The sequence below is a fragment of the Streptomyces sp. MUSC 14 genome (assembly GCF_001866675.1).
In the GTDB taxonomy this organism is placed as follows: Bacteria; Actinomycetota; Actinomycetes; order Streptomycetales; family Streptomycetaceae; genus Streptomyces.
Genome location: NZ_MLYN01000060.1, coordinates 113,109 through 168,657 on the forward strand (window position 1 = coordinate 113,109; position 55,549 = coordinate 168,657).

General features: G+C 72.0%; 52 protein-coding genes and 1 pseudogene (2 of these 53 only partly in view). 26 read left to right on the top strand and 27 right to left on the bottom strand.

The window, feature by feature from the left end; genetic code table 11:
- Both lon and BIV25_RS34690 read right to left on the bottom strand, forming a co-directional pair.
- Positions 1 to 451, bottom strand: partial view of an endopeptidase La gene (lon, locus tag BIV25_RS34685; protein WP_071376480.1) — the 5' end (the start) only. 1,979 nt of this gene lie to the left of the window's left edge; the window shows 451 of its 2,430 coding nt (coding positions 1-451); its start codon is at positions 449 to 451; its stop codon lies off the left edge, out of view.
- Between the two features lie 133 nt (positions 452 to 584).
- Positions 585 to 1,382, bottom strand: a complete 798-nt coding sequence (locus BIV25_RS34690; RefSeq protein WP_071376481.1) for a rhomboid-like protein — start codon at positions 1,380 to 1,382, stop codon at positions 585 to 587.
- Positions 1,383 to 1,599: 217 nt separating this feature from the next.
- Here BIV25_RS34690 and BIV25_RS34695 point away from each other — a divergent pair, with 217 nt between their 5' ends.
- From BIV25_RS34695 to BIV25_RS34710, 4 genes are all read left to right on the top strand, one after another.
- A complete protein-coding gene (locus BIV25_RS34695; protein WP_071376482.1) occupies positions 1,600 to 2,277 on the top strand; it encodes a spermidine synthase in 678 nt (225 codons plus the stop codon).
- 125 nt (positions 2,278 to 2,402) lie between these two features.
- Positions 2,403 to 3,143 carry a response regulator transcription factor gene (locus BIV25_RS34700; protein WP_071376483.1) on the top strand — a complete coding sequence of 247 codons (741 nt, stop codon included), beginning with the start codon at positions 2,403 to 2,405 and terminating at the stop codon, positions 3,141 to 3,143.
- Positions 3,140 to 4,264, top strand: coding sequence for a cell wall metabolism sensor histidine kinase WalK (locus BIV25_RS34705; protein ID WP_071376484.1), 1,125 nt, complete (start codon positions 3,140 to 3,142; stop codon positions 4,262 to 4,264). Before BIV25_RS34700 ends, BIV25_RS34705 begins: the two co-directional genes overlap by 4 nt.
- A 303-nt stretch (positions 4,265 to 4,567) precedes the next feature.
- Positions 4,568 to 8,389: a multifunctional oxoglutarate decarboxylase/oxoglutarate dehydrogenase thiamine pyrophosphate-binding subunit/dihydrolipoyllysine-residue succinyltransferase subunit gene (locus BIV25_RS34710; protein WP_071376485.1), complete on the top strand. Its 3,822-nt coding sequence runs from the start codon at positions 4,568 to 4,570 to the stop codon at positions 8,387 to 8,389.
- A gap of 65 nt (positions 8,390 to 8,454) precedes the next feature.
- On the opposite strand, the gene fxsT is transcribed toward BIV25_RS34710, so the two are convergent.
- The 8 genes from fxsT to BIV25_RS34750 form a co-directional block, all read right to left on the bottom strand.
- The gene (gene fxsT / locus BIV25_RS34715) at positions 8,455 to 11,463 is read right to left on the bottom strand and encodes an FxSxx-COOH system tetratricopeptide repeat protein (protein WP_071376486.1); all 3,009 of its coding nucleotides are present in this window, start codon (positions 11,461 to 11,463) and stop codon (positions 8,455 to 8,457) included.
- Positions 11,464 to 11,593: 130 nt separating this feature from the next.
- Positions 11,594 to 13,015, bottom strand: a complete 1,422-nt coding sequence (locus BIV25_RS34720; RefSeq protein WP_071376574.1) for an HEXXH motif-containing putative peptide modification protein — start codon at positions 13,013 to 13,015, stop codon at positions 11,594 to 11,596.
- Positions 13,015 to 14,226, bottom strand: coding sequence for an FxsB family cyclophane-forming radical SAM/SPASM peptide maturase (locus tag BIV25_RS34725; protein WP_256256651.1), 1,212 nt, complete (start codon positions 14,224 to 14,226; stop codon positions 13,015 to 13,017). Before BIV25_RS34725 ends, BIV25_RS34720 begins: the two co-directional genes overlap by 1 nt.
- 172 nt (positions 14,227 to 14,398) lie before the next feature.
- Positions 14,399 to 14,596 carry an FxSxx-COOH cyclophane-containing RiPP peptide gene (gene fxsA, locus BIV25_RS34730; RefSeq protein ID WP_071376487.1) on the bottom strand — a complete coding sequence of 66 codons (198 nt, stop codon included), beginning with the start codon at positions 14,594 to 14,596 and terminating at the stop codon, positions 14,399 to 14,401.
- Positions 14,597 to 14,647: 51 nt separating this feature from the next.
- The gene (locus BIV25_RS34735) at positions 14,648 to 18,118 is read right to left on the bottom strand and encodes an SAV_2336 N-terminal domain-related protein (protein WP_107486471.1); all 3,471 of its coding nucleotides are present in this window, start codon (positions 18,116 to 18,118) and stop codon (positions 14,648 to 14,650) included.
- Positions 18,119 to 18,124: 6 nt separating this feature from the next.
- Positions 18,125 to 19,141 carry a MoxR family ATPase gene (locus BIV25_RS34740; protein WP_071376488.1) on the bottom strand — a complete coding sequence of 339 codons (1,017 nt, stop codon included), beginning with the start codon at positions 19,139 to 19,141 and terminating at the stop codon, positions 18,125 to 18,127.
- A 109-nt stretch (positions 19,142 to 19,250) separates the two neighbouring features.
- Complete coding sequence (locus BIV25_RS53475; protein WP_071376489.1) at positions 19,251 to 21,593, bottom strand: trypsin-like peptidase domain-containing protein; 2,343 nt, start codon at positions 21,591 to 21,593, stop codon at positions 19,251 to 19,253.
- Positions 21,590 to 22,129: a CU044_2847 family protein gene (locus BIV25_RS34750; protein ID WP_071376490.1), complete on the bottom strand. Its 540-nt coding sequence runs from the start codon at positions 22,127 to 22,129 to the stop codon at positions 21,590 to 21,592. Before BIV25_RS34750 ends, BIV25_RS53475 begins: the two co-directional genes overlap by 4 nt.
- Positions 22,130 to 22,321: 192 nt before the next feature.
- Here BIV25_RS34750 and BIV25_RS34755 point away from each other — a divergent pair, with 192 nt between their 5' ends.
- From BIV25_RS34755 to BIV25_RS34765, 3 genes are all read left to right on the top strand, one after another.
- Positions 22,322 to 22,501 carry a DUF6104 family protein gene (locus BIV25_RS34755; RefSeq protein WP_003992906.1) on the top strand — a complete coding sequence of 60 codons (180 nt, stop codon included), beginning with the start codon at positions 22,322 to 22,324 and terminating at the stop codon, positions 22,499 to 22,501.
- 210 nt (positions 22,502 to 22,711) lie between these two features.
- Entirely contained in the window at positions 22,712 to 23,707 is a 996-nt protein-coding gene (locus BIV25_RS34760; RefSeq protein ID WP_071376491.1) for a DUF4097 family beta strand repeat-containing protein, read from the top strand.
- Between the two features lies 1 nt (position 23,708).
- Entirely contained in the window at positions 23,709 to 24,761 is a 1,053-nt protein-coding gene (locus tag BIV25_RS34765) for a PadR family transcriptional regulator (protein ID WP_071376492.1), read from the top strand.
- Positions 24,762 to 24,821: 60 nt separating this feature from the next.
- Here BIV25_RS34765 and BIV25_RS34770 read toward each other — a convergent pair whose 3' ends face one another.
- The 4 genes from BIV25_RS34770 to BIV25_RS34785 form a co-directional block, all read right to left on the bottom strand.
- A complete protein-coding gene (locus BIV25_RS34770) occupies positions 24,822 to 25,358 on the bottom strand; it encodes a Clp protease N-terminal domain-containing protein (RefSeq protein ID WP_071376493.1) in 537 nt (178 codons plus the stop codon).
- Complete coding sequence (locus BIV25_RS34775) at positions 25,358 to 25,567, bottom strand: helix-turn-helix domain-containing protein (protein WP_071376494.1); 210 nt, start codon at positions 25,565 to 25,567, stop codon at positions 25,358 to 25,360. Before BIV25_RS34775 ends, BIV25_RS34770 begins: the two co-directional genes overlap by 1 nt.
- Before the next feature lie 85 nt (positions 25,568 to 25,652).
- The gene (locus BIV25_RS34780; protein WP_071376495.1) at positions 25,653 to 26,618 is read right to left on the bottom strand and encodes a zinc-binding dehydrogenase; all 966 of its coding nucleotides are present in this window, start codon (positions 26,616 to 26,618) and stop codon (positions 25,653 to 25,655) included.
- 177 nt (positions 26,619 to 26,795) lie between these two features.
- Positions 26,796 to 28,019 carry an NADP-dependent malic enzyme gene (locus tag BIV25_RS34785; RefSeq protein WP_071376496.1) on the bottom strand — a complete coding sequence of 408 codons (1,224 nt, stop codon included), beginning with the start codon at positions 28,017 to 28,019 and terminating at the stop codon, positions 26,796 to 26,798.
- Between the two features lie 602 nt (positions 28,020 to 28,621).
- Here BIV25_RS34785 and BIV25_RS34790 point away from each other — a divergent pair.
- From BIV25_RS34790 to BIV25_RS34800, 3 genes are read left to right on the top strand one after another with little or no spacing between them, the layout of a single operon-like run.
- Positions 28,622 to 29,584 (top strand): ABC transporter substrate-binding protein, encoded by a 963-nt coding sequence (locus tag BIV25_RS34790; RefSeq protein WP_071376497.1) that lies wholly within the window; start codon positions 28,622 to 28,624, stop codon positions 29,582 to 29,584.
- A 36-nt stretch (positions 29,585 to 29,620) separates the two neighbouring features.
- Complete coding sequence (locus BIV25_RS34795; RefSeq protein WP_071376498.1) at positions 29,621 to 30,553, top strand: amino acid ABC transporter permease; 933 nt, start codon at positions 29,621 to 29,623, stop codon at positions 30,551 to 30,553.
- Positions 30,550 to 31,356 carry an amino acid ABC transporter ATP-binding protein gene (locus tag BIV25_RS34800; RefSeq protein ID WP_371273097.1) on the top strand — a complete coding sequence of 269 codons (807 nt, stop codon included), beginning with the start codon at positions 30,550 to 30,552 and terminating at the stop codon, positions 31,354 to 31,356. The genes BIV25_RS34795 and BIV25_RS34800 overlap by 4 nt, the downstream gene beginning before the upstream one ends.
- Before the next feature lie 63 nt (positions 31,357 to 31,419).
- Here BIV25_RS34800 and BIV25_RS34805 read toward each other — a convergent pair whose 3' ends face one another.
- Entirely contained in the window at positions 31,420 to 32,178 is a 759-nt protein-coding gene (locus tag BIV25_RS34805; protein ID WP_071376499.1) for a trans-aconitate 2-methyltransferase, read from the bottom strand.
- A gap of 106 nt (positions 32,179 to 32,284) precedes the next feature.
- Here BIV25_RS34805 and BIV25_RS34810 point away from each other — a divergent pair, with 106 nt between their 5' ends.
- Entirely contained in the window at positions 32,285 to 32,917 is a 633-nt protein-coding gene (locus BIV25_RS34810) for an ABATE domain-containing protein (protein ID WP_071376500.1), read from the top strand.
- On the opposite strand, the gene sodX is transcribed toward BIV25_RS34810, so the two are convergent.
- Entirely contained in the window at positions 32,821 to 33,255 is a 435-nt protein-coding gene (sodX, locus tag BIV25_RS34815; protein ID WP_071376577.1) for a nickel-type superoxide dismutase maturation protease, read from the bottom strand. The two genes, BIV25_RS34810 and sodX, sit on opposite strands and share 97 nt — an antisense overlap.
- 145 nt (positions 33,256 to 33,400) lie before the next feature.
- Between sodX and sodN the strand changes: the two genes are divergently transcribed.
- Entirely contained in the window at positions 33,401 to 33,796 is a 396-nt protein-coding gene (sodN, locus tag BIV25_RS34820) for a superoxide dismutase, Ni (RefSeq protein WP_071376501.1), read from the top strand.
- Positions 33,797 to 33,967: 171 nt separating this feature from the next.
- Here sodN and BIV25_RS53480 read toward each other — a convergent pair whose 3' ends face one another.
- Both BIV25_RS53480 and BIV25_RS53485 read right to left on the bottom strand, forming a co-directional pair.
- The gene (locus BIV25_RS53480; RefSeq protein WP_071376502.1) at positions 33,968 to 34,384 is read right to left on the bottom strand and encodes a hypothetical protein; all 417 of its coding nucleotides are present in this window, start codon (positions 34,382 to 34,384) and stop codon (positions 33,968 to 33,970) included.
- A gap of 138 nt (positions 34,385 to 34,522) precedes the next feature.
- Positions 34,523 to 34,754, bottom strand: a pseudogene (locus tag BIV25_RS53485) (XRE family transcriptional regulator); the annotation flags it as partial.
- A gap of 216 nt (positions 34,755 to 34,970) precedes the next feature.
- Between BIV25_RS53485 and BIV25_RS34830 the strand changes: the two are divergent.
- Positions 34,971 to 35,402 (top strand): hypothetical protein, encoded by a 432-nt coding sequence (locus tag BIV25_RS34830; RefSeq protein ID WP_143076744.1) that lies wholly within the window; start codon positions 34,971 to 34,973, stop codon positions 35,400 to 35,402.
- Positions 35,403 to 35,607: 205 nt separating this feature from the next.
- Here the strand turns inward: BIV25_RS34830 and BIV25_RS34835 are convergent, their stop codons facing one another.
- Positions 35,608 to 35,835, bottom strand: coding sequence for a hypothetical protein (locus BIV25_RS34835; protein WP_071376504.1), 228 nt, complete (start codon positions 35,833 to 35,835; stop codon positions 35,608 to 35,610).
- Positions 35,836 to 35,852: 17 nt separating this feature from the next.
- The gene (locus tag BIV25_RS34840; RefSeq protein ID WP_071376505.1) at positions 35,853 to 37,007 is read right to left on the bottom strand and encodes an inorganic phosphate transporter; all 1,155 of its coding nucleotides are present in this window, start codon (positions 37,005 to 37,007) and stop codon (positions 35,853 to 35,855) included.
- Between the two features lie 157 nt (positions 37,008 to 37,164).
- Between BIV25_RS34840 and BIV25_RS34845 the strand changes: the two genes are divergently transcribed.
- The 3 genes from BIV25_RS34845 (at position 37,165) to BIV25_RS34855 (ending at position 39,040) form a co-directional block, all read left to right on the top strand.
- Positions 37,165 to 37,566, top strand: a complete 402-nt coding sequence (locus BIV25_RS34845; RefSeq protein ID WP_071376506.1) for a helix-turn-helix transcriptional regulator — start codon at positions 37,165 to 37,167, stop codon at positions 37,564 to 37,566.
- Between the two features lie 75 nt (positions 37,567 to 37,641).
- On the top strand, positions 37,642 to 38,058 hold the full coding sequence (locus BIV25_RS34850) for a VOC family protein (protein ID WP_071376507.1): 417 nt from the start codon (positions 37,642 to 37,644) through the stop codon (positions 38,056 to 38,058).
- A gap of 220 nt (positions 38,059 to 38,278) precedes the next feature.
- Positions 38,279 to 39,040 (top strand): VOC family protein, encoded by a 762-nt coding sequence (locus BIV25_RS34855; protein WP_071376508.1) that lies wholly within the window; start codon positions 38,279 to 38,281, stop codon positions 39,038 to 39,040.
- A gap of 219 nt (positions 39,041 to 39,259) precedes the next feature.
- Here BIV25_RS34855 and BIV25_RS34860 read toward each other — a convergent pair whose 3' ends face one another.
- The 3 genes from BIV25_RS34860 to BIV25_RS34870 form a co-directional block, all read right to left on the bottom strand.
- Entirely contained in the window at positions 39,260 to 39,592 is a 333-nt protein-coding gene (locus BIV25_RS34860) for a DUF952 domain-containing protein (RefSeq protein WP_071376509.1), read from the bottom strand.
- Positions 39,593 to 39,855: 263 nt separating this feature from the next.
- Positions 39,856 to 41,052, bottom strand: coding sequence for a family 2 encapsulin nanocompartment cargo protein polyprenyl transferase (locus BIV25_RS34865; protein ID WP_071376510.1), 1,197 nt, complete (start codon positions 41,050 to 41,052; stop codon positions 39,856 to 39,858).
- Between the two features lie 112 nt (positions 41,053 to 41,164).
- The gene (locus tag BIV25_RS34870; RefSeq protein ID WP_071376511.1) at positions 41,165 to 42,571 is read right to left on the bottom strand and encodes a family 2B encapsulin nanocompartment shell protein; all 1,407 of its coding nucleotides are present in this window, start codon (positions 42,569 to 42,571) and stop codon (positions 41,165 to 41,167) included.
- Between the two features lie 279 nt (positions 42,572 to 42,850).
- On the opposite strand from BIV25_RS34870, the gene BIV25_RS34875 reads away from it, so the two are divergent.
- Both BIV25_RS34875 and BIV25_RS34880 read left to right on the top strand, forming a co-directional pair.
- A complete protein-coding gene (locus tag BIV25_RS34875; protein WP_071376512.1) occupies positions 42,851 to 43,489 on the top strand; it encodes an N-acetylmuramoyl-L-alanine amidase in 639 nt (212 codons plus the stop codon).
- Complete coding sequence (locus tag BIV25_RS34880) at positions 43,486 to 44,385, top strand: 1-aminocyclopropane-1-carboxylate deaminase/D-cysteine desulfhydrase (RefSeq protein WP_071376513.1); 900 nt, start codon at positions 43,486 to 43,488, stop codon at positions 44,383 to 44,385. The genes BIV25_RS34875 and BIV25_RS34880 overlap by 4 nt, the downstream gene beginning before the upstream one ends.
- Here the strand turns inward: BIV25_RS34880 and BIV25_RS34885 are convergent.
- The gene (locus tag BIV25_RS34885; RefSeq protein ID WP_071376514.1) at positions 44,382 to 45,977 is read right to left on the bottom strand and encodes a Na+/H+ antiporter; all 1,596 of its coding nucleotides are present in this window, start codon (positions 45,975 to 45,977) and stop codon (positions 44,382 to 44,384) included. The genes BIV25_RS34880 and BIV25_RS34885 overlap by 4 nt on opposite strands.
- A gap of 61 nt (positions 45,978 to 46,038) precedes the next feature.
- On the opposite strand from BIV25_RS34885, the gene BIV25_RS34890 reads away from it, so the two are divergent.
- The 3 genes from BIV25_RS34890 to BIV25_RS34900 all read left to right on the top strand — a co-directional run bounded on the left by BIV25_RS34890 (position 46,039) and on the right by BIV25_RS34900 (position 48,111).
- The gene (locus tag BIV25_RS34890; protein ID WP_071376515.1) at positions 46,039 to 46,299 is read left to right on the top strand and encodes a UBP-type zinc finger domain-containing protein; all 261 of its coding nucleotides are present in this window, start codon (positions 46,039 to 46,041) and stop codon (positions 46,297 to 46,299) included.
- 262 nt (positions 46,300 to 46,561) lie between these two features.
- Positions 46,562 to 46,978: an anti-sigma regulatory factor gene (locus BIV25_RS34895; RefSeq protein WP_031163342.1), complete on the top strand. Its 417-nt coding sequence runs from the start codon at positions 46,562 to 46,564 to the stop codon at positions 46,976 to 46,978.
- A gap of 20 nt (positions 46,979 to 46,998) precedes the next feature.
- On the top strand, positions 46,999 to 48,111 hold the full coding sequence (locus tag BIV25_RS34900; protein ID WP_177235517.1) for an RNA polymerase sigma factor SigF: 1,113 nt from the start codon (positions 46,999 to 47,001) through the stop codon (positions 48,109 to 48,111).
- A 41-nt stretch (positions 48,112 to 48,152) separates the two neighbouring features.
- Here BIV25_RS34900 and BIV25_RS34905 read toward each other — a convergent pair whose 3' ends face one another.
- A complete protein-coding gene (locus BIV25_RS34905; protein ID WP_071376516.1) occupies positions 48,153 to 48,608 on the bottom strand; it encodes a hypothetical protein in 456 nt (151 codons plus the stop codon).
- A gap of 140 nt (positions 48,609 to 48,748) precedes the next feature.
- Between BIV25_RS34905 and BIV25_RS34910 the strand changes: the two genes are divergently transcribed.
- On the top strand, positions 48,749 to 49,717 hold the full coding sequence (locus BIV25_RS34910; protein WP_071376517.1) for a diacylglycerol kinase family protein: 969 nt from the start codon (positions 48,749 to 48,751) through the stop codon (positions 49,715 to 49,717).
- 320 nt (positions 49,718 to 50,037) lie between these two features.
- Positions 50,038 to 50,295 (top strand): WhiB family transcriptional regulator, encoded by a 258-nt coding sequence (locus BIV25_RS34915; protein WP_003992873.1) that lies wholly within the window; start codon positions 50,038 to 50,040, stop codon positions 50,293 to 50,295.
- Positions 50,296 to 50,507: 212 nt separating this feature from the next.
- Here the strand turns inward: BIV25_RS34915 and BIV25_RS34920 are convergent, their stop codons facing one another.
- Complete coding sequence (locus BIV25_RS34920) at positions 50,508 to 51,974, bottom strand: sensor histidine kinase (RefSeq protein WP_071376518.1); 1,467 nt, start codon at positions 51,972 to 51,974, stop codon at positions 50,508 to 50,510.
- A 360-nt stretch (positions 51,975 to 52,334) separates the two neighbouring features.
- The gene (locus BIV25_RS34925; RefSeq protein ID WP_071376579.1) at positions 52,335 to 52,964 is read right to left on the bottom strand and encodes a TetR/AcrR family transcriptional regulator; all 630 of its coding nucleotides are present in this window, start codon (positions 52,962 to 52,964) and stop codon (positions 52,335 to 52,337) included.
- A gap of 96 nt (positions 52,965 to 53,060) precedes the next feature.
- Here BIV25_RS34925 and BIV25_RS34930 point away from each other — a divergent pair, with 96 nt between their 5' ends.
- The 3 genes from BIV25_RS34930 to BIV25_RS34940 form a co-directional block, all read left to right on the top strand.
- Entirely contained in the window at positions 53,061 to 53,813 is a 753-nt protein-coding gene (locus BIV25_RS34930; protein WP_071376519.1) for an SDR family oxidoreductase, read from the top strand.
- Positions 53,814 to 53,930: 117 nt separating this feature from the next.
- Entirely contained in the window at positions 53,931 to 54,716 is a 786-nt protein-coding gene (nagB, locus tag BIV25_RS34935) for a glucosamine-6-phosphate deaminase (protein WP_071376520.1), read from the top strand.
- Between the two features lie 166 nt (positions 54,717 to 54,882).
- Positions 54,883 to 55,549, top strand: the 5' portion of a protein-coding gene (locus tag BIV25_RS34940) for a GntR family transcriptional regulator (RefSeq protein ID WP_071376521.1). 98 nt of this gene lie beyond the right edge of the window; 667 of the gene's 765 nt are visible here — the first part of the coding sequence; the start codon lies at positions 54,883 to 54,885; the stop codon falls past the right edge of the window.

Genomic DNA, 55,549 nt, shown 5'->3' on the forward strand with positions numbered 1-55,549 from the left:
GCCAGGCGCCGCGCTTCTTCAGCCAGTTGGTGGCCAGCGCCTTGTACTCCTTGACGAGGTCGGCGACCTGGCCCGGCAGCGGCTCGGGCACGCTCTCCTCGATCCGGGCGCCCTCGACCCACAGGGCCGCGCCAGGCCCCGTGGTGCCCGCGCCGATCCGCACCCGGCTGCGGCCGCGGATCAGAGCCCCCGGGTCGCCGTCGGCCAGCCGGCCGACCTGCTCGACCGTACCGAGCACACCGGTCCTGGCGTACGTGCCGTCGATGCGTGGCACCAGCAGCACCTGGGGCTTTCCGGGCGCCGACCGGGCGGCGGCCTGTGCGGCCTCCACCGCGGCCCGCACCTCGGCGTCGCTCAGATCCAGCGGGACCACCATGCCGGGCAGCACGACCTCGTCGTCGAGCGGCAGCACGGGCAGTACGAGCGTGAACGCCGTGGACTCAGTAGCCATGATCTCCCCTTCAGCAGTCAACTTGAGCTATGCCGACTCAACCTCTGGGCAGGGGCTGGTGTTCCCCGCATCTGTTCGCTGTGAGCGATCAGGGGGTGACGTAGAGATCCATGCAGGTGAAAGCAGTGAGAGGTCAGGCGGAGCGGGCCCAGCGGCGCACGAGGGGCCAGCTCATGACGCCTATCGTCAACGCGATCAGGTGGCCCCAGTCCGTCATCGGGTCCACGAACTCGGCCAGGTCGCTCAGCAGCAGACCGGCGACCACGGTGAGCAAGGGCCAGCGGAACCAGGGGCGGAGCAGTCCGGCCAGGGAACCGATGCTGGCGGCCACACCGAAGCTGATGCCGTAGTCGAGGCGGTGCAGGGAGGTGGCCGGGAGATGGCCCGCCAGGACGGCGAGGCCCACCGGGACCTCGGTGGCGAGCGTGGCGAGGACGTGCCCGGCCAGGAAGACACAGGCCGCGCGCCCTCCCCCTATACGCCGCTCCAGCGCGGTGAGCACCAGCACGAAGGCCGCGCTGTACGGCGAGAGGATCCCGCCCGCGATCCACAGCGCGCTCGTCACGAGCACCACCGCGGGCGACTGCACCAGGTGGGCCACGTCCGTGCTGGAGCCCCGGTAGAGGGCGTTCACCAGGCCGGGGTCGGCGACGGCCGCGAAGGCGGAGGTGACGGCGAGGAGGGCCGCGTAGCCGAAGGTGAAGGGCGTGGCGCCCGGGGTGGGCAGCAGCCGCCACAGCCGGGCGGCCGGAACCGGACGCGGCGCCTGGACGGGTACGGGGGCGGCCGGCGCGGTGCCGCGCTGGCGGGGCATGCCGTCCAGGAGGCCCTCGAACGCGGCGGCCGGCACGACGGCGGCGCCGTCGGACAGGGGCGTGCCCGCCGGGGGCGGGGACGCGGCCGCCGCAGGGCCCGTCGCGGTCCGTTCCACGATGAGGCACTCCTTCCGTCGCGCCCACCATTGAGGCTCGACGGGGCGCATGTCTATGACCGACGCCACGCAGGAGCCGATTCTCAGCAACCTCCTACATTCCGCTCGCGTCCGCACTCCGGCGTACGCCCCTCGGACGGGTACACCGCACCGGGGCCGTGCCACCGCCATCCGCAATTCCCGTGAACGACAGGACACGTTCAAGCAGGATGGGAGCATGACTGCCGCGTGCGACACTCCCGTGGTCCTCGACCGGCGTGACGGCCCGTACGGCGAGGTGGTGCTGCGCAGACACGGCACACTGCTCCAGATCATCGCCAACGGGTGTTTTCTGATGGACACCTCCGACGGCCGCTCGGAGCGGCTGCTGGTCGACGCGGCGTACGACGCGCTGGACGGGCGGCCGGGGCCGGCGCTGCTGATCGGCGGGCTCGGCGTCGGATTCTCGCTCGCACACGCCGCCGCGGACGGGCGCTGGGGACGGATCACCGTGGTGGAGCGCGAACCGGCCGTCGTCGACTGGCACCGGGACGGGCCGCTCGGGCGGCTGTCCGCCGCCGCGCTCGCCGACCCGCGCACCGACGTCGTCCAGGACGATCTCGTTCCTTACGTCCGTGAGACATCGGACACGTTCGACGCCCTGTGCCTGGACATCGACAACGGGCCCGGCTGGACCGTCACGGAGGGCAACGACAGCCTGTACTCTCCCGCCGGACTCGCTTCCTGCGCACGGGTGTTGAACCCCGGCGGGGTGCTCGCCGTGTGGTCGGCCGCACCCTCTCCGGAATTTGAAGGAAGCTTGCGGAATGCCGGATTCCGGCAGGTGCGTACCGAAGAGGTGCCGGTTGCCCGGGGCGTTCCGGACGCCGTGCATCTCGCGGTCCGCCCTGGATAGCGGCGGCCCGGCGGATCCCCGTAATGTGCTGCCCTGACGCGGATCATTCAACGGATCAACCAAGCGTCGAACGCAGACATGGGATCACCCCACTGATTCCGGAAAGCAACAAGCAGGGGCGGGCGATGGAGCAGACACACACCTCCCAGAGCGGCGCGGCGACGAGCACCCCGGGCGCTCAGCGCCGGGTGCTGGTCGTCGAGGACGACCCCACGATCGTCGACGCCATCGCGGCCCGGCTGCGCGCCGAGGGATTTCTCGTGCAGACGGCGGCGGACGGTCCGGCCGCGGTCGACACGGCCGAGGCCTGGCAGCCCGACCTGCTGATCCTCGACATCATGCTGCCGGGCTTCGACGGTCTCGAGGTCTGCCGGCGGGTCCAGGCGCAGCGGCCGGTGCCGGTACTGATGCTGACCGCGCGGGACGACGAGACGGACATGCTCGTCGGTCTCGGCGTCGGCGCGGACGACTACATGACCAAGCCGTTCTCGATGCGCGAGCTGGCGGCACGCGTGCACGTGCTGCTGCGCCGGGTGGAGCGGGCGGCCCTCGCGGCCACCACGCCCCGCTCCGGCATCCTGCGCCTCGGCGAGCTGGAGATCGACCACGCGCAGCGCCGGGTGCGGGTGAAGTCCGAGGACGTCCACCTGACGCCGACCGAGTTCGACCTGCTGGTGTGCCTGGCGAACACCCCGCGCGCGGTGCTCTCCCGGGAGCAGCTGCTGGCCGAGGTGTGGGACTGGGCGGACGCCTCCGGGACCCGCACGGTCGACAGCCACATCAAGGCGCTGCGCCGGAAGATCGGCGCCGAGCGGATCCGTACGGTGCACGGCGTGGGCTACGCCCTGGAGACACCGACGCCATGAGCGACGGCGGGCGCCAGGCCGCACGGAGGAGCCCCGGGAGCCTCGGCGAGGACCCCTGGGGCGGCGTACGCCCGTTCTCGGTGAAGACCAAGCTCGGCGCGCTGGTCGTCATCTCGGTGCTGATCACCACCGGTCTGTCGATGATCGCGGTGCACACCAAGACCGAGCTGCGCTTCATCACGGTCTTCTCGATGATCGCCACACTGCTGATCACGCAGTTCGTGGCGCACTCGCTCACCTCGCCGCTGGACGAGATGAACGCGGTGGCCCGTTCGATCTCGCAGGGCGACTACACCCGCCGGGTCCGCGAGAACCGCCGGGACGAGCTGGGCGACCTGGCCGGGACGATCAACGTCATGGCCGACGAGCTGGAGGCCCAGGACCGCCAGCGCAAGGAGCTGGTCGCGAACGTCTCCCACGAGCTGCGCACGCCCATCGCCGGGCTGCGCGCGGTGCTGGAGAACATCGTCGACGGGGTCACCGAGGCCGACCAGGAGACCATGCGGACGGCCCTGAAGCAGACCGAGCGGCTGGGCCGGCTGGTGGAGACCCTGCTGGACCTGTCCCGGCTGGACAACGGCGTCGTCCCGCTGAAGATGCGCCGCTTCGAGGTGTGGCCGTACCTGTCCGGCGTGCTGAAGGAGGCCAACATGGTGGCCTCGGCGCGGGCGGGCATCGCCTCCGGCTCCGGCAGCCACACGCGCACCGACGTCCACCTCCACCTGGACGTCTCGCCGCCGGAGCTGACCGCGCACGCGGACCCCGAGCGCATCCACCAGGTCGTCGCCAACCTGATCGACAACGCGGTCAAGCACAGCCCGCCGCACGGCCGCGTGACGGTGAAGGCGCGGCGCGGTCCGCAGCCGGAGTCGCTGGAGCTGGAGGTCCTGGACGAGGGCCCCGGAATCCCCCGGTCCGAATGGCACCGGGTGTTCGAGCGCTTCAACCGGGGCGCGGTCACCCGGCCGCACGGCCCGGGCAGCGACGGCGGCACGGGGCTCGGGCTGGCGATCGCCCGCTGGGCGGTGGATCTGCACCGCGGCCGGATCGGTGTGGCCGAATCCGAGCGAGGCTGCCGGATCATCGTCACCCTCCCGGGACTGACTTCCGTCCCAAGTTGACGTAAAGTCCGAACCGGAAGCACAAGATCCACGACGGTCGCCGCCGTTTCGGCGCAGCTGGACACGTGTGATCAGGGGCAGGCCCGCGCCACCCTTCACAGGAAGGCGCGCCGGGCCCGCGTTTGTGCACCCTGTCACATGCGGAACCACGCTTGTTTCCCGCCATATCAAGCCCTGAAACAAGATTTCCGATGTGACTTACGCGACGATGACCTTGCTCGACCTGACCTTCCCGGCCAGGGAGGCGTAGCCTTTATTCCCGCTGTCCATCACCTTGTGAAGCGGAAGAGGGCGGTTGCCGCCGTGTCGCCACAGTCCCCCAGTAACCCGAGCGTCTCCACCGACGACCAAGCCGGGAAGAACCCCGCAGCTGCGTTCGGTCCGAACGAGTGGCTCGTCGACGAGATCTATCAGCAGTACCTCCAGGACCCGAATTCGGTAGACCGCGCCTGGTGGGACTTCTTCGCCGATTACAAGCCGGGGGCACCTGCCACCCCGGCTGCGGCGGGTACTGCGGCCGCGGGGGCCGCAGGGACCACCTCCACGGCCCCGCAGGCCCAGCCCGCGGCCCCGGCCCCCCAGGCCGCCGCCGCGCCGGCGCCCGCCGCCCCGAAGCCCGCCGCGGCCCCTGCCCCGGCGCCGGCTCCCGTGGCGCAGGCCGCCCCGGCCCCGGCCAAGCCGGCGCAGCCCGCACCGGCGCCCGCCGCCGCGAAGCCGGCCGCCGCCAAGCCGGCCCCGGCCGCCGCGGCGCCCGAGGGCCCCGAGCTGGTCACGCTGCGCGGTCCGGCCGCCGCGGTCGCCAAGAACATGAACGCCTCGCTGGAGCTGCCGACGGCCACCTCGGTCCGCGCGGTCCCGGTGAAGCTGCTGTTCGACAACCGCATCGTCATCAACAACCACCTCAAGCGCGCCCGGGGCGGGAAGATCTCCTTCACGCACCTGATCGGCTACGCGATGGTGCAGGCCATCAAGGCCATGCCGGCGATGAACCACGCGTTCGGCGAGAAGGACGGCAAGCCGACCCTCGTCAAGCCGGCGCACGTCAACCTCGGCCTGGCCATCGACCTGGTGAAGCCCAACGGCGACCGCCAGCTCGTCGTGGCCGCCATCAAGAAGGCCGAGACGCTGAACTTCTTCGAGTTCTGGCAGGCCTACGAGGACATCGTCCGCCGCGCCCGCGACGGCAAGCTGACGATGGACGACTTCACCGGTGTCACGGTCTCCCTGACCAACCCCGGCGGCCTCGGCACCGTCCACTCCGTCCCGCGCCTGATGCCCGGCCAGTCCGTGATCATGGGCGTCGGCTCCATGGACTACCCGGCGGAGTTCCAGGGCACCAGCCAGGACACCCTGAACAAGCTCGGCATCTCGAAGGTCATGACGCTCACGTCGACCTACGACCACCGGGTGATCCAGGGCGCCGCCTCCGGCGAGTTCCTGCGCGCCGTCGCGAACCTCCTCCTCGGCGAGAACGGCTTCTACGACGACATCTTCGAGGCCCTGCGCATCCCCTACGAGCCGGTCCGCTGGCTCAAGGACATCGACGCGAGCCACGACGACGACGTCACCAAGGCCGCCCGCGTCTTCGAGCTGATCCACTCCTACCGGGTCCGCGGCCACGTCATGGCCGACACCGACCCGCTGGAGTACAAGCAGCGCAAGCACCCCGACCTGGACATCACCGAGCACGGCCTCACCCTGTGGGACCTGGAGCGCGAGTTCGCCGTCGGCGGCTTCGCCGGCAAGTCGATGATGAAGCTCCGCGACATCCTCGGCGTGCTGCGCGACTCGTACTGCCGCACCACCGGCATCGAGTTCATGCACATCCAGGACCCCAAGCAGCGCAAGTGGATCCAGGACCGCGTGGAGCGCCCGCACTCCAAGATGGAGCGCGAGGAGCAGCTGCGGATCCTGCGCCGCCTGAACGCCGCCGAGGCCTTCGAGACGTTCCTGCAGACCAAGTACGTCGGCCAGAAGCGCTTCTCGCTGGAGGGCGGCGAGTCCGTCATCCCGCTGCTCGACGCGGTCATCGACTCCGCCGCCGAGTCCCGCCTGGACGAGGTCGTCATCGGCATGGCCCACCGCGGCCGGCTGAACGTGCTCGCGAACATCGTCGGCAAGTCGTACGCGCAGATCTTCCGCGAGTTCGAGGGCAACCTCGACCCGAAGTCGATGCACGGCTCCGGCGACGTGAAGTACCACCTGGGCGCCCAGGGCACCTTCACCGGCCTGGACGGCGAGCAGATCACGGTCTCGCTGGCCGCCAACCCGTCCCACCTGGAGACGGTCGACCCGGTCATCGAGGGCATCGCCCGCGCCAAGCAGGACATCATCAACAAGGGCGGCACGGACTTCACGGTCCTGCCGGTCGCCCTGCACGGTGACGCGGCCTTCGCGGGCCAGGGCGTGGTGGCCGAGACCCTGAACATGTCGCAGCTGCGCGGCTACCGCACCGGCGGCACGGTCCACATCGTCATCAACAACCAGGTCGGCTTCACCGCGGCCCCCGAGTCCTCGCGTTCCTCCATGTACGCGACGGACGTGGCCCGCATGATCGAGGCCCCGATCTTCCACGTGAACGGCGACGACCCCGAGGCCGTCGTCCGCGTTGCCCGCCTGGCCTTCGAGTTCCGCCAGGCGTTCAACAAGGACGTCGTCATCGACCTCATCTGCTACCGCCGCCGCGGTCACAACGAGTCGGACAACCCGGCCTTCACCCAGCCGCTGATGTACGACCTGATCGACAAGAAGCGCTCGGTACGCAAGCTCTACACCGAGTCCCTGATCGGTCGCGGCGACATCACCCTGGAAGAGGCCGAGCAGGCCCTGCAGGACTACCAGGGCCAGCTGGAGAAGGTCTTCACCGAGGTCCGCGAGGCCGTCACGTCCCAGCAGGGCACCGAGCCGGCGCCGGACCCGCAGGCGGACTTCCCGGTCGCCGTGAACACCGCGATCTCCTCGGAGGTCGTCAAGCGCATCGCCGAGTCCCAGGTCAACATCCCGGACTCGTTCCACGTCCACCCGCGTCTGCTGCCGCAGCTGCAGCGCCGGGCGACGATGGTCGAGGACGGCACGATCGACTGGGGCATGGGCGAGACGCTGGCCGTGGGCTCCCTGCTCCTTGAGGGCACCCCGGTCCGGCTGTCCGGCCAGGACTCCCAGCGCGGCACCTTCGGCCAGCGGCACGCGGTCCTCATCGACCGCGAGTCGGGCGAGGAGTTCACGCCGCTGATGTACCTCGCCGAGGAGCAGGCGCGCTACAACGTCTACAACTCCCTGCTGTCCGAGTACGCGGTCATGGGCTTCGAGTACGGCTACTCGCTGGCCCGCCCCGACGCGCTCGTGATGTGGGAGGCGCAGTTCGGCGACTTCGTCAACGGCGCCCAGACGGTCGTCGACGAGTACATCTCGGCGGCGGAGCAGAAGTGGGGCCAGACGAGCGGCGTCACGCTGCTCCTCCCCCACGGCTACGAGGGCCAGGGCCCGGACCACTCCTCGGCCCGTGTCGAGCGGTTCCTCCAGCTCTGCGCGCAGAACAACATGACGGTCGCCATGCCGACCCTGCCGTCGAACTACTTCCACCTCCTGCGCTGGCAGGTGCACAACCCGCACCACAAGCCGCTGGTGGTCTTCACCCCGAAGTCGATGCTGCGTCTGAAGGCGGCCGCGTCGAAGACGGAGGAGTTCACGTCGGGTCAGTTCCGTCCCGTCATCGGCGACGCCTCGGTGGACCCGGCCGCGGTCCGCAAGGTCGTCTTCGTGGCCGGCAAGCTGTACTACGACCTGGAGGCCGAGCGGGTCAAGCGCGGCGTCACCGACACGGCGATCATCCGCATCGAGCGGCTGTACCCGCTGCCGGGTGCCGAGCTCCAGGCGGAGGTCAACAAGTACCCGAACGCCGAGAAGTACCTGTGGGCCCAGGAGGAGCCGGCGAACCAGGGTGCCTGGCCGTTCATCGCGCTCAACCTGATCGACCACCTGGACCTGGCGGTCGGCGCGGACGTCCCGCACGGCGAGCGGCTGCGGCGCATCTCGCGTCCGCACGGCTCGTCCCCCGCTGTCGGCTCCGCCAAGCGCCACCAGGCGGAGCAGGAGCAGCTGGTGCGTGAGGTCTTCGAGGCGTAGGCCTTGCGACAGGGGCCCGGTACCGAGTTCGTACTCGGTACCGGGCCCTTCGCGTTGCGGGACGCTCAGCTCGCCTGCGGTTCGAAGTCCCAGTACGGGCGGTTGCGGGAGCGGGCCGAGATGGTGTGGGTGTGCTGGGGGCCCAGTGTGGCCGCGAGGTCGGAGAGGGCCTCCTGCTCGACCTTCTCGGCCTGCTGACGGTCCCGCAGGGCGCGCAGGTCGGCCGCGTGGGCGATCCGGGCTGACAGGGTCAGGGGGTGGGTGCGGCCCAGGGTCTCGGCCGCCCGGGCGATCGTGGCCCGGCTGAGGTCGGCGGCGGCTTCCGCGTCCCCGACGAGGTTGCGCAGGGCCGAGGCGTTGATGGCGCAGCCGAGGGTGTGCGGGTGGCTCTCGCCGAGCGCCGCGGTCAGCCCGGCCAGCGCTTCCTCGGCGACCGCGTACGCGTGCTCCCGTTCGCCGACGCTGCGCAGGATCAGGGCGTGGTTGGCGCGGGCTCCGATGACGAAGGGGTGGCCTTCGGGGAGCAGCAGCTCGTAGCGGGCGATGACGGATTCGCTGGCCTCGCGGGCCTGGTCGATGTCGCCGTGCTCCCGGGCGAAGCAGCTCTGGCTGACGGCCGCGGCCAGGGTCAGCACATGGGTGTCGCCCAGCTTGCGCTCGTAGCCTTCGAGCACGCGCGCAAGGAGCGTGCCCGCCGACGCCCGGTCGCCGCCGCGCAGTTGGCACATGGCCAGGTTGTGCTCGGCGCGCAGGGTGTCCTGGTTGTCCCGGCCCATGACCATCCGGTACTCGCGCACGTTCTTCGCCTGGGCGGACTCCGCCTCGGCGTAACGGCCGAGCAGCCGCAGGTCGGTCGCGTACGACACCTCGGAGAAGAGGGTCCACGGATGGCGGCCCTTCAGCAGCAGGCGCCGGGCCTCCAGCGTGCGCTGGTCGATGCCCCGCGCCTCCTCGTAGCGGCCCATCAGGCGCACGGTGTAGCCGATGTTGTTCAGGGCGTTGAGGGTGCGCGAGTCCTGGTCCCCGAGCAGCTCGCGGTAGGCCGCGTAGAGCCACTGGGACATCTCCAGCGCCTCGTCGTAGCGGCCGAGTTCGCGCAGGTCGGCGGCGAGTCCGCCGGCCATGCGCAGATGGTCCAGGTCGCTTTCGCCCTTCTCCTCGCGCAGGTGCTCCACCGCCGCCCGCTCCAGGGCCTCCGTCTCCTGGAACCGCCCGGCGGAGCGCAGCAGGTTCGCGTAGTGGTAGGTGACCTCCCAGACCCGGGGGTGGGACTCGCCCAGCAGCCGCCGCCAGGTGCGCAGGGCGCGGGCGCCGAGGTTGACGCCGGAGGTGTACTCGCCCGCGAACCACATGTAGCGCAGGCAGTTCAGCACGAGCGTCTGGACCTTGCGGTCCTTGCTCTGCAGGACGTCGGCGTACTTCAGGTGCGGCACGATCTCCGCGTACGCGTCCCAGTTACGGGTGTCCGTGGGACGGCCGGGATCGGCCTCGGCCAGGGCGCGGCGGACCACGTCGATGAACTCGCCCCGGTCCGACTCGGGCATGTCCTTGTGCACGATCTGGTGGACCATGCGGTGCAGGTAGACCGACTCGCCCGTGGCGGCCGTCTCGTCCAGGGCCCCCTCGTGGGACTCCAGGCGCACGACCGAGTACTGGCGGAGCTGGTTGACCGCCTTGTTCCACAGCAGGGGGTCGTCGAGGAGACCGGCGAGCTGTTCGGGCAGGTCGTCGTGGGACATCTCCTTCAGCAGCCGGACGGGGATGAACCCGGGGGCGAAGAAGGTGCACAGCCGCAGCAGGTCGACGGACTCGGGGACGGTCTCGCGGAGTTTGTTCAGCAGTATCGACCACGCGGTCTGGAAGGCGAGCGGGAAGTCCGCGGACACCTTGACCACGTCCTGGTCGATGCCGCCCTCCAGCAGGCCGATGTACTCCTCGACGGACAGGTCGGAGTCGTTGAGCCAGCCCGCCGTCTGGTCGAGCAGCAGCGGCAGGTCCTCCAGTGCCTCCGCCAGCTGGTCGGCGTCCGTCTCGGTCAGCCGGGGCGCGCGGCGCCGGATGAAGGCCACGGACTCGTCGCGGGCGTAGACGGGCACTTCGAGGAGCTTGCTGTTGTGCTCGCTCCACTCGGGGTTGCGAGAGGTGATGATCACGTGGCCGGGGCCGGTCGGGACCAGGTCCCAGATCTGCTCGGGCTCGTCGGCGCCGTCGAGGATGAGCAGCCAGCGGGAGTACGGCTCGCCGCGGCGCAGGGAGTCCCGGACGGCGCGGAGCCGCTCGCCGTACTCGGGGCCGGTGGACAGGCCCAGCTGGGGGGCGAGTTCGGCGAGCAGGCGGCGGTAGCTGACCCGTTTCTCGGAGCCGACCCACCACACGACGTCGTACTCGGAGCCGAAACGGTACGCGTACTCGACGGCCAGCTGGGTCTTGCCCACGCCGGACATGCCGTGCAGGGTGAGGACGCCGGCGCCGGGCTCGCTGTTCCGGAGCAGGTGGTAGGCGTCGTTCAGGAGCGGCTCGCGGCCGGTGAAGCGGGTGTTGCGGCGCGGCACACCGCCCCAGACGTCGGGCATCGAGGCGGGAAAGCGCGGGGCCTGGCGGGTGACCTCCCCGGTGACCCGGGTGTCGAGCGGCACGTCCATCCGGTCCAGCAGCCGTCGTTCGGCCTCTTCCGCGCCCATGTTGGTCAGGTCGACCGGGGCGAGGACGGCGGTGGCGGAGGGCACGGTGGTGTTGGTGACGGACACCGCGGCGAACCGCTCCGGGTCGGGCGCGACGACCTCGCGCAGGGCCTCGTTCCACTCCTCGTGGGTGCGCGGGCCGAGCTGGAAGTACCACTCGCTGACCAGGATCAGGGTGCGGCCGCCGGCCAGCGTGAGGTCGCGCAGCAGGCCGGTGAGGGACTGGTCCGGCGGGGCGTCCCAGCGCAGGTACACCACGCGCAGACCGCGCCGCTCCAGCCTGTCCCCGATCCACGCCGCCCAGGGCCGGTTGAACCCGGCGAAGCTGATCGCGACGGTCTGCCTCGCGGCTCCCTTCCCGGTCGACCGGACCGGTGTACGAGCTTCAGACATGCAGCGGCCTCCAGCGCGTAGTACCTGAAATCGTAGAACCTCGGCGCGGCTCTGGGGAGTCCGGCGACTGCGGCAGCGCCGTGCCTGGGCCCGACGATCTTCCCGCAGTGGCGCGTGCGACGTCAGCCATTCACCAATTCGGTGGCGGGGGCGCCGGAGGCTGCCGCTGCCGCCACAGGGTGCGTACGGCCTTGACGTACGCCTGGGCGCGTGCCGTGTACCCCCGGGGTGCCGGACGCGCGGCGAGCCGTTCGTGGACGGCGGCCATGGCGTCGACGAAGGACCGGCCGGCCGGTGTCAGGTCGGGCGAGCCGACGAGCGCGGGCAGGGCGGCGCCGACCTGGGCGTGGTAGCGGGCGTGTTCGGCCCATGCGGCCGCTCCCCGGGCGGGGTCCGCGAGCGCCCGCCGCTGGAAGAAGTCCGCCATGGCAAGGTGGGAGTAGGCGCCCTGGAGGAGGCCGTCGTACGGCCGCGGGTCGGGGCGCCAGGGGGCGAAGTAGCGGGCCTCGGGGCCGGCCCGGTGCAGTTCCACCAGCTCGCTGAGCGCGGCGAGTTTGGTGTGCTGCACCTCGTGCACGAGGGTCGCGGCGAAGGCCACCGGGGTCGCGGGCGTGCTGCTGAGGAGCGCGCCGAACGCCTCGCGCCGGGTCGCGCTGGAGCTGCCGCGGCCGGCGGCGCCGGGGGGCGGTTCCAGCGGGACCAGGCAGCGCAGCAGGGCCAGCGTCTCGGTGAGCCGGTGCTCGCCCGCGCCGCGCAGTACGGCGGCCGTGCCGGACCAGGCCTGCAGCCAGCGTTTGCGTTCGGCGTCGTCGGGGGGCATGGGCCCGCTGAGCGCGTACTGGTCGGGCTCGCGGGGCGGGACGCGGTAGGGGTCGAGGTCGTCCAGCGGCATGGGGGCGGCGCCGGGCACGAGGCCGGGCAGGGCGTGGGCCGGAAGCCAGGCGGGGGTCGCGGACCAGGCGCCGGTGAGGTGCTCCGGACACACGGTGACCTCGGGCGCGTCCGGCCGGCGCAGGGTCAACCGGCCGTCGGTGTATCGGACTTGGAGCCGTACGTCGTCCCGCTCGGGCATGCGCAGGGCACCGAGGGAGGGCAGGGTGAGCGCGCCGTCGCGGGCGGTGAGCTCGGTGGTGAAGGGCAGCCCGGCGCGGGCCGCGGCGGCCACGGCGACCGCGCTGAAGTGGGCCAGGTCCCGCAGGAGCACGGTGCGGTCCCGGGCCGTGGGACGGCCGTCGCGGGGGTGCAGCCCGGTCAGGACGCGCCGGGCCCAGGGGCCCAGCAGCGGATGGGTGAGGCGGGCTCGCGCCGGGGAGTGCGCACCGCCGCCGGCCGCCCGGTCCGCGGCCGTCAGCAGCGCCCAGTCCTCGCGCAGCCGGCGTTTCGCCGGAGCGGGGCAGACGGCGGGGTCGGCGGCCTCGGCGGCGTCGAGCACGGCACGGAGCATGAGCAGCCGTCGGGTGTCCTGGTCGCGGACGAGCAGTGCGAGGGTGTCCGGGCCGCCCTCGGTGCGGCTCAGCTCGGCAAGTGCCCGGTCCGGGACCGCCGGAGGTATCACGGGGTGCCCCCTTCGAATGACGCCGGAACCACCGGGCGGGTACTGCGGGTACGCCCGGTGCTCCGGGCGCCCCCGGCCAGCCGGCCGGCCACGTGCTGGATGAAGTGCTGGAGGTCCGCGCAGTACACGGACGGGTTCCGGAAGCCGTGGCCGGCCCGGTAGCGGTGGGCGTAGTGGCCGCCGCCGCACACCGTGAGCAGCGGACAGGCCCGGCAGCGGTCGGCCAGGGCGGCCGGGCCGGCCTGCCGGGCGGCGATGCCGGGGTGGGCGAGCGCCCGGTCGAAGCCGTGCCGGAAGACGTCCAGTCCGGTCGCGGCGGCGCCCTCGTACGCCGACTTCAGCGAGTCGACCTGCTCGATCGAGCCGTCCGTCTCGACCACGACGGCGTCGAAGGGCTGGAGCCCGAGCGACTCGGTGGCGGCCGGCAGGCCGAGCAGCAGCGCCAGGCACTCCTCGAAGAGCCGCACCCGCGTCTCGCGCCGGCCGGCCGACCACCAGCGGTCGAAGACCCGGCACAGCCACGCGCCGTACCGCGCCTCGCCCCCGTGCGGCGGCGGCGCCGACCAGTTGGCGTGCGGCAGCAGCAGGTCCAGCGCGGGCGGGCCGAGTGCGAGCAGCGACTCGTAGGTGTCGACCGGGTCGCTCGTGGGGTCGACCACGGTGAGGACGCCGGCGTACGACCGCGGGAAGTGCTCGGCGACCAGCCGGGCACCGCGTGCCGCGGCGGGCCAGGAGGGCCGGCCGGCGTGGTCGACGCGCCGGGCGTTGTGCGCGGGCCGGCCGCCGTCGAGGCTGATGCCGACGCGGATGCCGTGCCGGGCTAGGACGGTCATGCGCGCGTGGGTCAGCAGGGTGGCGTTGGTCTGCACGGTCGCCTGCACCGCGCAGCCGGCCGGGACGCGGGCGCGGACGTCGTCGGTGAAGCGGGCGAGCGTGTCCGCGCCGGCCAGCAGGGGCTCTCCGCCGTGCAGGACGAGCGAGACGGTGCTCAGGGCGTGGGCGCGCGCGTGCTCGGCGACACGGTCGGCGGTGCGGGCCAGGACCTCGGCCGGGGCGGCGGCCGGGCGGGTGCGCCAGGTGTGGTCGGGGCCCTCGTACAGGTAGCAGTACCGGCAGGCGAGGTTGCAGCGGCCGTGCACCTTGACGATGAACTGCCGGAAGGGGCGGGGGGTTCGGGCCACGGGCGCGCCGGCGGTGTTTTCGGACACTCCAGCACCCCCATGCCGTACGCCCCGCCGGCTGCGATACGAGCGCGGGCCACGGCTCTCTCCGCCCGTATGGACGCGCATTCCCGGCCAATGGCCGGGCGCAAACCCCCGACGGCCGAAGTTGGCTTCTTCTGCGCCTGGTTGACCGGGATGCGGAGGCGGCCACCGGGAATCAGAGGCAGTTGGTGAAGCCCCAGAGCATCTCGCTCGGCCGCTCCGCCCGCTCCCGCAGGCCCGCCAGCACCTCCTTCAGGACGGGATGCTCGACGGTGCGCAGCTCCTCCAGGTCCAGCGCCAGCAGGTCCGGCAGCGGCAGGTCCGGCACCGGCCCTGCGTCCTCCGGCGGGGGTTTCTCGTCCCGTGCGCCCATCCCCGTTCCCCTCTCCCTCTCCGGCCCGCCGGCGTCTTCGCGCCGGTGAGCTCATTCCAGCTCGGCCAGCCGCTCCGCCGTGTCCGCCGCCGTCGGTCCGCCCGTGCCGAGGCTGGGGTCGGGCAGCCTCGACCACTCGGCGCGCGCCGCCCGGTAGGCCTCGCGGGCCGCGCGGGGGCGGGCGGCCGCCTCGTAGGACATACCCCGCCAGTGGTGCGCCTGCGCACCCAGCTCCACCGCGTCCAGCCGCCGGCGTTCGGTTTCGGCCTCCTCCTCGGCGTCCCGCGCGGATTCGGCAGCCGCACGGAAGGCGTCCACCGCGTCGTCCAGACGGGTGGGCCGGCCGAGGCTGCGGTAGGCCTCGTACTGCGTCTGCCCCAGCTCCAGCCGGCAGCGGGCGGCCAGCAGCCCATCGGCCGCGTCCGCCGCGGCCAGGCCGAAGAGGTGCTCCGCCTCCCGCAGGTCCACCCGGTCGCCGCGCAGCTGGTAGCGCAGGATCAGTGCGCGGCCCAGCATCAGCAGCCGGTACGCCGTGTGCCGGCTGCCCGTGGGCGTCTCCGTACGGCAGTCCCGCAGCACGCGGATCGCCTGGGACAACGGCTCCCACGCGCGGGCCGCGCTCTCCGCGCCAGCGCGGCGCAACAGCGCCTCGCCCCACTCGGCGAGGACGTCGGAGTGGCCGGCCGCGTCCCTCGGCAGGCCCGCGGCCGCCAGGGCGAACGCGTCGGCGGCGTCCCGCAGTTCGCGCAGGTCCCCCGACTCGGTGTAGCGGGCGATCCGGACGCGTCCGGCGCGCACGTGCAGGAGGGAGCGCAGGCCGCGGCTGCTGGTGCCGGCCAGCGCCTCCTCGACGTGGTCCTGGGCCTCGGCCAGGTCCCCGCCCGACGTCAGCAGGGCGTCGACCAGGTCGAGGCGGGTCCGGACGCGCTCCCGGGCCCGGTCGGCGCCGCCCGGGCTCTCCTGCGCCGCCTCGGCCGTCAGCGCGTCGCGCAGGGATCCGCAGGCCTGCTCGGCATAGCCGCGGGCCTGCTCGGGGTCGGTCGTGGCGGCCGCGAGGCGCAACAGCAACCGGCCGTGGGCGAGCGGCAGTTCGGGCGGGCGGTCCCGGCGGTCGGGCCAGATGTCGGCGAACGCCTCCAGCATGCCGACCGCCCCCTGGAGCAGCGCGCTGTCGTCGCCGCCGAGGTGCCACTGCGTCTCCAGCGCACCGACCCGCTCCAGGGTGAGCCGCAGCGCCTCCTTCGGGTCCAGTCCGGGCGCGGCGCAGGCCACCGCGTACTCCCGGTCGGCGCGGCGCAGCAGGCCCAGGGCGCCGTGCTGGTCACCGCGGCGCCTGCGGTCGGTGGCGGCGGCGCGCAGCACCCGGGCCAGCGCCGCCCTCTCGCGCAGCGCGTGCGGGTGCGCCACGGCCTGCTCGGCGGCCGTCTCGGCCTCCCGCAGCAGCTCGGCCCCGCCCTGCACCTCCCACAGCCGCAGTGTGGCGTAGGCGTACTCCGCCCACAGCTCGGGGTCGGCCCCGGCCGGACGCTCGTGCCCGGTGGCGCCGCGCAGCAGCTGTACGGCGTCGATGGCGTCCTGCACCATGCCCTCGGCGTCGAACCGGGCGAGCAGGGTGCGGGCCCGGACCACCGCCGGATGCGTCGGCCGTCCCCCGGGCGTCTCGCCCCGGAACGGTTCGGGCAGCGGCATGAACCGCTCCAGCACCCGGGCCGCGACCTCGGCGAAGGGCTGCGGGACCAGCGTCGCGTCGCCGTTGTCGCCGTCCTGGCCGGAGGGGTAGCCGGTGCCGGGCGCGTAGGCGGGCAGCGGGTGCGCGGCGGGCACCGGAAGCCGCTCGGGCGAGGCGTCGGACACGGTGTCGGCCGCGCCGGCGAGCTGGGCGAGGGCCAGGGCCGGGAAGTTGGCGCGGCCCTTGCCGAAGTGCTGCTCGATGTACTCGGAACAGTGCTTGAGGACTAAAACGGCCTCGTCCCGGCCGAGCGTCGACAGCAGCGCCTCGCGCACGTCGGGGTCCATCTCGTACCACTGGACGGCGTCCGGCCCGTACTCCTCCTCGGCGCGCCGGACGAGGCCGCCGAGCAGTACCTCCGCGAGTTCGGCCGGGCCGGAGCCGGGCAGCATGGTGCGCTGCACCAGCTGCATCACCGGCAGGCACAGCGGGGCGGCCGCCAGGTATACGGCGAGCCGGCCGGCGGTCGGGGAGGCCGCGGCCCTGAACCTGCTGACCCGCTCCACCGAGGTCGGCGTGCGCGTGGTGCGCGCCCTCGGTGTGGGCGGCTGGTCCGGACGCACCCAGCCCACCGCGCCCGGCACCGGTCCGGTGCCGGGCCCGGACAGCAGCCGGGCCCAGGCGCCGAGGGCGACCGGCTCGGGCGGCAGCACCGGTACGGGCAGCACGCCCGGCGGCGGGACCACGGGGGCGCCGGCGTGGGTGCGCACGTGCAGACTCGTGCCGCCCAGGGTGTCGCCGCGGGTCAGTTCGCCGTACGTCACGGGCAGCAGGGTGCGGTTCCACAGGCGCTGCGGGAGCGGCTGGAGCACGGCGACGGGGGCGAGGCGGGCGAGGTGGTGCAGCAGCCGGTGCGCCCGGCCGGTGCGCCAGAGCGGGCCCGCGCAGTCGCTGACCAGCACGGTGATCCGGCGGCCGGTGGGGTCGCTCAGCCGCTCCACGGTGTGCAGCGGGGCCGCGTGGGCGTCCGCGCTGCGGCTGACCGCGGCCTCGCCGTCCGGGCCGGTGTGCAGATGGCTGACCTGGATGTCCCCGAAGGCGCCCAACTGGGCGAACGCCTGGTGGAGTTCGGCGAACATCCGGTCCCACACCCGCATCGAGGGCGCCGCGTCCAGCACCAGCTGGAGCCGGGCGTCCCGCCGGATCACCGCGCGGTGCACGGGCAGGATCAGACCGCCCGCGCGGGCGCTCAGCTCGGCGGTGGCCGTCTCGTCCAACCGGGTGCGCAACGCCGGCGCGGCACTGCGGTAGGCCTGCAACGGCCGCAGGGCGCGCTGGAGTTCGAGGAGGGAGGGCAGCACCGGGGCGGCGGGCACGCCGATCGGCAGTGCCTGGATCCGCCCGTTCGCGCGGGTGCCCGGGGCGCCGTCCTGCGGCAACGGATACAGCGTCACACGCCGGTCGGGAACCGGGACGTCCGCCTCCGGCTCCACCCACCGGGCGGGTTGCGCGGCATCCTGCTCGGCCTGTCCCCCGCCGCCGGGTCCGGTCCCTGCCTCGCCCGGCCCCGTTCCCGTACCCGCGACCGAAGAGCCCTGCTCCCCGCCGACGGCACCCACCGCCCCGTCGTCCTCGCCCTCCGCCCCGGTCCAGCGCGCCAGCCACAGCGCGTCGCTCAGCTCCTCGGCATCGGGATCCATCCCGATCTCCCGCAACCGGCGGACGAGTTCGGCCAGCAGCCCGCCACCACCGCCGTCTGCGCCGTCAGGCGGTCCGGAGCCGGGGGCGGATGCGTCGGGTCGGCCGGAGGGGTCCGGCGGGAACGGGCCGTGGCGTGCCGCTTCGTCGGGCATCGGCGCTCACCTCGAACGGTCGAGTCGCTGGATGAGCAGATCGGCGAGGCGCTCGCGGCTCGGCGGGGCGGCGGCCGCGGTGAGATGGATCGCGTTCAACAGCTGGTCGGCGGCGAGGAGTTCACTGCGGGAACGCTCCAGGAAACGGGCGATCAGGTCGTCGCCCGCCCGCGCGGCCTCGTCCCCGAGGTGGGCGCGGACGAAGGTGGCGAGCCGGTTGTGGTCGGGCCGGTCCAGCTCCAGATGGATGCACCGGCGCATCAGCGGCGCCGGGAAGTCGCGCTCGCCGTTGCTGGTGAGGACCACGAACGGGAAGGCTCGGCAGCGCACCCGGCCGTCGCGCACCCGGACCTTGACGCCGTCGGCGGTGAGCACCTCGGCCTCGCCGCCGGGCAGCCGGTCGGCGATGCGCTGGAGCTCGGGTATCTCGAACTCGCCCTCCTCCAGCACGTTCAGCAGGTCGTTCGGGAGGTCGATGTCGCTCTTGTCCAGCTCGTCGATGAGCAGCACGCGCGGAGTGTCCGAGGCCAGCAGGGCGGTGCCGAGCGGCCCGAGCCGGATGTAGCTGCCGATGGCCTCCACGGCTCCGGGGCTGCCCGCCGCCGCGCCGTAGCCCCCCTGCGCCGCGATCTGGACGTCCTGGAGACGGGCGATGGCGTCGTAGTGGTACAGCCCGTCCTGGAGCGCGGTGCGGCTGACGATGGACCAGCGCAGCACCTCGCCCAGCCCCAGCTCGTACGCCACCGAATGGGCCAGGGTGCTCTTCCCCGCACCGGGGCTGCCGGTGACGAGCAACGGGCGGCGCAGATACAACGCCGCGTTGATCATCTCCAGCTCCTCCGCGCCGGGCCGGTGCAGTTCGGCCAGGTGCCGGTGCGCGCCGAGCCTGCGGTCCTGGGAGCTGTCGCCGTCCGCGTCCCGGCCGGAGAAGTCCCGCCAGGGCGGTGGCGGCGGCAGCCTGCTCATCCCGTCGTGCGGTTCCCCGGCGCCTCGGTAGATGAGCCACTCACTGGATTCGGTCATGTCCAATCCTCGTCGTCACTCGTCCGCCACCGCAGCCGTCGAACGTGCATCACGTTATCGACCCTCAGGACGCCTGGTAAGAGGAACCGGAGGGAACGCGCGCGCTGCGTCACGGCGCCTCCAGCAGATCTCCGGTTCCGGGCAGGGGGCTGTGCGGGTCGTCGTACAACAGTGCTATCCCATGGGCCCAGTAGGCCTCCGTGAGCCCCGCGTGGACCTGGCGGCGCAGTCCGTGCACCACCCCGGGCAGCAGGGCCACCCCGACGCCGTCGTCGACGACCGTCTTGGCACCCCGGTGGAACTCGCCGCACACGGACTCGGGTTGCCACCGCCTGCGACGCCACACCGCCACCCCGAAGCCTGCGTCCAGGATCCGGCCGAGCGAGGCGGGGTCGCTCGCGTAGCGCTGGTCGCCCAGGCGGCAGAGCACCGGGACGTCGTGCGGCGCGAGGCCGCGCAGCGCCGGGGTGTCCGGTACGGGCCTGCGCACTCCGTCGTCGCAGTCGAGCACCTCGGCCCGCGCCTGACGGGTGTGCAGCCGGTGCCAGCGGTCGCGGCGTTCGCCGTCCCCGTCGTCGTACGGCTCCCAGGCCGCCGCCGGCCGGGCGCCGGGGCTCTGCGCCCCCTCGTCGGGCAGCTGGTCACGGTCCGAGCAGCGCATGAGCACCGGCCGCTCGACGCCCACCGGGACGCCGTCCGGCCGCAGCCGCCAGTCGTCCACCGGCGTGTCCAGGAGCCGGTGGGGCAGGGCCACGTACAGGGGGGCGGGCCGTCCGGGCTCGTCGCACTGCCGGAAGGCCTCGGTGAGCACGGCGGCCGCCCGGTCGCCGAGGTCGGCCAGCGCGGTGCGCTGGGTCTCGTGCAGCAGCGTCGTCCCGCCGTCCACGTCCGCGACGCAGACCGACCAGTCGCAGCGGTCGGGCTCCCAGCCCCGGCACAGCACCACCAGCAGCACGGACGGCCCGGGCGGCGCGAGCGGCGGATGCGGCGCGGGGCGCTCCGGCACCCGGCCGGGATCGTCGTCGGCCCGCTCGTGCCCGGCCCGCTCCCGCCCGAGCAACTCCTCGCGCTGCTGGGTGAGTTCGGTGCGATAGCCGCTGTCGAGTCCCGTCGACGCGTGCCACACCCACTCCCACAGGGCGCGCTCGGCGGCGAGCACGCTGCGCGTGCGGTCACGGTCGGCCAGCAGGATCCGCATCGCGTAGCCGATGACGAGCCTGCGCGCCTCGTCCTGCCGCGCGTGTTCGTACAGCACGCCGAGGCCGTCCCGCCAGCCGCGCGGCGCGGGCACCAGGGAGGGCAGCCGGAAGCCGGGCAGCGAACCGAGGATGCCGAGCAGACCGCGGGTGCTGACCGGCGGCGGCAGATCGGCCAGCCGCCCGAGCAGCTCCCCTCGCTCGTGCGGACTGAGCGCACGCCCGGGGCGCGCGCCGAGCTCACCCTGGATGTCGGCCCAGGTGGGCGCCGTCGAGTCGGAGGGCTGCTGACGGTCGCGGTGATAGCGGTCGTGGGCGTGGAAGACGGCCTGGTAGAGGTCGGCGTGTTCGGTGGGGCCGGTGCGGGTGGGACCGGTGTGAGGGGCGGTGTCCGTGTGGCGGACGGGGCCAGGGGGGACGGCACCCCGATGGGTGCCGCCGGGAGGGGCGTCGCGGGGAGCGGCGAGGCTCGGGGCGGCGCGGCCCGGGAAGGTGCCGTTGGCGTCGCCGCCGTTCCACTCGGCGCTGTGATGGTGGCTGCCGTTCCCCTCGGCGCCGTCGTGCCGGGCGTCGCTCCGGTGGAGGGTGCGCAGCTGCTCGACGCCGATGGACGTGCCCCCCGCGCCGTGGTCCGCGCGGGACTTGAGGACCCCGACCACCTCACCGCGCACGGGGTCGATCACCGGCCCGCCGGAGACGCCGGGCGGCAGGTCGTTCTGCCCGAGCCGTACCTGCTCCTCCGGCGACCAGGCGCTGATCGTCCCCTGGACCGAGAGGTACCCGTCGAGGATCTCCAGCCGGCCGCGGGCGCCCGTCCAGCCCGCGTAGTACACCCTGGTCCCGCCGAAGTGCGGGTTGGGCCGCTCGGAGACGTACACGCACGCGTGGCCGACGGGCTCGCGGAGCCGGACCAGCGCGAGATCCGGGGCGGTCCAGCTGCCGGGGAGGAGTCGGCCGGCGTGCTCCGGCAGCGTCGCCGCCACCTGCCCGGGTACCGCGCACGGGTCGTCGTAGGGGCTGGTCCGGTACACCACGACGACCTCGCCCCCCTCCTCGGCGTGAACCACGTGTGCGCAGGTCAGAACCCAGTTCGGCGCGACGAAGAAGCCGCTGCCGAGGAAGCTGCCGGGCTCGTCGTGGGCATACCCGGCACCCGCGTGATGAATGCGCACCGTCGCCGCGAGAACGAGTTCACGCAGCGCAAGCCGGGCAGCATCGAAGCCGTCCGGTGCGCCCCCGTCGTACCCCTGCGTCATGCCGTGCCCCCGACGCCGCCGTCCCCGACGCCCCCGTGCCCCCGAGCGCCGGTGGACGCGCCGGTACCGGAGGCCGGGCCGGGGGTCCGCGGGGGCGGGGGCGCGCCGTCGGGGCCGTGGACCGGCCGGGTGGCGGAAACGTCCCCGGACGACGGGTCCGGCGGGCCGTCCCCGTGCCAGGTCAGGGTGACCGTGATGGCCGCCTTGGCCTCGCCGTCCGCGAGCAGGCCCACCACCTTTCCGGCCTTCGCGGTCAGCTCGATGCCGAACTCGACGCTCACCTCGTCCGGCCGCACCGCCCGCAACGGGCCGGACAGCGACCGCGCGACCCCGGTGATCAGCGACTGGAGGCTCTCGACGCTCGCCTCCACCCGCTCGGCGAACCCGGTGTCCGTGTACGACAGTCCCCCCGACGGGTCTCCCCCTGGCGGAGCGGCAAGCTCCTCGGCCCCGGAGATCCGGGCCCACACCGGCGTGCCGTCCGGCAGCTGGATCCGCGCTACCCGCGTCGACTCCGGCGACTGTGCGTTCCTCATGCTCCCCCGTCCCCTCGCCCCGTTCCGCCCCGCGCGGACCGCTCGCCCGCCGGGGCCGGCGGCTGCCTATCATTTTCCTGTTCTCGCCAGACTCCTCAGGCGGAAGAGCGGCATCTTCCACCTCTCACAGGTTGAGGGTTCTTCCCGCCCGGGAGCGGCCCTATCCCTGCACTGAACGACGGAGCGGCATCCATGTACTTCACCGACCGAGGCATCGAAGAACTGGAGAAGCGGCGCGGCGAGGAAGAGGTCACCTTCGAGTGGCTCGCCGAGCAGCTGCGCACGTTCGTCGACCTGAACCCCGACTTCGAGGTACCGGTGGAACGCCTCGCGACCTGGCTGGCCCGCCTGGACGACGAGGACGACGAATAGTCCCGGTTCCCGGCGGTACGACAGCGGCCCCCGGCGGGGCGGTGCGGCGACCCGGCCGTACCGCGACCGCCGGGGGCCGCGTCCGCGAGGCCCACGAAAGGGTGTCTTGACTTTCCGCGACCGCGATATATCGTGAATAGGGAAGACGCGATATGGCGTGTCGCGAGCGTGTCGCCGCGCTTCGTCCCGCCGTGCCCGAGGAGGCCCCCCATGCCCGAATGGTCCGTGACAGAGCCCCAGAAGCTGACCTTCGACTCACGCGTGAGCGATCTCCGGGTCCGCCTCGTCAGCGGAACGGTGAACGTGGTGGGCACGGAAGAAGGTTCCGCCCGCCTCGAAGTCTCGGAGATCAAGGGCCCGCCCCTCGTGGTCACCGAGGAGGGCGGCCGGCTGACGGTGGCCTACGAGGACCTGCCCTGGAAGGGCTTCCTCAAGTGGCTCGACCGCAAGGGCTGGCGCCGCAGCGCCGTCGTCTCCCTCGCGGTCCCGGCGGACACACGCGTGGAGGTCGGCGTCGTCGACGCCGAGGCGATCGTCTCCGGCATCCAGGGCCCCGCCGCGGTCAAGGGCGTGACCGGTGACACGACCCTGGTCGCCCTCTCCGGCCCGGTCCACGCGGACACCGTGTCGGGCAACCTGGAGGCCCAGGCGGTCACCGGCGACCTGCGGTTCAACTCGGTCTCGGGCGACCTGACGGTGGTCGAGGGCTCCGGCCGCTCCGTCCACGCCGACTCGGTCAGCGGATCCATGATCATCGACCTGGACCCGGACGGCCCGACGGAGGTCAGCCTCACCAGCGTCTCCGGCGAGATCGCCATCCGCCTGCCGCACCCGGCGGACGCCGAGGTGGAGGCGAACACCGCGAGCGGCACCATCTCCAACGCCTTCGACGGACTGCGGGTGCACGGCGCGTGGGGCGCCCACAAGATCACCGGCCGGCTCGGCGCGGGCACCGGCCGGCTCCGGGCCACCACGGTCTCCGGCTCCATCGCCCTGCTGCGCCGGCCACCGCGCGAGGACGAGGAGCGCACCCCGTGGGAGTCGGAGCCTCCACGGACCCCGGGCGCCGCCCCCGCCGCGGACTCCCCGGCCGCCGCAGGGGAGAATTCCGTCTCCGGCCAGGACGCGGAGGCGGCCGACGCCACCGGCGGTTCCGACACCTCCGACGCCCCGGCCGACGGTACGACCGACAAGAAGGTGCTCTGACATGCCCCCCGTCTTCGCCCACGGGCGCCTCCGCCTGTACCTGCTCAAGCTGCTCGACGAGGCCCCGCGTCACGGCTACGAGGTGATCAGGCTCCTGGAGGAACGCTTCCAGGGGCTCTACGCCCCCTCGGCGGGCACGGTCTACCCCCGCCTGGCCAAGCTGGAGGCCGAGGGCCTGGTCCGGCACGCCACGGAGGGCGGCCGCAAGGTCTACTCCATCACCGACGCGGGCCGCGCCGAACTGGCCGATCGCAGCGGCGAGTTGGCCGACCTGGAGCTGGAGATCCGCGAGTCCGTCGCGGAGCTGGCGGCCGAGATCAGGGCCGATGTGCGCGGCGCGGCCGGTGACCTGCGCCGCGAGATGCGCGCGGCCGCCACCGAGGCCCGCCAGGGCGCACGGACGGGCGCGGCGGGCCCGTCCGGGGAGTACGCGGGCGGCGACAAGGAGTCCTGGCGTGCCGCCAAGGAGGAGATGCGCCGGGCCAAACAGGAGTGGAAGGAGCAGGCCCGCCGTGCCAAGGACGAGAGCCGCCGGGCCCGCGAGGAGGCCCAGCGGGCCCGCCACCAGGCCCAGGAGGCGCAGACGCGGGCGCGGGCCCAGGCGCAGGAGGAGATGCAGCGCATCGCCCGCCACGTCCAGGACCGCGTCCAGGACCACTTCACGCGCGGCGACTGGCCGACCGGCGTCCGCGAGGGCCTGACCGAACTGGCCAAGGAGTTCGGCGACTTCGGCAAGGAGTGGAGCAAGGGCCTCGGCAAGGAGCGGGGCTTCACCCGCACCCCGGAGGACACGGCGCGGCCCACCACCCCGGCACCCGACTACATCGCGCCGGCCGAGGAATTCCCGGTCGAGTACGAACCCTCCTGGTCCCACGAGGACTTCACCGGAGACCCGGCCCGCGACCTGGACCGCCTGCTGGACCGCTTCCGCGACGACATCCGCGACACGGCCCGCGACCACGGAGTCACCACCGACCAACTCCGCGAGACCCGTCGGCACCTGTCCACGGCAGCGGCGCGCATCGCCGCCCTGCTGCACCAGCCGAAGCCCTGACGGAGCCCCCGGCCGGAGGGGCGCCCCGAGGAGGCCCGCCCCTCCGGCCGGGCAAGGCCGTCACAGCACGCCCTGCACCGTCTCGTACGTCACCCCGTGATCCGCCAGGACCTCGCCCGCGACCCCGGGACGGATCGTCAGGGACAGCAGGATGTGTTCGTCGCCGATACGGCCGTCGCGGCGGCCGACGGCACTGCGCAGGGCGCCCTCCAGGACGTCCTTCGCGCCCCGGTCGAAGGAGCGCCGGCCCGGCCATCGGCCCCGGTCCGCACGGCTGCCGGACATCGCACCGACGCCGTGCGTCTCCTCGACCCGGGAGACGATCTCGGACACGTCGATCCCGAGCCCCGCGAGCGCGTCCGTGTCGGCCCGCGACAGCCCGGCACGCCGCCGCGCCTCGTCCAGCGCCTCCCGCACGGAGGCCTTGCGCTGCGCGAGCCCGAGCGCGGCCAGCGCGGTCGACGCACGGCCGCCGTCCCGGTCGAGAAGGGCGAGCAGCAGATGCTCGGCGCCCACCCTCCGCTCCCCCGCACGTTCGCAGTGGCCGACCGCGCCCTCGACGACCTCGCGGGCGTCCCTGGTGAAGCGCTCGAACATCACTGCCTCCCGTGCTTCTTATGAACGGCCTGCCTGCTGACACCCAGCTCCGCGGCGATCTCCTGCCACGACCAGCCCTGATTGCGCGCACTGCGCACCTGCACCGCCTCCAGCTGCTCCAGCAGCCTGCGCAATGCGGCGACGGCCCGCAGTCCCACCCGAGGGTCGCGGTCACCGGCACGCTCGGCGAGATCGGTTGCATCGGTCATGATGTCAACTTACATTGACACGGCTGCCACGTCAACCGACGTTGACACGGTAGCCGTGTCGTAACGGTCGACCGACCGGCCGGACTCAGGAATTGGTCAGCACGATCTTCCCGAACTGCTCGCCCGACGCCAGCCGCTCGAAGCCCTCACGGGCCCGGTCCAGCGGCAGCTCCTCGTCGATGACGGGCCGTACGCCGGTCGCGGCGCAGAAGGAGAGCAGGTCCTCCAGCTCCTCCTTGGTGCCCATGGTCGAGCCGACGACCTTCAGCTCCAGGAAGAAGATCCGGGTCAGCTCGGCGTGCGAGGGCCGGTCACCGCTCGTCGCCCCGGAGATGACGATCGTCCCGCCGGGCCGCAGCGACTTCACCGAGTGCGACCAGGTGGCCGCGCCCACGGTCTCGATCACGGCGTCCACCCGCTGCGGCAGCCGCGCCCCCGACTCCACGGCCTCCACGGCCCCCAGTTCCAGGGCCCGCTTCCGCTTCGCCTCGTCCCGGCTGGTGGCGAAGACGCGCAGCCCCGCCGCCTTGCCGAGCACGATGGCAGCCGTGGCGACCCCGCCGCCCGCGCCCTGCACGAGGACCGAGTCGCCGGGCCGTACCCCGGCGTTGGTGAACAGCATCCGGTACGCCGTGAGCCACGCGGTGGGCAGACAGGCCGCCTCGGCGAAGGACAGCTCCTTGGGCTTGGGCAGCACGTTCCAGGTCGGTACGGCGACCTGTTCGGCGAAGGTGCCCTGGTAGCGCTCCGTGAGGATGGAGCGCGGCTCGTCCGGGCCGACGCCGTGTCCGGTCTGGCCGATGACGGAGTGCAGGACGACCTCGTTGCCGTCCGCGTCGACCCCGGCGGCGTCGCAGCCGAGGATCATCGGCAGCCGGCCCTCGGGGAGGCCGACGCCGCGCAGGGACCAGAGGTCGTGGTGGTTGAGGGAGGCGGCGCGCACATCGATCGTGCTCCAGCCGGGCCGGGCCTCGGGAGCCGGACGCTCCCCCAACTCAAGGCCGGTGAGCGGCTGGTCGCGGTCGATTCGGGCGGCGTAGACAGCGAACATGGGCCCGACGATAGGTGCGTGGATCAGCCGAGGGAACCAGGCGCCCCTGTGACACATCCCCTCTTGCACACCGGCACCCGTGCGGCGCAGGCCACGCGCCGACGTCGTACGGAGCCCCTCTGACACGACTGGCCCCGCCTCAGCAGGCGGGGCCAGTCGTGTCAGCAGGGGTGCGGCTCAGAGACGCGCGACCCCTTCGGCGCGGGCGGCCGCGGCCACCGCCGCGGTCACCGCCGGGGCGACCCGCTCGTCGAACGGCGACGGAATCACGTAGTCGGCGGCGAGGTCGTCACCCACCACGGCGGCCAGCGCCTCGGCGGCGGCGATCTTCATGCCCTCGGTGATCCGGGTGGCCCGCACCTGGAGCGCGCCCGCGAAGATGCCCGGGAACGCCAGCACGTTGTTGATCTGGTTCGGGAAGTCCGAGCGCCCGGTGGCGACGACCGCCGCGTACTTGTGCGCGACGTCCGGGTGCACCTCGGGGTTCGGGTTGGCCATCGCGAACACGAAGGCGCCCTCGGCCATGGAGGCCACGGCCGCCTCGGGCACCGTACCGCCGGAGACGCCGATGAAGACGTCGGCGCCCGCGAGGGCGTCCTCCAGCGTGCCGGTGATGCCCGCCTTGTTGGTGAAGCCGGCCACCTCGCGCTTGACCGGGGTGAGGTCCCCCCGGTCGGCCGAGATGACGCCCTTGCGGTCCGTGAGGGCCACGTCCCCGATGCCGGCCCCGATCAGCATCTTGGCGATGGCCACACCCGCCGCGCCGGCGCCCGAGATGACGGCCCGCAGGTCGCCGATCTCCCGGCCGCTCAGCTTCGCCGCGTTGCGCAGCGCCGCGAGCGTCACGACGGCCGTGCCGTGCTGGTCGTCGTGGAAGACCGGGATGTCGAGGCGCTCCTGGAGCTGCTTCTCGATCTCGAAGCACCGGGGCGCCGAGATGTCCTCCAGGTTCACGCCGCCGAAGGACGGGGCGAGCCGGACGACGGTCTCGACGATCTCGTCCACGCCCGTGCAGTCGAGCGCGATCGGGACCGCGTCGACGCCGCCGAACTGCTTGAAAAGGATCGCCTTGCCCTCCATCACGGGGAGGGAGGCCTGGGGACCGATGTCCCCGAGCCCGAGCACGGCCGTACCGTCGGTCACGACGGCGACCACGTTGGACTTCCACGTGTAGTCGTTGACCAGCTCCGGCTGCTCCGCGATCGCGGTGCACACGCGCGCGACGCCGGGCGTGTACGCGAGGGAAAGGTCGTCCTTGTCACGGACCGGCACGGTGGCCTGCACGGCCATCTTGCCGCCGCGGTGCAGCGCGAACGCGGGATCGAAGGACTCGAGGGGCTCGGCCCCGGTGTCCTGATCCGTATTGCTGTCGCTGCGAGGATTGACGATCTCCGCTGCCACTTTGTCTTACCCCTTAGGTATGCATGGTTTGAGGGTCGACCACTCCTGGTGAGGGGTGGGCGGGCACCGCGTACGGCCCGATTGCTGATACGTACGAGCACATACGCGACGGGCGCGCCGCACACGCGCCCTGAGCCCCGGATGAGGGGTGTAAAGAACCTTCTTACCGGACGGACGGTGCTCACGACGAGTCCATTAGGTCCAAGGTCACATCTGACAACCAGAGAGCCACACGCGGATGACACGAGGCTGACGTCCGCCCCAAGAGCGCGCCGCCGGGCCCGCGACCGGGCACACAGCCGGGCGCACAGCCACTGCTACGCGGGTAGATGCATTGACCACATCGTGAGATATGCCGAAGATTTTCCGGCGTAAGTGCTGGATTTCCGCAGATGGTCCGGCAGCCAACGACCGTTGCTGTACCGACCTGATGCGGTTCGGGGGGTCACCCGTTATGCGATTTTGACATAGTCGCCACCTCGCATGGCGCAGTCCGAATGGCAAGATGCCGTAAACCCGCGAGGTCGTGACACCCGAAGGTGTGTGTTCCAGTCGACCCATCGGTACTTCTTCATCTCTTCCCATCCGCCGGAGGATCCACGATGACCGCACGTTCCACCCGTCGCACCACTGCCGCGCACTCCCGTCTGGCCGCGGTGGGCGCGATCGCGGTCGCAGGCGCCCTGCTGGTCACCGGCTGCGGGGACCAGACGAAGGACAAGAGCAAGGACTCCGGCAGCGGCTCCTCCGTCGCCGGCGCCCCGCTCGGCAGCAAGCTCCCGGCCGACATCCGGAACAAGGGCGAGATAAAGGTCGGATCGGACATCGCGTACGCCCCCGTGGAGTTCAAGGACTCGTCCGGCAACGTCACCGGCCTCGACCCCGACCTCGCGGCCGCCATGGGCAAGCAGCTCGGCGTGAAGCTGACGTTCGAGAACGGCACCTTCGACGGCCTGCTCACCGGTCTGCGCTCGGGCCGCTACGACATCGCGATGTCCGCGATGACGGACAACAAGAACCGCCAGCAGGGCGTCGACCCCGACACGGGCAAGAAGGTCGGCGAGGGCGTCGACTTCGTGGACTACCTGACCGCCGGCGTCTCGATCTACACGCGCAAGGGTGACACCCAGGGCATCACCGGCTGGGCGGACCTGTGCGGCAAGAAGATCGCCGTCGAGCGCGGCACCGTCTCGGAGGACCTGGCCAAGCAGGAGGCCAAGAAGTGTCCGGGCGGCAAGAAGCTCTCCATCGAACCCTTCGACGACGACCAGCAGTCCCAGACCCGGCTGCGCTCGGGCGGCGTGGACGCCGCCTCCTCCGACTTCCCGGTGGCCGCGTACGCGGTGAAGACCTCCGGCGGCGGCAAGGACTTCCAGACCGTCGGCCAGCAGGTCGAGGCGGCCCCGTACGGCATCGCCGTCTCCAAGGAGGCCACGCAGCTGCGCGACGCGCTCCAGGCCGCGATGAACGCGATCATCAAGAACGGCGAGTACGCGAAGATCCTCCAGAAGTGGGGCGCCCAGGACGGCGCCGTCAAGCAGTCCGTGATCAACGGCGGCAAGTGACCCGCGCAGACAAGCGGCCACCGAGAGGCAACACCCGTGACTGACAACGAGAAGACGGCCGGGGCGGCGCCCGCGGCCCGCCCGGAGGCCGTCAAGGCCATCCCGGTCCGGCACTACGGACGCTACGTCACCGCCGTCGTGGCCATCGCGATCCTCGTCGCGATCATCTACGCGTTCGGCCAGGGCAAGATCAACTGGCATGCGGTGCCGGAGTACTTCTTCGACCACCGGATCATGACCGGTGTCGGCAAGACCCTCCTGCTGACCGTCCTGTCGATGCTGATCGGCATCGTCGGCGGCATCGTCCTCGCGATCATGCGGCTGTCGAGGAACCCGGTGACCTCGTCGATCGCCTGGTTCTACATCTGGTTCTTCCGCGGCACCCCGGTCCTGGTCCAGCTGTTCCTCTGGTTCAACCTGGGCCTGGTCTTCGAGTACATCAACCTGATGCCGTTCTACAAGGACTACTGGTCGAACTTCATGACGCCGCTGCTGACGGCGCTGCTCGGCCTGGGTCTGAACGAGGCGGCGTACATGGCCGAGATCTGCCGGGCGGGCCTGCTCGCGGTGGACGAGGGCCAGACCGAGGCGGCCCACGCGCTCGGCATGAGCCACGCCAAGACCCTGCGCCGGGTGATCATCCCGCAGGCGATGCGCGTGATCGTGCCGCCCACGGGCAACGAGGTCATCAACATGCTGAAGACGACCTCGCTCGTGGCGGCCGTCCAGTATCCCGAGCTGTTCCGCTACGCCCAGGACATCGGCCAGAACTCCGGCGCCCCGGTGGAGATGTACTTCCTCGCCGCGGCCTGGTACCTGATCATGACCTCGATCCTGAGCGTCGGGCAGTACTACATCGAGCGGTACTACGCCCGCGGCTCCAGCCGCAGCCTGCCGCCGACCCCGTGGCAGAAGGTGAAGGCCAACATGTTCTCGCTGGGCCGGCCGAAGGGAGCGGTGAGCGCATGAGCGACAAGCTGAACAAGGCCGAGGGCGCCGCCGTGAAGAGCGGCGTCCCGATGGTCAGGGCGCAGGGCGTGCACAAGTCCTTCGGCCACGTCGAGGTGCTCAAGGGCATCGACCTGGAGGTGAAGCCGGGCGAGGTGTTCTGCCTCATCGGCCCCTCAGGCTCCGGCAAGAGCACCTTCCTCAGGTGCATCAACCATCTTGAGAAGATCAACGCCGGCCGGCTGTACGTCGACGGCGAGCTGGTCGGCTACCGCCAGCAGGGCGACAAGCTGTACGAGCTGCGCGACCGTGAGGTCGCCCTGAAGCGCCGGGACATCGGCATGGTCTTCCAGCGCTTCAACCTGTTCCCGCACATGACGGCCGTGGAGAACGTCATGGAGGCGCCGGTCCAGGTCAAGGGGGCCGGCAAAGCGCAGGCCAAGGAGCGGGCCATGCAACTGCTGGAGCGCGTGGGCCTGGCCGACCGGGCCGGGCACTACCCCTCGCAGCTCTCCGGCGGCCAGCAGCAGCGGGTGGCGATCGCCCGGGCGCTCGCGATGGATCCGAAGCTGATGCTGTTCGACGAGCCCACCTCGGCCCTGGACCCGGAGCTGGTCGGTGACGTCCTGGACGTCATGCGCGACCTCGCCGAGTCCGGCATGACGATGGTCGTCGTCACCCACGAGATGGGCTTCGCCCGCGAGGTGGGCGACAGCCTGGTGTTCATGGACGAGGGCGTGGTGGTCGAATCCGGCCATCCCCGGGACGTCCTGACCAACCCTCAGCACGAGCGGACGCAGTCGTTCCTGTCCAAGGTGCTGTGAGCAGGTGACGCGGCGAGGGGCGGTACGGATCTCCCGTACCGCCCCTCTTCGCCTGTACGCGGCCTACTTCACGGCGAGCAGCAACGTGTCCGACGGCGAGCACCACACCGCCCGCGCCTCGCCGAAGCCCTGCCGCAGCAGCGTGCGCGCATGCCAGGCGGCCGAGGGTGTGTCGCCTTCGGCGTGCTCGCCGTAGATCTCGAAGCGACGGGCGGTGGGCTCCGCGAGCACCGGGTCGGCCGCCGCCAGCTGCCACCACTCGGCCCAGTCGACGACGCCGTCCCGCTTGGCCTGATCCATCCGGGCATGCCGCTGGGCGCGCTCGGCCGCGTTGATCCGGGGCGTGGCCTCGTCGATCATGTGGTCCGCGTTCAAGAAGACACCGCCGTCGCGGACCAGCCCCGCGACCTGACCGTAGAGGGCCGCGAGGGGTTCACTGTGCAGCCAGTGCAGGGCCGTGGCGGTGAGGACGGCGTCGTAGGAGTCGTACGGCAGCTTCGCCGGCCACGCGGGGTCCTTGAGGTCGGCGGTGACGAAGGAGGCCCGCGCGTCGCCCGCGAAGGTGCCGCGCGCGATCGCGAGCAGGGCCGGGTCGAGGTCGACGCCGGTGCTGGTCGCCTCCGGGAAGCGGGCCAGCAGCCGGGCGGTGATGCTGGCGGTGCCGCACGCGAGGTCGAGGACCCGCGGGGCCGTCCCGACCAGCGCCTCGACCATGTCGAGCATGATCCGGAACCGTTCCTCGCGGTCCGGCATGTACCACTCCTGCTGCCGGTCCCAGCTCTGCTGCCAGGCGGCCCACTCGGTTCCCGTGGTCGTCGTCATCGGATCCGTCCCCCTTGCCCACAAGGCGTGCGTAATACCCTGGATGCACGACCGGCTGTTACCCGACCGCAGACACGACCATAGAGCGCCCCGGTAAGGACTACAAGTGGAACTGGCCTATTACTCGGATTACGCCGTCCGTCTCGTCAACAGCGAGGAGCCGGCGCGGGGGAAGGACTCCCTGACCTCGGTCGAGGCCGTCCGCGATCTGTTCGGCGCCGGCAACTCCTCCACGGCCCGGCGCGCCACCGACGCCGACGTCACCCGCTTCCGCTCGGTACGGGCGCGGCTGCGCGCCGTCTTCGAGGCGGCGGACCAGGGCGACGAGACGCTCGCCGTGGACCTGCTGAACTCGCTGCTCCTGGAGTTCCCGGTCAGCCCGCAGGTCTCCGGGCACGACGTCCGGGACGAGGACGGCCGACCGCTGTGGCACATGCACCTGGCCGACCACCCGTCCAACCCCACCGCGGGCTACGCGGCCATCGCGGCGATGGGGCTGGCCTTCCACCTCACCGAGTACGGCGTCGACCGCCTGGGCCTGTGCGAGGCGGCCCCGTGCCGCAACGCCTACCTCGACACCTCCACCAACCGCTCCCGGCGCTACTGCTCGGACCGCTGCGCGACCCGCGCCAACGTCGCCGCCTACCGGGCCCGCAAGCGCCTGGAGGCCGACCGGTCGGGCAGCAGCGGCCGCGCGGCCGAGAAGGCCCAGCGCGCCAGCGCCAGCGGCGAGCGCTGACCGGCGGGCCGCGGCCGGTACCTGAAGTACGCCTTGCCCAGGACCAGTTCGTCCGGCACGATCCCGTAGTCGGTGCTGTCCCCGCCCGCGTAGGGGTTGTCCCCGAGCACCCACCAGCCGCCCTCGCGCCGTTCCACGGCCCGCTTGACGACGAGCAGGTCCTGCTGGAACGGATGCCGCAGCACGACGACGTCCCCCGGCCGTACCAGCGCCCCGTACCGCAGCAGCAGCCGGTCCCCGTGGCGGAGCGTGGGCACCATGGACGGTCCCGTCACCTCGGCCAGCCCGAACGGCGGCCCGGCCCTCCCCCGTTCGGTCTCCTGTGACAGCTCCGGCATCCCCGGCACCTCCCCGGTCCGTTCCTCCACCAGTCTCAGTCTGACCCTGGACTTTTGTCCTAAGCCCTAGGGGGCACCCGAGAAATCGCCTTCCTCAGGGAGTAATGTCGCACCTGAGAAGACGATCACGAGGAAGGAATGCTCCATGCTTTCCCGCCTGTTTGCCCCCAAGGTCAAGGTCAGCGCCCACTGCGACCTGCCCTGCGGCGTGTACGACCCGGCCCAGGCCCGCATCGAGGCGGAGTCGGTGAAGGCCGTGCAGGAGAAGATGGCCGCCAACGACGACGCCCACTTCCAGGCGCGTGCCACCATCATCAAGGAACAGCGCGCGGAGCTCGCGAAGCACCACGTCTCCGTGCTGTGGAGCGACTACTTCAAGGCCCCGCACTTCGAGAAGTACCCGGAGCTGCACCAGCTGGTCAACGACACCCTGAAGGCCCTGTCGGCCGCCAAGGCGTCGACCGACCCGGCGACCGGCCAGAAGGCCCTGGACTACATCGCCCAGATCGACAAGATCTTCTGGGAGACGAAGAAGGCGTGATCTCCTCTTACGCCCTCTGACCTGCGATTTCTTTTGTTGCAGTGTCTACCTGTCCGCACCCGGTCCGCAGGCCGCCGAACACGGCGTCCATGACGGTCCGGGTGCGGTCTTCTTCGCCCGGCCACAGGTGGGCGTAGATCCGCAGCGTGCTGAGCGGCGGAGGCCACGGGCTTACGGCCCTCGCGCTCGGCTGTCGAGTGGCTCGCCCTCCTCCATGGCGAACAGCCGCTCCCTGGCGGGGCGTGCGGCGAGGGGCACAAGGAGCGCGTCGGTGACGACCACGCCGGCCGGGACGGTGCGCCGCGACTCGGCGGTCTTCGGCGGACCGATCGTCCAGGACTGGAGGCGCCGCCGCTCGACGCCGAGGGTGCCGGCCTCGATGTCGACGTCCGGCACATCGAGGCCGAGCAGCTCGCCTGTGTGCAACCCCGATCCGGCGAGCGTGACGACGGCCGCGCGGAAAGGTGATCCGGCGGTCTTCGGCGGACCGATCGTCCAGGACTGGAGGCACTGCCGCTCGACACCGAGGGTGCCGGCCTCGATGTCGACGTCCGGCACATCGAGGCCGAGCAGCTCGCCTGTGTGCAACCCCGATCCGGCGAGCGTGACGACGGCCGCGCGGAAAGGTGATCCGGCGGCACGGGCCGGCCGGGACGACCTTGTATCGCCGCCATGGCACGGGAGCCGAGCCCCGGGACCGGGTGCGGCCGTAGTGCGTTGTCAGTGATGCGCTCCGATGTACTCGGCAGTCGCGACCATCGCCCGATGGAGGCGGTCCTGGGCGTCACGGGACTCGTAGTACGCCTCGACAGCCTCCTGGCCGAGGCGCCGCCCCTCAAAGGTCGACGCCCCTCCAGCGGCGGCGACACCAGCCCTTCGAGAGGCAGCTCGAAGCGCTGGGGAAGCCGAGGGCTTCATCGGCATTGACGCGGCGCCGCGGGTCGCCGTTCTCGATCCGCTGCCGGCTCAAGACCGAAACGACTCTGTCGGGACCACGGTCCCGGGGGATGGTGGCACCCCATCGCGGACCTGGCCCGCACCAGCGGGCTGACGTCCGACAGGATTGGGTGCGCTGAACTCCCGTCACCGGTCAGTGACACGACAGCTGGCGGGAGACGCCGAAGCTCCTGCCACCGGCATTCCTGTAGCGCGTCAACGCACGGAGGAGACTGCTGTGTACGGAAGTAGATCCCAACTGTTCCGGCGTATGGGCTGTTCTGTCCTGGTCCTGGCAGTCTTCGCGATGGTGGGGCTGCACTTCTGGAACCGTTTGGAGCGTTCGCACAGTGAAGACGCCTCCGTGATGGACGGCTCGCGAGGGGAAAGCGTCATCGTGAGCGACAACGGTCGTACGATCGGCGCGGTCGAGAGCTGGGGTTCGTGCGAGAACCGCCCTCACGTCGAAGCCCACGAATCCACTCACGCCGTGACACTGCTGCTGAAACGCACGTGGCCTCTGTGGGGAGGACGTGGCGACGAGGTCACCTGCCGCCACAACGCCGGTGAGAAGATCAGCGTCCACCTGGACGCTCCACTTGGCGACAGGACGTTGACCGACAGGTTCACCGGGCGCCCTGTCCCCTTCAGGACCGCCCCCCTGACGTGATCATCAGCGATGCCCGCAACCACTGCTTCCCCAAGGGTGCGAACGCTCTACTGGACTGAGGCGCCCGACATCCTCAACACCTTGGGTGTGTCGCTGGAGAACGTCACCTGATGCGAGGACGTGCTTGGCTTTCTCTCTTGTTGAGATGGCTGACAAGGGGCCCGGCCGGTTCGCCGGCCGGGCCCCTGTTTGTCCGCACGCCGGCTCAGTGGAACTGGGGCACGATCAAGTAGATCCCGTACGCCACCACCGCCGCGCAGGCGAGGAAGCACAGGCCTGCCTGGGCGCGGCCGGCGGCGCCGCCTGCGCCGTCGCGCGCGGCGTCGGCGCGGGACAGGCCGAGGACGCCGAAGGTGAAGACGACGACCACGGCGACCGTGACGCCGAGGCTGACCGCGGCCACGCGGCCGAGGGCGGACCAGTCGACATGCATGGGGGACTCCCGGGGGTTCAGGCGGCCGTGCCGACCTTGGTCGGGGCCGAGGTGCGAAGGGTGACCTCGTGGTGGTCGTTGACGTTGTCGGCCCGCACCGGGTTACGGCGCGACGCGGCGACGATGACCCCGGCGAGGGCCAGGGCGACCAGCGCGATCACGGCCGTACCGGCGTCGCCGCCGTGCTTGACGACGCTCGCCGCGAGGCCGCCGACCAGCGCCGCCGCGGGCAGCGTGATCAGCCAGGCCAGCACCATGCGGCCGGCCACGCCCCAGCGGACCTCCGCGAGCCGGCGGCCCAGGCCCGCGCCGAGGATGCTGCCGGAGGCGACCTGCGTGGTGGACAGCGCGAAGCCGAGGTGGGCCGAGGTGAGGATCACCGCCGTGGACGCGGTCTCGGCCGCAAAGCCCTGCGGGGACTGGATCTCCGCGAGGCCCTTGCCCATGGTGCGGATGATCCGCCAGCCGCCCAGGTACGTGCCGAGGCCGATGGCCACGCCCGCCGCGCCGATCACCCACACCGGCGGGCCCGCGTCATGGCCGAGCGCGCCCGCCGAGATCAGGGTCAGCGTGATGACGCCCATGGTCTTCTGCGCGTCGTTCGTGCCGTGGGCGAGCGAGACCAGCGAGGCGGAGGCGATCTGGCCGAGCCGGAAGCCCTTCGTCACCGAGTCCTGGCGGGCGCGGGCGCTGAGCCTGTAGGCGAGGTAGGTGGCGACCAGCGCCGCCACACCGGCCACCACCGGGGAGACCACCGCGGGCAGGAGCACCTTCTCGACAACCTTGTCGAGGTGCACGCCGTGGGAGCCCGCGCCGACCCAGACCGCGCCGATCAGACCGCCGAAGAGGGCGTGGGAGGAGCTGGAGGGGAGTCCCGCGAGCCAGGTCACCAGATTCCACAGGATCGCCCCGACCAGCCCCGCGAAGATCATCGCTGGGCTGACCAGCGTGTCGTCCACGATGCCGCCGGAGATCGTCTTCGCGACCTCGGTGGACAGGAAAGCGCCGACGATGTTGAGGACCCCGCTGACCAGGACCGCTATACGCGGCTTGAGCGCACCGGTGGCGATGGAGGTGGCCATCGCGTTCGCGGTGTCGTGGAATCCGTTCGTGAAGTCGAACGCCAGAGCCGTGACGATGACGACCGCCACGAGGAACGTGATGTGGTCCATTCCGTAAGGCTGACAAGGGCAGGCCAATGCACGGAGAACTGAAGGCGAACGGCGTGTCGAAGATGGGGGACTCTGTTGTGCGCTCGTGTGTGGAAACGTCGTATCTCCCGGTGTCAGTGCCCTGTGCCAGGCTGTGAACGCGACCATGGAGGCATCGATGACCGTCCTGGAGGACCTCAGACGGCTGCGCCGCGTGCGCGACCGGATGGACCGTGAGTACGCCGAACCGCTCGACATGACCGAGCTGGCCCGGGGCGCCCACATGTCCCCGGGCCACTTCCAGCGCAGCTTCCGCAAGGCCTTCGGCGAGACGCCGTACAGCTATCTGATGACCCGCAGGATCGAGCGGGCGAAGGCGCTGCTGCGCCGGGGCGACCTCACGGTGACCGAGGTGTGCCTCGCCGTGGGCTGTACGTCGCTCGGCTCCTTCAGCTCCCGCTTCACCGAGCTGGTCGGGCAGACACCGAGCGCCTACCGCGCCCGGGACCACGAGGAGAGCGCGGTGATCCCGTCCTGCGTGGCCCGTACGTTCACCCGCCCGCGCCGCAGACCGTACTGACCCCCGGCGCCCCGGCGTCCGCCCCGCCGCACCGAGGCCCGCGCGCCCGCGCCCGCGCGGGCCTAGCGTGAGGTCATGGACGTGAAACTCAAGCAGTGCTTCATCTCGGTGGACGACCACGACAAGGCGCTCGCCTTCTACCGCGACGTGCTCGGCCTGGAGGTCCGCAACGACGTGGGCTTCGAGGGCATGCGCTGGGTAACGCTGGGCTCGCCGCTCCAGCCGGACGTCGAGATCGTGCTGGAGCCGCCGGGCGCGAACCCCGACGCCTCCCCCGCCGACCGGCAGGCGATGGCCGAACTGCTCGCCAAGGGCATGCTCCGGGGCGTCATCTTCACGACCGAGGATTGCGACGCCCTGTACGAGCGGGTGCGCGAGTCCGGCGCCGACGTGCTCCAGGAGCCGACGGACCAGCCGTACGGGGTGCGCGACTGTGCCTTCCGCGACCCGGCGGGCAACCAGCTGCGCTTCCTCCAGCGGCCCGCGGAGTAGGCGACGGCAGCGGGCACGGGATTCCCGGCGGCGGTGCGGGAGTTCACGCCTGGGGGATGTTGTCCGGATCAGGTCGGACGTGCGGAACGGCACCTGCCGGCCGACCCGAGCGGGATCATGGGTGGGGTCCCCGCGCTGGGGGCGCCCCCCTCTGGGGGAGTGCGTGCCGGCTCCCGCGACGCCGGGATGATCCGAAACAACGCCCCCTGGACTCCGGAACATGATCATTCGCTGGACGTACGTCTTCGCCGACCGTCCCGCCGGCCGGCTGTCCGAGGCCCGCGCCTTCTGGACCTCGGTCACCGGCACCCGGCCGTCCGAACCCCGGGGCGAGCGGGGCGAGTTCCTGACCCTGCTGCCGGACCCGGCCACCGGGGCGGACGCGTGCGTGAAGCTCCAGGAGGTCACCGAGGGGGACGGCGGCGCCCATCTCGACCTGTGCGTGGAGGACGTACGGGAGGCCGCCGCGGCGGCCCGCGCCCTCGGTGCGGAACCGGTCGGGGACCACGGCGACCGGGCCGTACTGCGCTCCCCCGCCGGGCAGTTGTTCTGCCTGGTGTCCTGGTACGGCGAGGCGGTACGGCCGCCCGTGGTGGCGGGCAGCCGGCTGGACCAGGTCTGCCTCGACATCCCGCCGTCCGCGTACGCCGCCGAGTCGGGCTTCTGGGCCGCGCTGACGGGCTGGGAGCGGCTGGCGGGGTCCCGGCCGGAGTTCGAGACGCTGCGGCCGCCGGCGGGACTGCCCGTGCGGATCCTGCTCCAGCGGCTCGGCTCCGAGCGACCGGCCGCCGCCCACCTCGACCTCGCCTGCGCGGACATCCCCACGGTCCGTGCCCGGCACGGGGAGCTGGGGGCCGTTCCGGTGTCGCACGGCCCGCACTGGTCGGTGATGCGCGACCCGGCCGGCGGCGTCTACTGCCTGACCGGCCGCGACCCGGAGACGGGCGCTCTGCCGGCCGCTCAGCGGGACGACACCGCGTAGAGGCGTACGCCCGCGGCGTGCCCGGATGCCGTGACCCGGTCGGCCTGCGCCGCGCCCGGCGCGGGCGAGGCGAGGCGACGGGCCCGTTCCGCCGGTTGTACGCCCCGCCGGGCCGGGCATCCTCCTGGGAGCGCGAGCGGGGACCTCCGCCGCCCGGCCACGGCGGCCGCCCGGACCGTCACGCCCCGGTGCCACCGCCGGCGCGCACCCCCGTGCCCCTCACCCCCAGGGCTCCACCTCCACCACCGCGTCGACGGGCAGCGGCCCGTACACGTGCGGGAACTCCTCGCCGTCCGGCTCCATCGCCTCGTACTTCACCGGCACGCCGACCAGGGCCTGGTCCACGACGAGCACGACCAGCTCGTCCGGGCCGTCGTAGTGGCCGTAGAGGAAGGCGGCGATGCGCGGGAGCTGTTCGCGCGTGGAGAAGTGGATGAAGCCCTCTTCCTGGAGGGTGCGGCCGCGTGTGGACACCTCGTAGCTGCCGCGCTCGCGGGCCGCTTCCCACAGGGAGCGTTCGGTGATGTGGAAGATGGGGGGCAGTTTCGGCATGCGCTCACGGTACGGCGTCGGCGCTCCGGGACCATGCGGCTGTCCGTCGCCCCGCGCATGGCGGCGGGCCCCGCACACTGTGGGGATGTGCGGGGACCGCCTGACCGGAGCCCCGGTCGCCGCACGGGGTCAGGAGCCGTACGGCGACCGGGGTCCGGGGTCTTTCCGGCTGCCGCCACGTGGGCGCGACCAGCCACGACGGCGCCGCAGCCGACCGCCGGCACCTCCCGACGCCTCCCCCCGACGGCGCCTCCGGCGGAGCGCTACGCGCTGCGCCGGGTCACGAACTCGGCGAGCGCCAGCAGGCCTTCCGCCGCCTCCGGGTCGGGGACCGCGCGGGCCAGCTCCTGCATGGCGCGGGCCATCCGGTCGGCCGCCTCGGTCTGCGCCCAGTCCCGGCCGCCGGCCCGCTCCACGGCCAGCGCCGTCCGCGCGATGCCGTCGGCGTCCCCGGTGACATACGGCGTGGCGTACAGCTCGGTCAGCTCCGCCGCCGCCTCCGTACCGGACGCGAGCGCCGCCACGACCGGCAGCGACTTCTTCCGGGCCGCGAGGTCCGCCCCGGCCGGCTTCCCGGTGCGCCGCGGGTCACCCCATATGCCGATGACGTCGTCGATCAGCTGGAAGGCGAGCCCGGCCTGGCGGCCGAAGTCGTCCAGCGCGGCCACCTCGTGGGGCCCGGCGCCCGCGTACAGCGCGCCGAGGGCGCAGGCGCAGCCCAGCAGCGCCCCGGTCTTCGACTCGGCCATGGCCAGCACCTCGTCGAGGGTGACCTCGTCCGGTGCGCGGTGTTCCAGGTCCGTGTCGGTGTGCTCCCCGGCGCACAGCTCCACCACGCAGCTCGCGAGCCGGGCCGCGGCCGGGCCGCCGACCGGGTGCGGGTCCTCGGCGAGCAGCCGCAGGGCCAGGGCCAGCAGGGCGTCCCCGGCGAGGATCGCGTCGGTGTCGCCGAACACCGTCCAGGCCGTGGGGCGGTGCCGGCGGGAGGTGTCCCGGTCCATCACGTCGTCGTGCAACAGCGTGAAGTTGTGGACCAGTTCGACCGCCACCGCCGCCGGGACGGCCGCCGTGCGGGCCGCCGGGCCGCCGAGGGCGGCGGCCGCGGCCAGGACGAGCGCGGGCCTTATGGCCTTGCCGCCACCCGCCGCCGCCGGGCTGCCGTCGACGTGCTGCCAGCCGAAGTGGTAGAGGGCGATGCGGCGCAGGGAGCCGGGCAGCGATTCGAGTGCCGCGCGCAGCTCGGGGTCGACCACGGCCCTGGTGCGCTCCAGCAGCGCCGTCGCCTCATGGCCCTCCGCGCCCTCGGCCCGACCGCCGCCGCCGTTCCCCGCCGTGTCCTGCTCGCTCCGCGCGAGCTGTGCGTCCTGCGTGTCGTGCGTGTCCCCCGGGGCCTCCCCCGCCGTGCCGATGTGCGGCACGGCGGGGGAACGCTCTTCGGTCTCCGTCATGAACTCGGCCATGTCTCCCCCTCGCCAGGTCCCCGGAGGCCGGCGTCGCCGGACCGACCGGGCACGTGTGCCGAGGGCCTACCCGCGCAGGCGGGCGAGAACACGGCCCCGAAGTGCGGAAACGTCACCCCCACCGGCCGATCTCGACGTTCTCCAGTACCCCGAGCGCGTCCGGCACCAGCACCGCGGCCGAGTAGTAGGCCGTCACCAGGTAGTTGATGACGGCCTGTTCGTTGATGCCCATGAACCGCACCGAGAGGCTCGGCTCGATCTCGTCCGGGATGCCCGACTGCCGCAGACCGATGACGCCCTGCTCGTCCTCGCCGGTGCGCATCGCGATGATCGACGTGGTGCGCTGCTCGGTGACCGGGATCTTGTTGCACGGGTAGATCGGCACACCCCGCCAGGTCGGGATGCGGTTGCCGTTGACGTCGACGCTCTCGGGGACCAGGCCCCGCTTGTTCAGCTCGCGCCCGAACGCGGCGATCGCGCGCGGGTGGGCCAGGAACAGCTTGGTGCTGCGGCGGCGGCTGAGCAGCTCGTCCATGTCGTCCGGGCTGGGCACGCCGTCGTGCGGCTGGATCCGCTGGTCGTACTCGCAGTTGTTGAGCAGGCCGAAGTCACGGTTGTTGATCAGCTCGTGCTCCTGGCGCTCCTTGAGCGCCTCGACCGTGAGCCGCAACTGCTGCTCGGTCTGGTTCATCGGCTGGTTGTAGAGGTCGGCCACGCGCGTGTGGATGCGCAGCACGGTCTGGGCGATGCTCAGCTCGTACTCGCGCGGGCTCGGCTCGTAGTCGACGAAGGTGTGCGGGATGTCGGGCTCGCCGGTGTGACCGGCCTTCAGCTCGACCTCCTTCTCGCCGTACTTGTTGGTCGCCTGCTCGGGGATCGAGCGCAGCTGCTCCAGGTGCCCGCGCAGGCTGTCCGAGCGCTCCGCGACCTGCTCGAAATCCTGCCGGCTGAGGATCAGCACAGTGGTGAGGGTGTCCGCGCGGACGGTGAACTCCCAGATGGCGTCCGGGTCCAGCAGCGCCGCCTCGCCGAAGTAGGCGCCGTCGGCGAGGACTCCGAGGACGGCGTCGTCGCCGTAGGGGCCGGTGCCGACCTTCTCGACCCTGCCGTGCGCCAGCAGGTACACCTCGTTGGTCGGGTTGCCGAAGTCGGCGATGACCTCCCCGGGGGCGAAGTCGCGCTGGCGGCAGCGCCGGGCCAGCTCCGACAGCACCTCCTGGTCGTCGTACGCGCGCAGGGCCGGCAGCTCGCCCAGTTCGGCCGGGATGACCTCGACCTGGTCACCCGTCTTCACGAAGGTGATGCGGCCGTCACCGACGGTGTACGCCAGGCGCCTGTTGACGCGGTACGTGCCGCCCTTGAGGTCCACCCACGGGAGCGTACGCAGCAGCCAGCGGGAGCTGATCTCCTGCATCTGCGGAACGGACTTGGTGGTGGTGGCCAGGTTCCGCGCGGCCGCTGTCCCGAGGGACTGCTGCGGCTTGCCCTCTTCCGTGCGGACCTCTTCGCCTACCGACATAAGGAAATGTCCTCCCATGTATGGCTGGTGCCGGATCGCACGGGCACCGGTCTCGGGACCGAGCCTTCCATCACGGAACGTGTCGTCGCCATTACCCGAAAGAGCGGGATTGGATCATCGGACGGCTGGGCATGAAAGGGGACCTTGTACAGCACACAGGCCCTTTCTGCACGTGCAGGCTGTCCGGATCGGCTCGCACAGTGCGCGAGCGATGTGTCCGGGACATCCACTTTTCGGTAGAGGCCCGCTACAGCAAGCAACGAACACGAAGGAGGCGGCATGGCCCCACCCTTGTCCGCGAGCACGTTTCTGGACGTTCTGCGGGCCGAGGGCGTCACGGTCGTCGAGGTCGGCGACTGGCGGCACCACCATCGCAACCACAAGGGCCCGTGGGGTCCGGTGCACGGCGTGATGATCCATCACACGGTGACCCGGGGCAGCGCGCCCACGGTGCAGCTCTGCCGGGACGGCTACCGGGCGCTGCCGGGCCCGCTGTGCCACGGCGTGATCACCAAGGACGGCACGGTCCACCTGGTCGGCTACGGCCGTGCCGATCACGCGGGGCTCGGCGACGACGGCGTGCTGCGCGCGGTGATCGCCGAGCGGGCGCTGCCACCGGACGGCGCGGCGGACACCGACGGCAACCGGCACTTCTACGGCTTCGAGTGCGAGAACCTCGGCGACGGCGCGGACCCCTGGCCGGACGCCCAGCTGGCGGCGATCACGCGCGTGGCCGCGGCGGTGTGCCGACGGCACGGATGGACGGAGCATTCGGTCATCGGGCATCTGGAGTGGCAGCCGGGGAGGGTGGACCCGCGGGGCTTCACGATGGACTGGCTGCGCGCGCGGGTCGGGGAGCGACTGAAGGGGCAGCACCGCCGCGGCCGGGCACCCGCGCCGGGCGACAATGAGGTGTGACCGGCCCCGACTCCCTCGCGCCCCGCCTTCCCTCCCCTCTCCACGAGGTACGGGACGAGCGGTTCGAGCGGCACGGCCTGCGCCTGCTGCTCAAGCGGGACGATCTCATCCACCCGGAGCTGATCGGCAACAAGTGGCGCAAGCTGGTGCCGAACATCGCGGCGGCGGGCGGGCGGCCACTGGTCACCTTCGGCGGGGCCTGGTCCAACCATCTGCGGGCCACCGCCGCCGCGGGCCGCCTGCTCGGGCTGCCGACCACGGGTGTGGTGCGCGGCGAGGAACTGGCCGGGCGCCCGCTCAACCCGTCCCTCGCCCGGTGCGCGGCCCACGGCATGCGACTGCACTTCATCGACAGATCGACGTATCGCCGCAAGACCGAGCCGGAGACCCTGGCCGCGATCCTGCGCGCGGCCGGCGCCGAGGAGGCGTACGTCGTCCCCGAAGGCGGCAGCAACAGCGCGGCCGTGCACGGCTGCCGGGCCCTCGGCGAGGAGCTCCGCGGGCGCACGGACGTCGTGGCTGTCGCCTGCGGCACCGGCGGCACCCTGGCGGGACTCGCCGCGGGACTCTCCCCCGGACAGCGTGCGCTCGGCGTGCCCGTCCTCAGGGGTGGCTTCCTGGAGGGCGACACCGAGGCACTGCAGGAACGTGCCTTCGGCGGCCGAACCGGCGACTGGTCCCTCGACGAACGCTTCCATTTCGGCGGGTACGCGCGCACGACCCCCGAACTGCACGCATTCGCCCGGGACTTCGAGGACCGCCACGGACTGCCCGTCGAACGTCTCTATGTCGCCAAGTTGCTCTACGCCCTTGTCTCCCGCGCGGAAGAAGGTGCCTACGCGCGCGGGACGACGATCACCGCAGTCGTCACCGGACGGCCGTTCCCGGAGGACTAACCCGCCTCCCGGTATGCCGCCGCCTCCTCCAGGTCCAGGCGTCTGAGCAGCGCGCGCAGCATCTCGTCGTCGATGTAGCGGTGGTCGCGGAGCTTGACGAAGACCTCGCGCTCGGCGCTGATCATCTCGCGGGAGAGGCGACGGTACGTCTCGTCCACGGACTCGCCGGTGACGGGGTTGGTCTGGCCGAGGCGCTCCCAGACGGCGTTGCGACGGCGTTCCAGGACCGTGCGCAGGCGGTCGGCGAGCGGCGGTGGAAGGGCGTTGCGCTCGTCGTCGAGGAGGTCGTCGAGGCGCCGCTCGGCGGCCCGGGAGGCCTGCGCCTGGGCGTTGGCCTCGGCGAGCGTCTCGGCCTGCTGGTCACGGCCGGGGAACCTCATCAGGCGGATCAGCGGAGCGAGCGTCAGCCCCTGCACGACCAGCGTGCCGATGACGGTGGTGAAGGTGAGGAAGAGGATCAGGTTCCGCTGCGGGAACGGGGCGCCGCCGTGCACCGTGAGCGGGATCGAGAACGCGATGGCCAGGGACACCACACCGCGCATCGCGGCCCACGACGTCACGACCGGCCCCCGCCAGCCGGGGCTGTCCTCGCGTGCGCGGATGCGGCGGGAGAGCGCACGGGGCAGCAGGGCCGCCGGGAACACCCACACGAACCGGGCCGCGACGACCACGACGAAGACCGCGATCGCGTACCAGGCCGCGTCGGCCCCCCGGTACGCACCGAGCCCCTTGAGCACGGTCGGCAGCTGGAGGCCGATCAGCGCGAAGACCGCCGACTCCAGCAGGAAGGCGACCATCCGCCACACCGCGTCCTCCTGGAGCCGGGTGGCGAAGTCGACCTCCCACGCGCGGTGCCCGAGATAGACCGCGACCACCACGACCGCGAGCACACCGGAGCCGTGCAGCTGCTCGGCGACGCCGTAGGCGACGAACGGGATCAGCAGCGAGAGGGTGTTCTGGAGCAGCGCCTCCTTCAGGTGGGTGCGCAGCCAGTGGATCGGCACCATGAGCACCAGTCCGACGAGCACACCGCCGACGGCGGCCCGCAGGAACTCCCAGAAGCCGCCCGACCAGGTGGCGCCCTCGCCGACGGCCGCGGCGAGGGCCACCTTGTAGGCGGTGATCGCGGTGGCGTCGTTGAGCAGGGACTCGCCCTGGAGGATGGTGGTGATCCGGGACGGCAGCCCGACCCGGCGCGCGATCGCCGCGGCCGCGACGGCGTCGGTCGGCGCGACGACGGCGCCGAGCACCAGCGCGGCGGGCAGCGGCAGCCCGGGGACGACGAGGTAGGCGGCCCAGCCGACGGCGAAGGTCGCGAACAGCACGTACCCGATCGACAGCAGCCCCACGGGCCGCATCTGGGCCCGCAGATCGAGGTACGAGCTCTCGGTGCCCTCCTTGTAGAGCAGCGGGGGCAGCACCAGCGGCAGGACAACCTCGGGGTCCAGTGTGTAGTGCGGGATCCCCGGCACGTACGAGATCGCCAGGCCCACCGCGACCAGCAGCAGGGGCGCCGGCACCGGTGTGCGCCGGGCGGCCCCCGCGATGCCCGCACTGCCCGCCACCAGCAACAGCAGCGGCATCACGTCCATGGTCCTCGCCCGCCCTCGTTTTCCGCGCGGTCACCCGCACACCCGTCGTAATCTGGCAATCATGAAACAGTGCACGCACGCCGACGCGCTGCCGCACCCGGAACCGGAACCGCTCGCCGCGACCTGTCCGGAGTGTCTGCGGGACGGCACGCACCCGGTGCAGCTGCGGTTGTGTCTCACCTGTGGTCACGTCGGCTGCTGCGACTCCTCGCCGGGGCAGCACGCGACCGGGCACCACCGGGAGTCCGGCCACCCGGTCATGCGGACCTTCGAGCCCGGCGAGGACTGGCGGTGGTGCTTCGTGGACCACATCCTCGTGTGACACTGCATGAGGTGGCGGCCGTACGACGGTTCGAGCGTCGGACGCCTGGGTACGTCAACCCGGCGCGCGCTCTTCCCATTTGGGCCCGCAAACCCTCTAGACACGGAGCGTATCCACAGCTTTACTGTGAGTGACGCCAGGGGGTTGGGGTCCCGGGGACAGGACCGTTCGGAGCGCGATAGCGTCACCGCGGAACCACGTACGCGTTACCCCGGGGGGCGACCCTCGGCCCCGTAGAGCTTGTACCACCATGGAGGTGAGGGTGTCCCAGATCGCAGGCGAGCCCACGGCGAATCAGGACTTCGTGGAAGTCCGGCTGCCGGCCGCGGGTGCCTACCTGTCGGTGCTGCGGACGGCCACGGCCGGTCTCGCGGCCCGCTTGGACTTCACCCTGGACGAGATCGAGGACCTGCGCATCGCCGTGGACGAGGCCTGCGCGATCCTCCTCCAACAGGCCGTGCCCGGCTCCGTGCTCAGCTGTGTCTTCCGGCTCGTCGACGACTCGCTGGAAGTCACGGTCGCGGCGCCGACCACGGATGGTCACGCCCCCTCGCGGGACACCTTCGCCTGGACCGTGCTGTCGGCCCTCGCGGGCAAGGTCTCGTCCGCCGTCGACGAGGACAAGACCGTGTCGATCAGCCTCTACAAACAGCGCGGCGCGGGCCCCGGCCCGGCGTGAGGAAGAACGGGGACGGTCCGGTGCGGGACGAAGAGCGCGGCACACGGGAGCTGCCGGCCGGGGACGGGGGTGCCCCCTGGCCGAGCGCAGGCGGGATCTCCGGGGAACTCCCCCGGGACGGTTCGCGGCGCATGGCGGACGGCATCGACGGCATCCCCGAGCAGGCCAGACCACACCCGGTGGACGACTCCGCACGGCCCGGCGGTGCCGGTGCCGCGCAGGGCGCGGCGCCGGCGGAATCCGGCGCCGCAGGCGCCGCCGTCCACGTGGGGGCGAGGGCTCGGGGAAGGGCTACGGGCGGGACGATGAGCGAGCACGAGCGATACGCCGAGGACGACGCGCCGGGCGCGGATGCCGTGCAGGCCGTCCAGCACGGCCCCCAGGACCGCAGCGGGGCGCGGGCTCTCTTCGTCGAGCTGCGCAAGCTGAACGCGGGCAGCCCGGAGTACGCGGAGCTGCGCAACCAGCTGGTCCGTATGCATCTGCCGCTCGTGGAGCACCTGGCGCGCCGCTTCCGCAACCGCGGCGAACCGCTGGACGACCTCACCCAGGTCGCCACGATCGGTCTGATCAAGTCCGTCGACCGGTTCGACCCGGAGCGCGGCGTGGAGTTCTCCACGTACGCCACCCCGACCGTCGTCGGCGAGATCAAACGGCACTTCCGCGACAAGGGCTGGGCGGTGCGCGTGCCGCGCCGGCTCCAGGAGCTGCGCCTCGCACTGACCACGGCGACGGCCGAGCTCTCCCAGCTGCACGGCCGCTCCCCCACGGTCCACGAACTGGCCGAGAAGCTCGCCATCTCCGAAGAGGAGGTCCTGGAGGGCCTGGAGTCCGCGAACGCGTACTCCACGCTGTCCCTGGACGTCCCCGACACGGACGACGAGTCCCCGGCGGTCGCGGACACCCTCGGCGCCGAGGACGAGGCGCTGGAGGGCGTGGAGTACCGCGAGTCCCTCAAGCCGCTGCTGGAGGACCTGCCACCGCGCGAGAAGCGCATCCTGCTGCTGCGCTTCTTCGGGAACATGACGCAGTCGCAGATCGCGCAGGAGGTCGGCATCTCCCAGATGCACGTCTCCCGGCTGCTGGCCCGCACGCTGGCCCAGCTGCGGGAGAAGCTCCTTGTGGAGGAGTGAGCCCGGCCGAGTCTGCCCGGAAGTGAGCCCCGGGCGGTCGGCTATTCGCTCCGGCCCGGTCCCCTGATGCCCAGGGCCCGGGTCGTGGCGGGGTTGACGAGCAGCACCAGCGCCGTGACGGCGACGGCCGCGAGGGCGATGCCGGCCGGGATGGCCACGCTGTCGGCTGTGAGCAGGCTGTAGGCCACCGGCAGCGCCATCAGCTGTGTGATCACCGCCGGGCCGCGGCTCCAGCCGCGCCGCAGCAGCAGACCGCGCGCGGCGAGCAGCGGCAGCAGCGCGAGCACGACGAGGGTGATCCCCAGGGAGATCCCCTGCTGCCGGTCGGAGGCGTCACCGGAGATCCCGAGGACGATCATCCACAGGCCGCCGGCCACCAGGCCGAGGCCCTCCAGCGCGGCGAGCACGGCAGCGTAGGTCAGCCGGCTCGGACGCGGTCCGGCGTCGGCTTCGGTGGTGTCCGCGGCTTCCTCGGCGGCTTTCTGCTCACTGCTCACCCCAGCAGGGTAGCCGTCTCCTCGACAGCGTCCTCCGCCCGCCCCGGGAGCCCGGGGGTGTCAGGACTCACGCCCTCCTCTCTTACCCGATCCCTACCTCGGCGTCCGCCGGGTACCACCCAGTAGGTACGCTGCCATCCATGCGTGCACTTCTCGTGGTCAATCCGGCGGCAACCACCACAAGCGCACGCAGGCGCGACGTTCTGCTCCACGCGCTGGCGAGCGAGATGAAGCTGGAGGCGGTCACCACCGAGTACCGCGGGCACGCGCGCGACCTCGGCCGGCAGGCGGCGGACAGCGACGACATCGACCTCGTGGTGGCCCTCGGCGGCGACGGCACGGTCAACGAGGTCGTCAACGGCCTCCTGCACGACGGCCCCGACCTGGACCGCCTGCCCGGCCTCGCCGTGGTGCCCGGCGGCTCCACCAACGTCTTCGCCCGCGCCCTGGGCCTGCCCAACGACCCCGTCGAGGCCACCGGCGCCCTGCTGGACGCGCTGCGCGAGCGACGGGAGCGGGTCGTCGGACTCGGGCTGACCTCGGGCACGCCCGGCACCGAGGACGAGGCGGTCCCGGACCGCTGGTTCACCTTCAACGCCGGACTCGGCTTCGACGCGGGCGTGGTCGGCCGGGTCGAGCAGCAGCGCGAACGCGGCAAGACCTCGACGCACGGGCTCTACGTCCGTCAGGTCGCCCGGCAGTACTTCGGCGAGCCGAGCCGCCGGCACGGCCTGATCACGCTCGAACGCGCCGGCGAGGACCCGATCGCCGAACTCGTCGTCGCCATAGTCTCGAACACGGCCCCTTGGACGTATCTCGGCAATCGCCCGATGTACACGTCACCTAAGGCCTCGTTCGACACCGGCCTCGACGTGCTCGGTCTCAGCCGCCTCTCGGCGGCCGCGGTTGCCCGGTATGGCACCCAGTTGCTCACTTCGTCCCCCGAGCGCGGACCCCGTGGCAGGCACGCCCACTCACTGCACGATCTGGACCAGTTCACCTTGCATTCGAAGGCGCCTCTGCCCTTGCAGATGGACGGCGACCACCTTGGGCTGCGCACGAGCGTGACGTTCACAGGCGTTCGCCGTGCACTGCGTGTGATTGTGTGAGCGGAACGGCCCAAAGTCCTTTCACTCGAACGTTTAGGCCAGGATCCACCCCATGGAAGTACGGCTGTGACCTAGTCGACACCGAGGAATCAAAAAAAACTTTCCGGAAGGGGTTGTATCCGTCGCCGAGGTTTGCGAGTCTCTACGTGTCGATCGGGACGGCCCGCAACACCGGCCTCCACTGATCAACAGAACCCCTCTTCAAACCCAGGACCACGCCGGGGAGATCTCGGCGGTCGGCCCTTCACTTGTTGAGGGATTCGTGAAAGCGTTCACATTCACAAGCAACGTGCATGTAATACCAAGGAGAGGTAGCAGCCATGGACTGGCGTCACAACGCCGTTTGCCGCGAGGAAGACCCCGAGCTCTTCTTCCCCATCGGCAACACCGGTCCTGCGCTGCTGCAGATCGAGGAAGCCAAGGCCGTCTGCCGTCGCTGCCCGGTGATCGAGCAGTGTCTGCAGTGGGCGCTCGAGTCCGGTCAGGACTCCGGCGTCTGGGGTGGTCTCAGCGAGGACGAGCGCCGCGCCATGAAGCGCCGCGCCGCCCGCAACCGGGCTCGTCAGGCCTCCGCCTGACCTACCACCCCTGCTGACAGCCTGAGCTTGGCGGCGCGTACACCACGTACGCATCTCCCGCCCCCGAGCCGCAGCGCGCAGTATCCCCCGATGCGCTTAGCAATGACGCAGAGCAGCAACGAGCACGAGCCTCGGACCCATGGCGGTCCGGGGCTTTTTGCTGTGCACGGCTGAGCCGGTCAACTCCCTTGTATGAAAAGGCTGTCGGCCGGCTACTTCTGCGACCGCACCGGAAGGTCGAGGATCACCCGGGTGCCCCGCTCCGGCGCCGGGACCATGTCGAACGAACCGCCCAACTCGCCCTCCACCAGCGTCCGTACGATCTGCAGGCCGAGGTTGCCCGAGCGGTGCGGGTCGAAGCCCTCGGGCAGACCGACGCCGTCGTCCTGGACCGTGACCAGGAGCCGGGCCTCCTTCGTCGTACCGCCGCGGACCGCGGAGACCTCGACGGTGCCGGTGTCGCCCTCGCGGAAGCCGTGCTCCAGGGCGTTCTGGAGGACCTCGGTGAGGACCATGGACAGCGGGGTGGCGACCTCGGCGTCCAGGATCCCGAAGCATCCGGTGCGCCGGCCGGTCACCTTGCCCGGCGAGATCTCGGCGACCATCGCCAGCACCCGGTCGGCGATGTCGTCGAACTCCACGCGCTCGTCCAGGTTCTGGGACAGCGTCTCGTGCACGATCGCGATGGAGCCGACCCGGCGCACGGCCTCCTCCAGGGCCTCCCGGCCGCGCTCGGACTCGATCCGCCGCGCCTGGAGGCGCAGCAGGGCGGCGACCGTCTGGAGGTTGTTCTTCACCCGGTGGTGGATCTCCCGGATGGTGGCGTCCTTGGTGATCAACTCGCGTTCGCGGCGCCGCAGTTCGGTGACGTCCCGGCACAGCACCAGCGAGCCGATCCGGGTGCCTTTGGGCTTGAGGGGGATCGCCCGGAACTGGATCACCCCGTCGTGGGCCTCGATCTCGAACTCGCGCGGCGCCCAGCCGCTCGCGAGCTTGACCAGCGCCTCGTCCACCGGCCCGCGGGTCGGGGCGAGTTCGGCGGTGGTCTGCCCGAGGTGGTGGCCGACCAGGTCGGCGGCGAGCCCGAGCCGGTGGTAGGCGGACAGGGCGTTCGGGGAGGCGTACTGCACGATGCCGTCCGCGTCGAGCCGGATCAGTCCGTCGCCGGCGCGCGGCGAGGCGTCCATGTCGACCTGCTGGTCCGGGAAGGGGAACGATCCTGCGGCGATCATCTGCGCGAGGTCCGAGGCGCTCTGGAGGTAGGTCAGCTCCAGCCGGCTCGGGGTGCGCACGGTGAGCAGGTTGGTGTTGCGGGCGATCACGCCGAGCACGCGGCCCTCGCGTCGTACGGGGATGGACTCGACCCGTACGGGGACTTCTTCACGCCACTCCGGGTCGCCCTCACGCACGATCCGGCCCTCGTCCAGGGCCGCGTCCAGCATGGGCCGGCGGCCGCGCGGGACGAGGTGGCCGACCATGTCGTCCTGGTAGGAGGTGGGGCCGGTGTTCGGGCGCATCTGGGCGACCGAGACGTACCGGGTGCCGTCCCGGGTGGGGACCCACAGGACCAGGTCCGCGAAGGAGAGGTCGGAGAGCAGTTGCCACTCCGAGACCAGCAGGTGCAGCCACTCGAGGTCGGAGTCGTCGAGGGCGGTGTGCTGGCGGACCAGTTCGTTCATGGAGGGCACGTGTGTGAGCGTACTCGCACGTGTGAAGGTGGCCGAAAACACCCGCGGGCCGCGGCGCCTGGAAGGGACCCTCAACCCTCCCGGCACCGCAGCCCGGAGCATCATCGGCCGCGGGGTGTGCGGTCCCGGCCGGCCGAAGGCCGAGGAGCCGGGGCAGTCAGGGCAGAGAGCGCCGGTTCCTCGATCCGCCCTCCTGTGCGGGGAAGGCGGAGGCTTTTGTGTTCTCTTGGAATTGTGGACTAGACCACAAGGATGTGTCCATGGCCTTGTCGGCATGCACGAGCGATGGCACCCGATACACGCACCTGATGGCACTCGATGCCACGCAGCACGCAGCCTAGCCCGCCGTGCTCAGTCTTGGGGCCAGATGGTCATGGCAATTTCCGCGAGTGCTTCCAGTTCCTCCCGGCTCGCCCCGTCGCGCGCCTGCTGGGACATGCCCTGGATCATCGCGCCGGCGTGCCGGGCGAGTGCGTCGGCGTCGGCGCCGGCCGGGAGCACCCCCGCCGCGACGTCGGCACGGATCCGGGAGGCCATGGCCGCGATGTTGGCGTTGCGGCGCTCGCGCAGCAGCCGCTCCACCTCGGCGCTGGTGCAGTTGGTCGCGGCGTGCACGACGAGGCAGCCGAAGGGATGGGCGGGGTCGGTGTACTCGGCGGCGGCCTCGCGCAGCGTGCGGGCGACGGCGTCGCGGGCGGTGGGCTCCTCGGCGAGGGCGCGGTCGCCGAAGGCGCCGTGCGTGTCCGCGTAGACCCGGACGACCTCCTCGAACAGGCTCCGCTTGTCGCCGAAGGCCGCGTAGAGACTCGGCGCCCCGATGCCCATGATCCGGGTGAGGTCGGAGACCGAGGTGGCCTCGTACCCGTGCTCCCAGAAGGCCATGAGCGCCTTCTCCAGCGCGGTGGCCCGGTCGAAGGACCGCGGCCGACCGCGCGTCCTGCCGTTGCCCGCCTGCGGTTTCGCGTCCTGACCCGTCACCATGACAGCCATTTTATAGCGGGCCCTAGAAAATTGCCCCCGTCATGCTGTACGGTTTTTCTGTAGCGACCACTAGGGAAATGCGAAGGGGTGGCGGGGATGGGTGTGCTCACGGGAAAGACGGCGCTGGTGACGGGGGCGAGCCGGGGCATCGGGCGGGGCATCGCCGAACGGCTCGGGCAGGACGGAGCCCGGGTGGTGGTGCACTACGGGAGGGACGAGGCGGCCGCCGAGGAGACCGTCGCGGCCATCGAGGCGGCCGGCGGCTCGGCGTTCCCGATCAGGACGGAGCTGGGCACACCGGGGGACGCGGCGCGACTCTGGGAGGAGTTCGACCGGCACGCGAACGGCCTGGACATCCTCGTGCACAACGCGGGCATCGGCACCTCGCGCCCGTTCGCGGAGATCGACGAGGAGGAGTACGACCGCCTCTTCGCGGTGAACGCGAAGGCGCCGTTCTTCCTCACGCAGCTCGGGGTGGACCGACTGCGGGACGGCGGGCGGGTGGTGAACATATCGTCGGGGCTCGCGCGGACCGCCCTGATGCCCCACCTCGTCCCCTACGCGATGACGAAGGCCGCACTGGACGTCTTCACCCGGGACCTGTCCAAGGTGCTCGGCCCCCGCGGGATCACGGTGAACTCGGTGGCGCCCGGCATCGTGGACACCGACGTCAACGCCGACTGGCTGCGCGCGAGCGACGAGGCATGGGCGAACGCGGCGGCGTACGCGGCGCTGGGCGGAGTGGGCCGGCCGGCGGACATCGCCGACGTGGTGGCCTTCCTGGTCTCGGAGGACGGCCGCTGGGTGACGGGCCACTGGCTGGACGCGACGGGAGGCTCCCTCACCTGACCGCACGTTCCCCGGAGCTTCCGCCCTGCTTTCCCGCCCCGTCGTACGGCGATTCTGTTAGATTGGTCTAAACCACATAGAGGTGCACAGAGCCCACTTCAGAACGGCAGGCCCAGCGTGGAAGTTGTCATCGTTCCGGACGCCGCGGCGGGCGGCGAGCTGATCGCCGAGGCCATGGCGCAGCTGCTGCGACGCAAGCCCGACGCCCTGCTCGGCGTGGCCACCGGCTCCACCCCGCTGCCCATCTATCAGGCACTGGCCACGAAGGTGCGCTCCGGTGCCGTGGACACCTCGCGGGCCCGGATCGCCCAGCTCGACGAGTACGTGGGGCTGCTCGCCGAGCACCCCGAGTCCTACCGCTCGGTGCTGCGCCGCGAGGTGCTGGAGCCGCTCGGCATCGGCATGGACGCGTTCCTCGGACCCGACGGCACCGCCGCGGACGTCCAGGCGGCCTGCGCGGAGTACGACCGCGCGCTCGCCACGGCCGGCGGGGTCGACCTCCAGCTGCTCGGCATCGGCACCGACGGGCACATCGGCTTCAACGAGCCGTGCTCCTCGCTCGCCTCGCGCACCCGCATCAAGACCCTGACCGAGCAGACCCGCGTCGACAACGCCCGCTTCTTCGACGGCGACATCGGCCAGGTCCCCCACCACGTCATCACCCAGGGCATCGGCACCATCCTGGAGGCCCGGCACCTGGTGCTGCTCGCGACCGGCGAGGGCAAGGCGGACGCGGTGGCCGCGACCGTCGAGGGCCCGGTCGCCGCGGTCTGCCCGGCCTCCGCGCTCCAGCTGCACCCGCACGCGACGGTGGTGGTCGACGAGGCGGCCGCGTCCAAGCTGAAGCTCGCCGACTACTTCCGGCACACCTACGCCAACAAGCCGGACTGGCAGGGGATCTAGCGGCCCGGGGCCGGGTGATGGACTAGACCAACCAGGGGTGGGACGGTATACAGAGGAGATCGCGGGGCATGCGGGTGGACTCCGGACACAAGAAGCCGTGCCACGATGTGAGCCGTGGCCGATGCCAGTCGGTCGCTTTCGGCATCCGGAGCCGGGAAGGCAGGGCATGAGCACCGACGTGAGCAGTGCGGAGAACGAGGCCGGCACCACCGTCCGTACGGCACGCGTGCCCAAGTACTACCGCTTGAAGAAGCACCTGCTCGACATGACGGAGACGCAGGCGCCGGGCACTCCGGTCCCGCCCGAGCGCACGCTGGCTGCCGAGTTCGACACCTCCCGCACCACCGTCCGCCAGGCCCTTCAGGAACTGGTCGTCGAGGGCCGGCTGGAGCGGATCCAGGGCAAGGGCACCTTCGTCGCCAAGCCCAAGGTCTCCCAGGCGCTCCAGCTCACCTCCTACACCGAGGACATGCGCGCCCAGGGCCTGGAGCCCACCTCGCAACTGCTGGACGTCGGGTACATCACGGCGGACGACCGGCTCGCCGGGCTGCTCGACATCACGGCCGGCGGGCGCGTGCTGCGCATCGAGCGGCTGCGCATGGCCAACGGCGAGCCGATGGCGATCGAGACCACGCATCTGAGCGCCAAGCGCTTCCCGGCCCTGCGCCGCTCCCTGGCGAAGTACACCTCTCTCTACACCGCGCTGGCCGAGGTCTACGACGTCCACCTCGCCGAGGCCGAGGAGACCATCGAGACCTCCCTGGCCACCCCGCGCGAGGCAGGTCTGCTGGGCACCGACGTGGGCCTGCCCATGCTGATGCTCTCCCGCCATT

What these genes read in the sequence shown, in the direction of transcription:
- BIV25_RS34915 (WP_003992873.1), top strand. Translation starts at nt 50,038, where the DNA reads ATGGACTGGCGTCACAACGCCGTTTGCCGCGAGGAAGACCCCGAGCTC.
- BIV25_RS34875 (WP_071376512.1), top strand. Translation starts at nt 42,851, where the DNA reads ATGGCCCCACCCTTGTCCGCGAGCACGTTTCTGGACGTTCTGCGGGCC.
- BIV25_RS34790 (WP_071376497.1), top strand. Translation starts at nt 28,622, where the DNA reads ATGACCGCACGTTCCACCCGTCGCACCACTGCCGCGCACTCCCGTCTG.
- BIV25_RS34890 (WP_071376515.1), top strand. Translation starts at nt 46,039, where the DNA reads ATGAAACAGTGCACGCACGCCGACGCGCTGCCGCACCCGGAACCGGAA.
- BIV25_RS34805 (WP_071376499.1), bottom strand. Translation starts at nt 32,178, where the DNA reads ATGACGACGACCACGGGAACCGAGTGGGCCGCCTGGCAGCAGAGCTGG.
- BIV25_RS34925 (WP_071376579.1), bottom strand. Translation starts at nt 52,964, where the DNA reads ATGGTGACGGGTCAGGACGCGAAACCGCAGGCGGGCAACGGCAGGACG.
- BIV25_RS34705 (WP_071376484.1), top strand. Translation starts at nt 3,140, where the DNA reads ATGAGCGACGGCGGGCGCCAGGCCGCACGGAGGAGCCCCGGGAGCCTC.
- BIV25_RS34870 (WP_071376511.1), bottom strand. Translation starts at nt 42,571, where the DNA reads ATGTCGGTAGGCGAAGAGGTCCGCACGGAAGAGGGCAAGCCGCAGCAG.
- BIV25_RS34845 (WP_071376506.1), top strand. Translation starts at nt 37,165, where the DNA reads ATGACCGTCCTGGAGGACCTCAGACGGCTGCGCCGCGTGCGCGACCGG.
- BIV25_RS34760 (WP_071376491.1), top strand. Translation starts at nt 22,712, where the DNA reads ATGCCCGAATGGTCCGTGACAGAGCCCCAGAAGCTGACCTTCGACTCA.
- BIV25_RS34860 (WP_071376509.1), bottom strand. Translation starts at nt 39,592, where the DNA reads ATGCCGAAACTGCCCCCCATCTTCCACATCACCGAACGCTCCCTGTGG.
- fxsT (WP_071376486.1), bottom strand. Translation starts at nt 11,463, where the DNA reads ATGTCTGAAGCTCGTACACCGGTCCGGTCGACCGGGAAGGGAGCCGCG.
- BIV25_RS34885 (WP_071376514.1), bottom strand. Translation starts at nt 45,977, where the DNA reads ATGGACGTGATGCCGCTGCTGTTGCTGGTGGCGGGCAGTGCGGGCATC.
- BIV25_RS34770 (WP_071376493.1), bottom strand. Translation starts at nt 25,358, where the DNA reads ATGTTCGAGCGCTTCACCAGGGACGCCCGCGAGGTCGTCGAGGGCGCG.
- BIV25_RS34700 (WP_071376483.1), top strand. Translation starts at nt 2,403, where the DNA reads ATGGAGCAGACACACACCTCCCAGAGCGGCGCGGCGACGAGCACCCCG.
- sodX (WP_071376577.1), bottom strand. Translation starts at nt 33,255, where the DNA reads ATGCCGGAGCTGTCACAGGAGACCGAACGGGGGAGGGCCGGGCCGCCG.
- BIV25_RS34840 (WP_071376505.1), bottom strand. Translation starts at nt 37,007, where the DNA reads ATGGACCACATCACGTTCCTCGTGGCGGTCGTCATCGTCACGGCTCTG.
- BIV25_RS34765 (WP_071376492.1), top strand. Translation starts at nt 23,709, where the DNA reads ATGCCCCCCGTCTTCGCCCACGGGCGCCTCCGCCTGTACCTGCTCAAG.
- BIV25_RS34865 (WP_071376510.1), bottom strand. Translation starts at nt 41,052, where the DNA reads ATGGCCGAGTTCATGACGGAGACCGAAGAGCGTTCCCCCGCCGTGCCG.
- BIV25_RS34755 (WP_003992906.1), top strand. Translation starts at nt 22,322, where the DNA reads ATGTACTTCACCGACCGAGGCATCGAAGAACTGGAGAAGCGGCGCGGC.
- BIV25_RS34910 (WP_071376517.1), top strand. Translation starts at nt 48,749, where the DNA reads ATGCGTGCACTTCTCGTGGTCAATCCGGCGGCAACCACCACAAGCGCA.
- BIV25_RS53475 (WP_071376489.1), bottom strand. Translation starts at nt 21,593, where the DNA reads ATGACGCAGGGGTACGACGGGGGCGCACCGGACGGCTTCGATGCTGCC.
- BIV25_RS34920 (WP_071376518.1), bottom strand. Translation starts at nt 51,974, where the DNA reads ATGAACGAACTGGTCCGCCAGCACACCGCCCTCGACGACTCCGACCTC.
- fxsA (WP_071376487.1), bottom strand. Translation starts at nt 14,596, where the DNA reads ATGGGCGCACGGGACGAGAAACCCCCGCCGGAGGACGCAGGGCCGGTG.
- BIV25_RS34930 (WP_071376519.1), top strand. Translation starts at nt 53,061, where the DNA reads ATGGGTGTGCTCACGGGAAAGACGGCGCTGGTGACGGGGGCGAGCCGG.
- BIV25_RS34855 (WP_071376508.1), top strand. Translation starts at nt 38,279, where the DNA reads ATGATCATTCGCTGGACGTACGTCTTCGCCGACCGTCCCGCCGGCCGG.
- BIV25_RS34735 (WP_107486471.1), bottom strand. Translation starts at nt 18,118, where the DNA reads ATGCCCGACGAAGCGGCACGCCACGGCCCGTTCCCGCCGGACCCCTCC.
- sodN (WP_071376501.1), top strand. Translation starts at nt 33,401, where the DNA reads ATGCTTTCCCGCCTGTTTGCCCCCAAGGTCAAGGTCAGCGCCCACTGC.
- BIV25_RS34780 (WP_071376495.1), bottom strand. Translation starts at nt 26,618, where the DNA reads ATGTTCGCTGTCTACGCCGCCCGAATCGACCGCGACCAGCCGCTCACC.
- BIV25_RS34750 (WP_071376490.1), bottom strand. Translation starts at nt 22,129, where the DNA reads ATGAGGAACGCACAGTCGCCGGAGTCGACGCGGGTAGCGCGGATCCAG.
- BIV25_RS34775 (WP_071376494.1), bottom strand. Translation starts at nt 25,567, where the DNA reads ATGACCGATGCAACCGATCTCGCCGAGCGTGCCGGTGACCGCGACCCT.
- BIV25_RS34835 (WP_071376504.1), bottom strand. Translation starts at nt 35,835, where the DNA reads ATGCATGTCGACTGGTCCGCCCTCGGCCGCGTGGCCGCGGTCAGCCTC.
- BIV25_RS34695 (WP_071376482.1), top strand. Translation starts at nt 1,600, where the DNA reads ATGACTGCCGCGTGCGACACTCCCGTGGTCCTCGACCGGCGTGACGGC.
- BIV25_RS34800 (WP_371273097.1), top strand. Translation starts at nt 30,550, where the DNA reads ATGAGCGACAAGCTGAACAAGGCCGAGGGCGCCGCCGTGAAGAGCGGC.
- BIV25_RS34740 (WP_071376488.1), bottom strand. Translation starts at nt 19,141, where the DNA reads ATGACCGAATCCAGTGAGTGGCTCATCTACCGAGGCGCCGGGGAACCG.
- BIV25_RS34850 (WP_071376507.1), top strand. Translation starts at nt 37,642, where the DNA reads ATGGACGTGAAACTCAAGCAGTGCTTCATCTCGGTGGACGACCACGAC.